At 40.5% G+C, this 57,671-nt stretch carries 50 protein-coding genes (2 of these 50 cut by a window edge); 23 read left to right on the top strand and 27 right to left on the bottom strand.

The annotated features are described in order from the left end of the window. From ACS5PU_RS07925 to ACS5PU_RS07875, 11 genes are all read right to left on the bottom strand, one after another. Positions 1 to 112: the 5' end (the start) of an NADP-dependent glyceraldehyde-3-phosphate dehydrogenase gene (locus ACS5PU_RS07925; RefSeq protein ID WP_439458748.1), read on the bottom strand. The gene continues 1,514 nt to the left of window position 1, outside the view; the window shows 112 of its 1,626 coding nt (coding positions 1-112); the start codon lies at positions 110 to 112; its stop codon lies off the left edge, out of view. Between the two features lie 123 nt (positions 113 to 235). Then, the gene (locus ACS5PU_RS07920; RefSeq protein WP_439458747.1) at positions 236 to 1,675 is read right to left on the bottom strand and encodes an MFS transporter; all 1,440 of its coding nucleotides are present in this window, start codon (positions 1,673 to 1,675) and stop codon (positions 236 to 238) included. Positions 1,676 to 1,698: 23 nt separating this feature from the next. Continuing rightward, positions 1,699 to 2,361 carry a bifunctional 4-hydroxy-2-oxoglutarate aldolase/2-dehydro-3-deoxy-phosphogluconate aldolase gene (locus ACS5PU_RS07915; protein WP_439458746.1) on the bottom strand — a complete coding sequence of 221 codons (663 nt, stop codon included), beginning with the start codon at positions 2,359 to 2,361 and terminating at the stop codon, positions 1,699 to 1,701. After that, complete coding sequence (locus ACS5PU_RS07910; protein ID WP_439458745.1) at positions 2,354 to 3,409, bottom strand: PfkB family carbohydrate kinase; 1,056 nt, start codon at positions 3,407 to 3,409, stop codon at positions 2,354 to 2,356. Before ACS5PU_RS07910 ends, ACS5PU_RS07915 begins: the two co-directional genes overlap by 8 nt. Before the next feature lie 115 nt (positions 3,410 to 3,524). Beyond that, the gene (gene uxaC, locus ACS5PU_RS07905) at positions 3,525 to 4,925 is read right to left on the bottom strand and encodes a glucuronate isomerase (RefSeq protein WP_439458744.1); all 1,401 of its coding nucleotides are present in this window, start codon (positions 4,923 to 4,925) and stop codon (positions 3,525 to 3,527) included. A 223-nt stretch (positions 4,926 to 5,148) separates the two neighbouring features. Beyond that, a complete protein-coding gene (locus tag ACS5PU_RS07900; RefSeq protein WP_439458743.1) occupies positions 5,149 to 6,795 on the bottom strand; it encodes a UxaA family hydrolase in 1,647 nt (548 codons plus the stop codon). Positions 6,796 to 6,797: 2 nt separating this feature from the next. After that, positions 6,798 to 8,309: a tagaturonate reductase gene (locus ACS5PU_RS07895; RefSeq protein WP_439458742.1), complete on the bottom strand. Its 1,512-nt coding sequence runs from the start codon at positions 8,307 to 8,309 to the stop codon at positions 6,798 to 6,800. Between the two features lie 56 nt (positions 8,310 to 8,365). Further along, positions 8,366 to 9,376, bottom strand: coding sequence for a pectate lyase (pelA, locus tag ACS5PU_RS07890; protein ID WP_439458741.1), 1,011 nt, complete (start codon positions 9,374 to 9,376; stop codon positions 8,366 to 8,368). A 269-nt stretch (positions 9,377 to 9,645) separates the two neighbouring features. Continuing rightward, a complete protein-coding gene (locus ACS5PU_RS07885) occupies positions 9,646 to 11,577 on the bottom strand; it encodes a glycoside hydrolase family 88 protein (RefSeq protein WP_439458740.1) in 1,932 nt (643 codons plus the stop codon). A 5-nt stretch (positions 11,578 to 11,582) separates the two neighbouring features. Further along, entirely contained in the window at positions 11,583 to 13,253 is a 1,671-nt protein-coding gene (locus ACS5PU_RS07880; RefSeq protein WP_439458739.1) for a glycoside hydrolase family 28 protein, read from the bottom strand. 160 nt (positions 13,254 to 13,413) lie between these two features. After that, on the bottom strand, positions 13,414 to 14,370 hold the full coding sequence (locus tag ACS5PU_RS07875) for a pectinesterase family protein (RefSeq protein WP_439458738.1): 957 nt from the start codon (positions 14,368 to 14,370) through the stop codon (positions 13,414 to 13,416). A 365-nt stretch (positions 14,371 to 14,735) separates the two neighbouring features. On the opposite strand from ACS5PU_RS07875, the gene ACS5PU_RS07870 reads away from it, so the two are divergent. Beyond that, positions 14,736 to 16,373 (top strand): glycoside hydrolase family 43 protein, encoded by a 1,638-nt coding sequence (locus tag ACS5PU_RS07870; RefSeq protein WP_439458737.1) that lies wholly within the window; start codon positions 14,736 to 14,738, stop codon positions 16,371 to 16,373. A 180-nt stretch (positions 16,374 to 16,553) separates the two neighbouring features. On the opposite strand, the gene ACS5PU_RS07865 is transcribed toward ACS5PU_RS07870, so the two are convergent. From ACS5PU_RS07865 to ACS5PU_RS07850, 4 genes are all read right to left on the bottom strand, one after another. Continuing rightward, on the bottom strand, positions 16,554 to 16,988 hold the full coding sequence (locus tag ACS5PU_RS07865) for a carboxymuconolactone decarboxylase family protein (RefSeq protein WP_439458736.1): 435 nt from the start codon (positions 16,986 to 16,988) through the stop codon (positions 16,554 to 16,556). A gap of 277 nt (positions 16,989 to 17,265) precedes the next feature. Then, on the bottom strand, positions 17,266 to 17,835 hold the full coding sequence (locus ACS5PU_RS07860) for a Crp/Fnr family transcriptional regulator (protein WP_439458735.1): 570 nt from the start codon (positions 17,833 to 17,835) through the stop codon (positions 17,266 to 17,268). 58 nt (positions 17,836 to 17,893) lie between these two features. Continuing rightward, positions 17,894 to 18,667 (bottom strand): GLPGLI family protein, encoded by a 774-nt coding sequence (locus ACS5PU_RS07855; protein ID WP_439458734.1) that lies wholly within the window; start codon positions 18,665 to 18,667, stop codon positions 17,894 to 17,896. A gap of 71 nt (positions 18,668 to 18,738) precedes the next feature. After that, positions 18,739 to 21,549 (bottom strand): outer membrane beta-barrel protein, encoded by a 2,811-nt coding sequence (locus tag ACS5PU_RS07850; RefSeq protein WP_439458733.1) that lies wholly within the window; start codon positions 21,547 to 21,549, stop codon positions 18,739 to 18,741. 291 nt (positions 21,550 to 21,840) lie between these two features. Between ACS5PU_RS07850 and ACS5PU_RS07845 the strand changes: the two genes are divergently transcribed. Next, positions 21,841 to 22,485, top strand: coding sequence for a GIN domain-containing protein (locus ACS5PU_RS07845; protein ID WP_439458732.1), 645 nt, complete (start codon positions 21,841 to 21,843; stop codon positions 22,483 to 22,485). A gap of 181 nt (positions 22,486 to 22,666) precedes the next feature. Here the strand turns inward: ACS5PU_RS07845 and amaB are convergent, their stop codons facing one another. Beyond that, the gene (gene amaB, locus ACS5PU_RS07840) at positions 22,667 to 24,208 is read right to left on the bottom strand and encodes an L-piperidine-6-carboxylate dehydrogenase (protein WP_439458731.1); all 1,542 of its coding nucleotides are present in this window, start codon (positions 24,206 to 24,208) and stop codon (positions 22,667 to 22,669) included. Between the two features lie 120 nt (positions 24,209 to 24,328). On the opposite strand from amaB, the gene ACS5PU_RS07835 reads away from it, so the two are divergent. Both ACS5PU_RS07835 and ACS5PU_RS07830 read left to right on the top strand, forming a co-directional pair. Continuing rightward, positions 24,329 to 25,207: a TraB/GumN family protein gene (locus ACS5PU_RS07835; RefSeq protein WP_439458730.1), complete on the top strand. Its 879-nt coding sequence runs from the start codon at positions 24,329 to 24,331 to the stop codon at positions 25,205 to 25,207. Positions 25,208 to 25,299: 92 nt separating this feature from the next. Next, complete coding sequence (locus ACS5PU_RS07830) at positions 25,300 to 27,810, top strand: M1 family aminopeptidase (protein ID WP_439458729.1); 2,511 nt, start codon at positions 25,300 to 25,302, stop codon at positions 27,808 to 27,810. A gap of 82 nt (positions 27,811 to 27,892) precedes the next feature. Here the strand turns inward: ACS5PU_RS07830 and ACS5PU_RS07825 are convergent, their stop codons facing one another. Genes ACS5PU_RS07825 through ACS5PU_RS07815 form a run of 3 tightly spaced genes read right to left on the bottom strand, consistent with a single transcriptional unit; the run spans position 27,893 to position 33,425 of the window. Then, entirely contained in the window at positions 27,893 to 28,783 is an 891-nt protein-coding gene (locus tag ACS5PU_RS07825; protein WP_439458728.1) for a DUF1735 domain-containing protein, read from the bottom strand. 13 nt (positions 28,784 to 28,796) lie between these two features. After that, the gene (locus tag ACS5PU_RS07820) at positions 28,797 to 30,299 is read right to left on the bottom strand and encodes a SusD/RagB family nutrient-binding outer membrane lipoprotein (RefSeq protein WP_439458727.1); all 1,503 of its coding nucleotides are present in this window, start codon (positions 30,297 to 30,299) and stop codon (positions 28,797 to 28,799) included. A 15-nt stretch (positions 30,300 to 30,314) separates the two neighbouring features. Beyond that, the gene (locus tag ACS5PU_RS07815) at positions 30,315 to 33,425 is read right to left on the bottom strand and encodes a SusC/RagA family TonB-linked outer membrane protein (protein WP_439458726.1); all 3,111 of its coding nucleotides are present in this window, start codon (positions 33,423 to 33,425) and stop codon (positions 30,315 to 30,317) included. A 271-nt stretch (positions 33,426 to 33,696) separates the two neighbouring features. On the opposite strand from ACS5PU_RS07815, the gene ACS5PU_RS07810 reads away from it, so the two are divergent. Beyond that, a complete protein-coding gene (locus tag ACS5PU_RS07810) occupies positions 33,697 to 34,344 on the top strand; it encodes a hypothetical protein (RefSeq protein ID WP_439458725.1) in 648 nt (215 codons plus the stop codon). A 19-nt stretch (positions 34,345 to 34,363) separates the two neighbouring features. Here ACS5PU_RS07810 and ACS5PU_RS07805 read toward each other — a convergent pair whose 3' ends face one another. Further along, positions 34,364 to 34,822 (bottom strand): nuclear transport factor 2 family protein, encoded by a 459-nt coding sequence (locus ACS5PU_RS07805; protein ID WP_439458724.1) that lies wholly within the window; start codon positions 34,820 to 34,822, stop codon positions 34,364 to 34,366. 250 nt (positions 34,823 to 35,072) lie between these two features. Here ACS5PU_RS07805 and ACS5PU_RS07800 point away from each other — a divergent pair, with 250 nt between their 5' ends. From ACS5PU_RS07800 to ACS5PU_RS07770, 7 genes are all read left to right on the top strand, one after another. Continuing rightward, positions 35,073 to 36,476, top strand: coding sequence for a tetratricopeptide repeat protein (locus tag ACS5PU_RS07800; RefSeq protein ID WP_439458723.1), 1,404 nt, complete (start codon positions 35,073 to 35,075; stop codon positions 36,474 to 36,476). 60 nt (positions 36,477 to 36,536) lie between these two features. Next, positions 36,537 to 37,304, top strand: a complete 768-nt coding sequence (locus ACS5PU_RS07795; protein ID WP_439458722.1) for a phosphosulfolactate synthase — start codon at positions 36,537 to 36,539, stop codon at positions 37,302 to 37,304. A 141-nt stretch (positions 37,305 to 37,445) separates the two neighbouring features. After that, positions 37,446 to 38,189 (top strand): shikimate dehydrogenase family protein, encoded by a 744-nt coding sequence (locus ACS5PU_RS07790; RefSeq protein ID WP_439458721.1) that lies wholly within the window; start codon positions 37,446 to 37,448, stop codon positions 38,187 to 38,189. Between the two features lie 46 nt (positions 38,190 to 38,235). Continuing rightward, positions 38,236 to 38,823 carry a gliding motility lipoprotein GldD gene (gene gldD, locus ACS5PU_RS07785; RefSeq protein WP_439458720.1) on the top strand — a complete coding sequence of 196 codons (588 nt, stop codon included), beginning with the start codon at positions 38,236 to 38,238 and terminating at the stop codon, positions 38,821 to 38,823. 49 nt (positions 38,824 to 38,872) lie between these two features. Further along, positions 38,873 to 39,511 carry an MBL fold metallo-hydrolase gene (locus tag ACS5PU_RS07780; RefSeq protein ID WP_439458719.1) on the top strand — a complete coding sequence of 213 codons (639 nt, stop codon included), beginning with the start codon at positions 38,873 to 38,875 and terminating at the stop codon, positions 39,509 to 39,511. 63 nt (positions 39,512 to 39,574) lie between these two features. Then, complete coding sequence (locus ACS5PU_RS07775; RefSeq protein WP_439458718.1) at positions 39,575 to 40,849, top strand: ABC transporter permease; 1,275 nt, start codon at positions 39,575 to 39,577, stop codon at positions 40,847 to 40,849. Position 40,850: 1 nt separating this feature from the next. After that, positions 40,851 to 41,234 (top strand): hypothetical protein, encoded by a 384-nt coding sequence (locus ACS5PU_RS07770; RefSeq protein WP_439458717.1) that lies wholly within the window; start codon positions 40,851 to 40,853, stop codon positions 41,232 to 41,234. Between the two features lie 592 nt (positions 41,235 to 41,826). Here the strand turns inward: ACS5PU_RS07770 and ACS5PU_RS07765 are convergent. The 3 genes from ACS5PU_RS07765 to ACS5PU_RS07755 form a co-directional block, all read right to left on the bottom strand. After that, positions 41,827 to 43,503 (bottom strand): sodium/sugar symporter, encoded by a 1,677-nt coding sequence (locus ACS5PU_RS07765; protein ID WP_439458716.1) that lies wholly within the window; start codon positions 43,501 to 43,503, stop codon positions 41,827 to 41,829. Positions 43,504 to 43,785: 282 nt separating this feature from the next. Next, the gene (gene xylA, locus ACS5PU_RS07760; protein ID WP_439458715.1) at positions 43,786 to 45,117 is read right to left on the bottom strand and encodes a xylose isomerase; all 1,332 of its coding nucleotides are present in this window, start codon (positions 45,115 to 45,117) and stop codon (positions 43,786 to 43,788) included. A gap of 60 nt (positions 45,118 to 45,177) precedes the next feature. Beyond that, positions 45,178 to 46,662 (bottom strand): xylulokinase, encoded by a 1,485-nt coding sequence (locus ACS5PU_RS07755; RefSeq protein WP_439458714.1) that lies wholly within the window; start codon positions 46,660 to 46,662, stop codon positions 45,178 to 45,180. Positions 46,663 to 46,863: 201 nt separating this feature from the next. Here ACS5PU_RS07755 and ACS5PU_RS07750 point away from each other — a divergent pair, with 201 nt between their 5' ends. The 5 genes from ACS5PU_RS07750 to ACS5PU_RS07730 all read left to right on the top strand — a co-directional run bounded on the left by ACS5PU_RS07750 (position 46,864) and on the right by ACS5PU_RS07730 (position 49,610). Continuing rightward, positions 46,864 to 47,199, top strand: a complete 336-nt coding sequence (locus ACS5PU_RS07750; protein WP_439458713.1) for a tRNA-binding protein — start codon at positions 46,864 to 46,866, stop codon at positions 47,197 to 47,199. A 250-nt stretch (positions 47,200 to 47,449) separates the two neighbouring features. Then, positions 47,450 to 47,917: a nucleoside deaminase gene (locus ACS5PU_RS07745; RefSeq protein WP_439458712.1), complete on the top strand. Its 468-nt coding sequence runs from the start codon at positions 47,450 to 47,452 to the stop codon at positions 47,915 to 47,917. Between the two features lie 246 nt (positions 47,918 to 48,163). Beyond that, positions 48,164 to 48,772: a superoxide dismutase gene (locus ACS5PU_RS07740; RefSeq protein WP_025141449.1), complete on the top strand. Its 609-nt coding sequence runs from the start codon at positions 48,164 to 48,166 to the stop codon at positions 48,770 to 48,772. A 98-nt stretch (positions 48,773 to 48,870) separates the two neighbouring features. Next, positions 48,871 to 49,332, top strand: a complete 462-nt coding sequence (locus tag ACS5PU_RS07735) for a hypothetical protein (RefSeq protein WP_439458711.1) — start codon at positions 48,871 to 48,873, stop codon at positions 49,330 to 49,332. Positions 49,333 to 49,370: 38 nt separating this feature from the next. Then, entirely contained in the window at positions 49,371 to 49,610 is a 240-nt protein-coding gene (locus tag ACS5PU_RS07730) for a hypothetical protein (protein ID WP_439458710.1), read from the top strand. Positions 49,611 to 49,805: 195 nt separating this feature from the next. On the opposite strand, the gene ACS5PU_RS07725 is transcribed toward ACS5PU_RS07730, so the two are convergent. Continuing rightward, positions 49,806 to 50,738 carry a LysR substrate-binding domain-containing protein gene (locus ACS5PU_RS07725; protein ID WP_439458709.1) on the bottom strand — a complete coding sequence of 311 codons (933 nt, stop codon included), beginning with the start codon at positions 50,736 to 50,738 and terminating at the stop codon, positions 49,806 to 49,808. Positions 50,739 to 51,009: 271 nt separating this feature from the next. Next, positions 51,010 to 51,936, bottom strand: a complete 927-nt coding sequence (fcl, locus tag ACS5PU_RS07720) for a GDP-L-fucose synthase (protein WP_439458708.1) — start codon at positions 51,934 to 51,936, stop codon at positions 51,010 to 51,012. A gap of 113 nt (positions 51,937 to 52,049) precedes the next feature. Here fcl and trmB point away from each other — a divergent pair, with 113 nt between their 5' ends. From trmB to ACS5PU_RS07695, 5 genes are all read left to right on the top strand, one after another. After that, entirely contained in the window at positions 52,050 to 52,700 is a 651-nt protein-coding gene (gene trmB / locus ACS5PU_RS07715; RefSeq protein WP_439458707.1) for a tRNA (guanosine(46)-N7)-methyltransferase TrmB, read from the top strand. Continuing rightward, positions 52,700 to 53,035 (top strand): MGMT family protein, encoded by a 336-nt coding sequence (locus ACS5PU_RS07710; protein ID WP_439458706.1) that lies wholly within the window; start codon positions 52,700 to 52,702, stop codon positions 53,033 to 53,035. Before trmB ends, ACS5PU_RS07710 begins: the two co-directional genes overlap by 1 nt. A 58-nt stretch (positions 53,036 to 53,093) precedes the next feature. Then, positions 53,094 to 53,447, top strand: a complete 354-nt coding sequence (locus ACS5PU_RS07705) for a carboxymuconolactone decarboxylase family protein (RefSeq protein ID WP_439458705.1) — start codon at positions 53,094 to 53,096, stop codon at positions 53,445 to 53,447. 189 nt (positions 53,448 to 53,636) lie between these two features. Continuing rightward, positions 53,637 to 54,215, top strand: a complete 579-nt coding sequence (locus ACS5PU_RS07700; RefSeq protein WP_439458704.1) for a DNA-3-methyladenine glycosylase I — start codon at positions 53,637 to 53,639, stop codon at positions 54,213 to 54,215. After that, entirely contained in the window at positions 54,200 to 54,748 is a 549-nt protein-coding gene (locus ACS5PU_RS07695; protein WP_439458703.1) for a GNAT family N-acetyltransferase, read from the top strand. Before ACS5PU_RS07700 ends, ACS5PU_RS07695 begins: the two co-directional genes overlap by 16 nt. Positions 54,749 to 54,752: 4 nt before the next feature. Here ACS5PU_RS07695 and ACS5PU_RS07690 read toward each other — a convergent pair whose 3' ends face one another. Next, positions 54,753 to 55,433: a hypothetical protein gene (locus ACS5PU_RS07690; protein ID WP_439458702.1), complete on the bottom strand. Its 681-nt coding sequence runs from the start codon at positions 55,431 to 55,433 to the stop codon at positions 54,753 to 54,755. A 47-nt stretch (positions 55,434 to 55,480) separates the two neighbouring features. Beyond that, on the bottom strand, positions 55,481 to 56,251 hold the full coding sequence (locus ACS5PU_RS07685; RefSeq protein WP_439458701.1) for a hypothetical protein: 771 nt from the start codon (positions 56,249 to 56,251) through the stop codon (positions 55,481 to 55,483). 157 nt (positions 56,252 to 56,408) lie between these two features. Between ACS5PU_RS07685 and polA the strand changes: the two genes are divergently transcribed. Further along, positions 56,409 to 57,671: the start of a DNA polymerase I gene (gene polA, locus ACS5PU_RS07680; RefSeq protein WP_439458700.1), read on the top strand. 1,545 nt of this gene lie beyond the right edge of the window; only the first 1,263 of its 2,808 coding nucleotides appear in the window; it begins with the start codon at positions 56,409 to 56,411; its stop codon lies beyond the right edge, outside the window.

Raw genomic sequence — 57,671 nt, 5'->3', positions numbered from 1 at the left:
TTTCACCATTGGAAAGGAATTCTTTCTGATTGATTTCTTCCTTGAGCCTAAATTCATCTGGAATTTGGCTCTCTTCAACGAAAATACTTTCGAGGTTTAGCGGTGTACTCAATTTGGGTTTGGTTGTTAGGGTGTATAATTGTGTTAATCTATGGTTTAAGTATAGATTAACGTTTTTAAAAAAAAGGTTAAAGATCTGGGCACGCTGTTCTGTGCCCAAATCTGAAAAATTGAATTATTTAAGTTCTATTACTTTGTATTTAGGTACCAATGTTTTCATCACTGTCCAACCGATTAAGTAACATACTGCGCAGATAGAAAAGATGATGAAATAGCCTGCTTCTTCTCCTTTAAAGCCCATAAAAACAATTTTGTTCTTGCCCGTATAATCGAACAATAAACCAGAGCCTTTATTGATGATAAAAGAACCTACACCGCCGGCCATACCGCCTATGCCTGTAATGGTGGCAATTGCCTTTTTAGGAAACATATCGCCAACGGTAGAGAATATATTGGCCGACCAGGCTTGGTGTGCCGCCCCAGCAATACCGATAATAATTACCGGAATCCAGTAGGTAATGTGCCCCAAGGGTTGCGCAGCTAAAGCTAAAAGCGGGAAGAATGCAAAAATAAGCATGGCCCTCATTCTACCTTCGTAAGGGTTCATCCCTTTTTTATCAACAAAGTACGTTGGTAACCAGCCGCCAATAATAGAGAGCAGGGTAATTACATACAGTACAAAAAGTGGAAGCGCGCTCTGCGTAGAGTCCATTCCATAAACAGATTTTAGGTAGGCAGGTGTCCAAAACAAGAAGAACCACCAAACACCATCAGTCATAAATTTACCAAAAGCAAACGCCCAGGTCTGTTTGTATTTAAAACAATCGATAAATGACACCTTTTCTTTGGTTTCTTCAACATAATCGGCCAGTTTTCTATCGGCAATCACATCTTGTTGGATGTAGGCCAGCTCTTCGGCACTTACGCGTTTATGCAGTTCGGGTTTGTTGTACACAAAAATCCACAGTCCCATCCACACAAAACCTAAAGCACCAATAATAATGAAGGCCATTTCCCATCCATAGGCTTTGGCAATAAAAGGGATGGTTATTGGTGCAGCCAAAGCACCAACGGTTGCACCTGCATTGAAAATACTGGTAGCAAATGCCCGGTCTTTTTTAGGGAAATATTCGGCGGTTGCTTTAATCGCCGCAGGGAAGTTCCCTGCTTCACCAACGGCCAATACAAAACGGGCAAAAATAAATAGGGTAACACTTACCGAAATCACTAAGCCTGTATCGTTAACACGGGCAATTACTTCTTTCGCTCCTTCAAAACCCACAAACCAGTTTCCATTAATGATTCCGGCCGTTGCAATACCGCAAAAGGCATGCAAACATGCACCGATTGACCATACACCGATTGCCCATAGAAAGCCTTTTTTGGTGTCCATCTTATCAACAAACCTACCGGCAAAAAGCATTGATACGGCATAAAAAATAGAAAACAGGGCCGTAATATTTCCGTAATCATTGTTGTCCCAATGAAATTCGGGTTTAATAAAATCTGTCCAGGTTAAAGAAAGTACTTGTCTGTCTAAATAATTTATCGTCGTAGCTAGGAATAACAGCAAACATATGGTCCATCTGTATTTGCTTGTTTTGGGTTGGCTCATTTCGGTTAGGTATTGTGGTTAGGTTATTTGCTTTGTTGGATTAAATCAAGTGCTAGTTTGGTATTATCGAACAGCTCTTCGTAAAGGCCTTTGCTCATTACATCTTTGCTAATTAATTTGCTGCCCATACCAACTGCACAAACACCGGCTTTAAACCAGGTTTTTAAGTTGTCGGCATTTATTTCTACACCACCGGTTGGCATAAATAACTGGCCGGCAAAAAGATCTTTTATTGATGAGATAAATTCAGGGCCTAAAATATTGGCAGGGAAAATTTTAATCAACATGGCTTTATGTTCTTGTGCCACGCTGATCTCAGTAGGCGTCATACAGCCCGGAATCCAGAGCATGCCAATTTTGTTGGCAATTTCGGCCACTGCCGGATTTACAATCGGTGCAACAATAAAATCTGTTCCGGCCTCGATAAAAGCATTTGCATCTGCAGGCGTTTTAATGGTACCGATACCCAGATAAAGATCGGGCATTTCTGCATCGCGGATTTCTTTCAGCTTTTTAAAGTTTGGCAAAGCCGATTTACCCCTGTTGGTATATTCGAAAACCCTTACGCCAGCTTTGTAGAGCGTACGTAGTATTTCTACGCTGCCCGATTCGCTATCCTGATAAAAAAGGGGCAACATACCCTGCTCTAAAATGGCATCTAAAATTTTGTGCTTGTTACTAATCATTGCGTATAATTCTTTTTTCTATATCTGCTACAGTACTGGTTGTGGCATCACTTGGAATATATAATTTATCGTATGCTGCTGCGGTTGCAAAATTTAGGGTTTCTTTTGCAGATAGGCCATTGTAAAAACCGTAAATTAAACCGGCCATAAAACAATCGCCACTGCCTACTTTATCTAAAATTTCTTCCGAAACATATTCTTCTGATACGGTAAGTTCATTTTCGGTATAAATAGCCGTATAGTATTTAATGCCCTTGCCGTTATCGAACCTAAAGGTATTGGCTACTGCTCTGCATGCCGGAAACAGGCTTAATATTTCTCTAGCTGTATCGGTGGCCTGTTGCAGTAATGTTTCTTTGGCATAGCCTTCAGTAGGCAATAAATCTTGATGAAGCGCAGTGCCCAGCATTTTATTGGCTGCCCAAACATTGCCCATTATCAACGTGCAATATTGCGCCAGTTCGGGTAAAACATCAATCGGATCTTTACCATATTTCCAAAGCTTTGCGCGGTAATTTAAATCTAAAGAGATGGTAATGTTTTTTGCCTGGGCCACTTTTAGGGCTTCGAGGCAAACATCGGCAATGGTCTGGTTTATAGCAGGGCAAATGGCACTGAAATGAAACCAGCTAACACCTTCAAAAACTTCATCCCAGTTAATCTGGCCAACCTTTAAATCTGCATAAGCAGAGTTGGCCCTATCGTAAATTACCCCTGCATTTTTAAGGTCTTTTCCTTTTGGCAGGTAGTATAAGCCCAAACGTTCGCCATGGTAAACCATAGGTGTAGTATCGATGTTGCGGGCATCAAGATAATCAACAATTTCCCTGGTTACCGAATTATCGGGCACAGCCGATAAATAAGCAGAGGGAACATCCCAGAGGGCAAGCGCAGTGGCTACATTCAGTTCTGCACCTCCCACATAAAACGGCAGTTTATTTTCTTTTAACCATTGACCATCCATGTCGGGGCAGATACGTAAAAGTATTTCGCCGAAGCTTAAAACTTTTTCTCCTTTTTTTGATGAAGCGAATATTTGGGTGCTCATTTTTATGTCTAATCGGCGTGTTTCATGCTGTTTTCTTCAACGGTATGAAAATGTAAGTAAAACGTTTGAAATGATCAGATTCCAACGAAATACTACTTTAAAGCCTGATTTTTGGTTAAAATTTAAAGTAATTTTTTGCGTTAAAGTACGAAATATCCTGAACAATTTTGCCAACCCACTCCAAGTCGTTAGGCAATTCGCCGTTCTCGATGTCTTCTCCAAACAGGTTACAAACAATCCTCCTGAAATATTCGTGGCGGGGGAAAGAAAGGAAACTGCGCGAATCGGTAAGCATACCAACCAACCGGCTCAAAAGTCCCATGTTTGATAAAGCATTTAACTGTTTAATCATGCCATCTTTTTGATCAAGGAACCACCATGCCGAGCCAAACTGAACCTTACCTGCAACAGAACCATCGTTAAAGTTGCCGATCATGGTTGCAATTAACTCATTATCGGCAGGGTTAAGGTTGTAGATAATGGTTTTTGCCAATTTATCCTGATTGTCTAAACGGTTTAAGAATTTAGAAAGCATTCTGGCCTGACTAAAATCGCCGATCGAATCCCAGCCTGTATCTGGTCCCAGTTGCCTTAACATACGGGCGTTGTTGTTGCGCAGTGCACCAAGGTGGTATTGTTGCACCCAGCCTTTTTCGTGGTCCCATTCTGCAAAGTAAACCAACATGGCCGATTTAAATTTCAGGTTCTCTTCATAAGAAATGGCCTGTTTGCTGCGGATTTTATCGAAAATAGCCACAATTTCTGCTTCGGTATAATCTTCTGCATAAATCTGTTCTAAACCGTGATCGGAAACGGAACAGCCATTAGCGGCAAAATAATCGTGGCGGCTTTTTAAAGCATCGATATAATCCTGAAAACTGCTGATGGTTTTATCTGCAACACTTTCGAGCTTATCCATATATTCGTTTAAGCCGGCAATATCATCACTGTTCATCGCTTTGTCGGGGCGGAAAGCAGGTAACATTTTAAGGTTAGCGCCTTCTCTGGCCAGTTGCTGGTGGAAGTTTAGGCTATCCAAAGGATCATCGGTAGTACAAACGGCTTCTACATTCATTTTGCCCAGTAAACCGCGAACGCTGTATTCGGGTGTTTGTAGTTTGGCCGAGCATTCATCGTAAATTTTCTGCGCTGTTTTACCCGAAAGCAGATCGCTGATGCCGAAATAACGCTGAAGCTCCAGGTGGGTCCAGTGGTACAAAGGGTTACGCAACGTGTAAGGAACGGTTTCAGCCCATTTTTCGAACTTTTCGTAATCAGAACCTACGCCGGTGATATACTTTTCATCTACCCCGTTGGCACGCATAGCCCTCCATTTGTAATGATCGCCGGCAAGCCAAACCTGGCTGATATTTGCAAACTGGGTGTTGTTGGCAATCTGCTCTGGAATGAGGTGGTTATGATAATCGATAATTGGCAATGATTTTGCAAAATTGTGGTAAAGCTTTTCGGCTGTTTTACTTTGCAAAAGAAAATTTTCGTCTAAAAAAGATTTCATGCTATGTGATTTGAGACTTTAGATAATCGATTTGAGCTGATCAAAACGACTGTCTATTAATTTTTTTTATTTATCCCCGGCCTGTCTCCGTACAGAAGGGGTTGATTTATGTTTTTTTGTGGTCTGTGAGGACACAGACCACGTGGAATTTATTTTTTTATCTCTTGGCGGTTTATGAGGACACAGACCACGGTATTTGAGCTTTAGAAGCCCTTACTCCAAACTAAAGGCTCACGCCCCGTTTCCACGGAATAAAATCGTCTTGATTTAGCAGTACCGCTTTAGGTATTACCTCGCCACTGGCGGCTTTAATGCAATATTCCAAAATATCTTCGCCCATTTGTTCGATGGTTTTTTCACCTTCAATTACCGGTCCGCAGTTGATATCGATGATATCGCCCATGCGTTTGGTTAATGCATTGTTGGTTGATACTTTAATGGTTGGACAAACCGGATTTCCGGTAGGTGTACCTAAACCAGTGGTGAACAATATTAAGGTTGCGCCCGATGCTGCTTTGCCTGTAGTGGCTTCAACATCGTTTCCTGGTGTACAAACTAGGTTTAAACCAGGTTTTGTTGCAGGTTCGGTATAATCTAAAACATCTTCAACTGGCGATGTTCCGCCTTTTTTGGCTGCACCGGTACTTTTAATGGCATCGGTAATTAAACCATCTTTTATATTTCCCGGAGATGGGTTCATGAAAAAGCCCGAACCTACATTTTCTGCCGATTGATTGTAAGCGGTCATTAATTGGATGAACTTGCGTGCGGCGGTTTCATCCTTGGTACGGTCTATCAGCTGTTGTTCTGCGCCGCAAAGTTCAGGGAATTCGGCAAGCAGTACGGTACCGCCCAGGGCAACCAATAAATCGGAGGTATAGCCTACTGCGGGGTTAGCACTAATACCGCTAAATCCATCACTTCCGCCACACTTAACCCCTAAAACCAATTTGCTTAATGGTGCTGGCTGGCGTTCGATATTATTGATTTCAGTTAAACCGATAAAAGTTTTTCTGATGGCTTCTTTAACCAATTGTTCTTCGCTCTGCGATTGCTGCTGCTCAAAAATGAATAAAGGTTTATCGAAATTAGGGCTACGCTGTTTTAAATCGTCCATAAAATCTTTAACCTGTAAGTTTTGGCAGCCTAAGCTTAAAACAGTTACACCGGCAACGTTGGGATGATCGGCGTAAGCAGCCAATAATTTACTTAGCACAGCGGCATCTTGACGGGTACCGCCACAGCCACCCTGATGGTTCAGGAATTTAATGCCATCAACATTTTTAAAAACACGGTTTGCTGATGGATTGGCCAGTCCGATTGAGCTTGGATCGGCTTCTTCCAGGATTTCGCCATTTTTATAGGCCTCAACCAATTGGTGGGCGTACGATTTGTATTTATCTGTTACGGCATAGCCCAATTCGTTGTGCAAAGCCTCGCGGATGACATCTAAATTGCGGTTTTCGCAGAAAACGGTAGGGATGAACAGCCAATAATTTGCCGTTCCAACGCGGCCATCATTGCGGATGTAACCGTTAAATGTTCTGCCTTCAAACTTGGAAACATCGGGTGCATGCCACTCGTAATGATACGGACGGAACTCGTAAGGATCAGAGGCATGTTTTGTGTTTTCGGTATCCATTAAACCGCCTTTTAAGATGAAATGCTGCGCCTTACCCACCAGTACGCCGTACATAATAATATGATCGCCCGCATTCATATCCTGCATAAAAAATTTATGCTTAGCCTGGATATCATCCTGTAAAGTATATTCCTGCCCATCATGGATAATGGTTTCGCCTTTTGCCAGGTTTTGAAGGGCAACAAGCACATTATCGTTTGGATGGATTTTTAAAATTCTAGTCACCATTTTTAAATTGTTCTTTCTGAATGCAAGTTACTTAAAGTTTCTTTTGCACCTTTATTTTGTAATAAATCAACGTAAGATTTTACGGCCGCGTTAAAGCCGGGGTAATTGTTTAAGTTTTTATCCCAAAGTCGTCTATCGCCAAGGGTATTGTCTACCACCGTTTCCGGGTTTTTCCAGTATTCAAATAAAATTTCTGCAAATTCATCCTGCACCGGGTAGGTTTTGCCGTTGGCACTGGCCGTGAAAGTATCGCCCTCTTTGTTTACGTTCATAAAAAGAATGTAAGCTGCAACACCTAAAGCCGTAAGTTGGGGCACTTCATTTTTTAAAGCATAGTATCTTCTAATCAACGGCATGTTGCGCATCTGCATTTTTGAGGTGAAGTTTAGCGTAATGGCCTGCCACTGATGTTCTAATGCGGGATTGCTAAAACGATCGATTACACTTTCGGCAAAGGCAATGGCCTCATCGTAAGTGATGTCTTCGTTTACCACAACAGGTGCAATTTCATCTTTCATCAGTTTCAACACATTGTTAGCAAACTCAGGGTTGGCCATGGCCTCTTTTACGGTATTAAACCCTGCCAAAATGGCCAAGCCGCAGCTAATGGTATGCGTACCGTTTAACAAACGGAGCTTCAGTTCTTTAAATTTATCAATTGATGGGACGATGAAAATCCCTTTATCGGTTTTTGCAAAAGATAAAATTTCTTTCACTTTTTCGCTTGATGATTCAATGGCCCAAAGCCTGAAAGGTTCGGCCATGATCATTAATTCGTCTTCGTAGCCCAGTTCATTTTCAATGGCTTTTTGTTCTGCCAGTGGAAGTTTGCCCGGTACAATCCTATCTACCAAGGTTTTGCAGAAGTGGTTGGCTGTTTTTAACCAGTTTTCGAAATCCCATCCCAATTTATTCTGGATTGCCAGGTCCAACACAATTTCTTTCAGTTTATCGGCGTTATCGCTAATTAATTCGGTAGGTACAATTACCATCCCGCTATCGGCCGAACCATTAAAGGCTTTGTACCTTTCGTGTAAGAAAGCCAATAATTTGCCTGGGTACGATTGTGGTGGATTATCGGTAATTTTATCTTCACTTTTAACAATCCCAACTTCGGTGGTATTCGAAATTACAACCTGCATTTCGGGTTGCTGTGCGGCTTTTAAAATTTCCGCCCAATCTTGCGATGCTGATAACACGCGGCTGATAGCAGCATTGATTGTGTTTTCTTCTACATGAACACCATCTTCAATCCCTTTTACGCAAAGTGTGTAAAGGTTATCCTGTTTCGAAAATTCATCGGCACCACCCTTGGATGTAGATTTAACCACAAGCACACGGCCATTAAAAACGCCTTGGTGATTGGCTTTGTCAATAAAATAATCGGGTAAGCCGCGTAATAAAACACCTGTTCCAAACTGGATTACTTTTTCTGGTAACGCTAAAATTTCGGCGGTAGGTTTGGTAACCTTATCACCATTAATGTTTTTTAAATTTTCTTTGCTTAAAATCATTGTTTTGTTCTTTAACCACCAAGGCACCAAGGCACAAAGTGTGATTTATACTTTATTTATTTCCCGTTTGTGGTTAACCATTTCGGATATTCTTTTTCGATTAGTTTTTGCCCCCAGTTGCCATACCAGGCATAACCTTTTCTCCGCTCAGGACTTACTTCTTCAAGTTTAAGTTTAACTGTATTGTCGCGATCGCCAAAAACAGGGATATTCTTATCCAGATCATAAAAACGTGCCCAAACCACGCTCGAATTATCGGCTACCAAGGCCGATCCATTTTTATCCCTATCAAAACGGTAGCCTGTAATTTTATAGGTATCGAACCATTTTAATGCTGCTGTTATGGCCGTTTTTTCTGCCTGCGATGGATGATTAATCCGCATTAAAAACCTAACAATGCCTGCCGATTCGCTGGTGCTTAATGAAGCCGGCTCGAATGCTCTTGCTTTTGCAGGCAACAATGAATCTTTATCGTACTGTGCCGCCCAAATGGTTAATGTTCCGTTCTGCTTTACCTGCGTTTTTAAAATACACTCAATGCCTTTTGCCACTGCTTTTTCGGCTTTTTTTAGGTAAGTGGGGTTTACTACTTCGAAATCGTTTTGTTGCGTGGCAATATCCTGTAAAATGTTCAGCACATTAATCATCGCATCATCGTTATAGGTAATTTCTGAACGGTATAATGCTTTATCAGGATAATACTGCGGCCAGCCGCCATTTGGATATTGGGCTGTTAAAATATAGTCCAACCCCTTTTCGGCTGCGGTTAAATAAGCCTTGTTCTGTGTTTTTTTGTAGGCTTTAACCAGGTACACCACTTCTCTGCTTGTGGCCTTATTATCAAACGTAGCATGCAGATCTTTCGTGGCTTTTATCTTAGCCAAAAGCTCGGGCGTTATGGTTGCGCCGTAATTTACCACGCTTTTATCTTCCAGTTGTTTAGGCCAGCCGCCATTGCCCAATTGATAAACGAGCATTTTATCTGCCGTAGAATCGGTAGGCTGCTGCGCATAACAGGAGAGTATTAAGCTGCTGCAGATAAGGATTAACCATATTTTTATTTTCATCGTTTTGTTCTTTTAGCCCATGGTTTATGCCCCCATGAACCATTTGTTTTTAATTGTTTTTTGCCACGGAGGCACGGATTTTTTCTTCTCCGCGGTCTATGTCTTCACAGACCACTAACTATTTTTCTATGCCACAGAATATTTTTATTTTAACTGAGTCTTTCGACAAGCTCAGGATGACAGCCCTTATTTGGTTCTCTATACTTTTGCGTTCCTGTAACTAGTATTTTATTTATCTGTGTTTATCCTTTTCATCTGTGGTTTAAACCTTACTTTTTACCCGGCACCTGTTTAATCAGCCAGTTCACCAGGTCGTTCGTTGCTTTGAAGTTTTCAAAATCTGAAGGTAGTTTTCTGCCATCTATATACTCATTGTAAAACCATGGATCGCCAACTGCGAAAACAGTTCCCTTACCATATTTGGCGGTTGCAATAACTACATCTCCATTATCGGTTAAGGCCGAAACCGCAGGTGTTTTGGCTACAATGGTCGAAATTTCTTTGATGTAAACTTTCTTTGCTGTTTTAAAAATTGAATTCCCGGCCGGTATTTTTATGGCGCCCTGCTCAAAATTTGCACCCTGTACCTTGTTGCGGCTATCTTCATTAAAATGGATGCCAAAAGTTTGCGGCAGTACATTGAATTTTGAAATTTCACAGTTGCCGGCATCATTTAAGAGCAGTACCAAAACACCACCCGCTTTAACCCAATCGCTCACCTGTTTGGCATGTTCAGCGTTCATAAAGTTTGGGTTTGCTGTTTCTTTCTCCGTATCGGGATCTACAATGATGTAAATATTACTTCCTTTTAAATTTGAAGCTGTTGGCGCACTTTTAAGTGTAGCGGTTTTTACTCCTGCATCGTTAAATACTCTCCCAAATAATGAAAAGCCATTGTTATCATCTTCTTCCCATACATAATGAAAAGGAATTTTATCTCCGGTAGGACCAGTTATATACTCGTTGTTGAAGAAATTATCAACGGTAACGGTTAAACCCTTACCCAGTTTAGGTAAGGCAGCAATTTCCATTTCGGAAGCAGCACAAACAAATGCGCCCACTCCTTTAGGATCGTTCGTAATTACTTTCTCACTGATATAGTATTCGAAACTGCCATCACGGTATTTTGGTTTCCCGCCCAGGCCAGATACCGAAACTGTCTTGGTCAGGTTTACCCTTTCGTTGCCTGCCTGTTCGATAAATTCTTTCTTTAAACCTGCATAACCTTTATTTGCAGCGGCCATAAACGTAGCTGGTAACCAGCCTTTGCGTACGCCTTTGGCTAAACCGTATACAAACATGCTCGATGCGGAACTTTCAAGGTAATTCCCCTTCCGGGTTGGCATATCTAAAATATCGTACCAAACGCCCGATCTGGCATCCTGATATTTAACAGCAGCAGTTGCTGTACGGTTTAAAATGGCAATCAGTTCTTTGCGTTGCGGGTGGTTGGCCGGAAAATTATCCAATACATCTACCAGGGCCATAATGTACCAGCCCATTGCCCTGGCCCAAAAATTCGGTGATCGGCCAGTTGTTTTATCCGCCCATTTTTCTTCGCGGCTTTCATCGTAGCCATGGTAAAGTAAGCCTGTTTTTGCATCGCGGGAGTTTTTTTCCATCAGGATAAACTGCTTGGCAATATCATCAAAAGCAGCGTCCTTTTTCATCAGCTTGGCGTACTCGGCATAAAAAGGCTCGCCCATGTACAATCCATCCAACCACATTTGATTTGGGTAGATTTTTTTGTGCCAAAAGCCACCTTCTTTGGTGCGCGGCTGCTTTTGCAACTGATCGTAAAGCTTATTTGCTGCCAAGAGGTATTTCTGTTGCCCCGTAACTTTATACAACAGTAATAACGAACGGCCATTTTTTACATTGTCGATGTTAAAATCTTCTGGTTTGTAGGTATTGATGTTTCCTACTTTATCCAGATAGGCATCCATTGAGCTTTGGATATATTTAAAATATTTTCCATCGCCGGTACTGCGCCAAACATTTGCGGCACCTTCTAGCACTACGCCCATATCATAACTCCATTTTGGTCCTTTAGCGCCTTTAAGCTGGGTGGTATCCTGAAATAGTGTTTCCATCGCAGTTAAGGTTAACTGTTCTGATAATTTCTTTTGGGCAAATCCACTTTGGGTTAAAATAGACAAACCGATGAGGGCAGCTGCAGTATATAGAATTGATCTCTTCATGTTCATTATTTTGAAATTTCAAGTGCTTTTTTATCCACTTCTGTACTTAAAACGGTAGCTGTTTTTGCTTTAGAAACATCTGTTCCGCTAATTTTTACGCCTTTGGTATTTTCGCCAATAACTTCAAATAAAACTTTACTGTTATCGGGATATTTTAAATTGCTGATATTGATGTTCGTACCATTCTGGATCATCACCACCGGACTGGTATCTTCGGTAATTACGTTAATATTCTTCAAGAAAATTCCGGCCGCCTCAATAATTTCGATCCCTTTTTTGGCTTTTATGGTTACGTTTTCCAGGTGCACGTCCTTAATGTTCATTTCTGGTAGGCCCCTAAAAAATATTGCTTTTTCGGCACCGTTGGCCACAACATCTTTGATATAGAAATTTTTAAACTGAGGGGTAGCCTCGGTAACCGGAACGGTAACGGTTTTAATGGCTTCGCGTTTTTCGCCCGCCAAAGGAACCGGATCTACAGCGGCGTAATACATATCAAATAGGATCGCTTCGCCAGGAATATCGATCATGTTGATGTTGTTGATGAAAATATTTTCTACCACACCGCCGCGGCCACGGGTGGTTTTAAAACGCAGGCCGATATCGGTTCCGATAAAAGAACAATCATAAACCCAGATGTTCCTGGCGCCACCGCTCATTTCGCTACCGATTACAAAACCGCCGTGTGCATGGTAAACCACATTGTTTCTCACTATTACGTTTTCTGTTGGTACACCACGTTTGCGCCCTGCTTCATCCCTGCCCGATTTGATACAGATTCCATCATCACCCACATCAAAAGTGCTGCCTTCTATCAATACGTTTTTGCACGATTCTACATCAACACCATCGCCGTTCTGTGCAAACCAAGGGTTTTTTACCTGTAAATTTCTTAGGGTTAAATCTTCGCAAAGCAAAGGGTGCAGATTCCAGGCTGGAGAGTTTTGAAAGGTAACACCTTCTAAAAGGATTTTTTTACATCCGGTTAATACCAATAAGTTGGGGCGGAGGAAATCTTTAATGTCTTCGTAATCTGCCGCGGTTTTACCAGCTTCAATTACACCGGCATTTTTAGTGTTCGAGCCTTTAACTGTTTTTTCTGATGGATACCACATTTTTCCATCTGGCCTTACTACACCGCCAGATGCTACCAAGGTTTTCCACTGTGTTTCGGTTAACTTATCTCTTTTTACCATGCGCCAGGCACCACCGTTCCCATCAATAATCCCGCTTCCGGTAATGGCTATATTTTCGAGGTTAATGCCCGAAATCGGACTTTGGTTTCTCCATGCCGGCTGGCCTTCCCAATTTCCCTGAACCAGTTTATACTGGTTAAAATCGGCGGTAAACTGGAGGATGGCGTCGCGCTTTAAATGTAGGTTTACGTTGCTTTTTAATTCGATAGGGCCGGTTAACCATAAGCCCGAAGGGATTAGTACCACGCCACCGCCCTTTTGGCTCACGCTGGCAATGGCTTTATTAATGCTCAGGGTATTTAAGGTAATCCCATCGCCCTTAGCGCCAAAGGCAACAATGCTGGTGGTATCTTTTTTAAATTTAACCTGCTTAATAATGGGTAAGGTTTGCTTTTGTTGTGCAACAGCCGTTGTAGCAGATAAAATTAAGCATGCGAGAGCTACTTTAATACGGCATAAACTACCAGAAATATGTTTCATTATTTTGCGCTGTTAAATTATACTTGGTTATTGTTATAACAAGTGTACGTTGTTTGCATTTAAAATAGAAGAGAAATCTATGCAATCGTTGCCGGAAAACAAGGCAGAAAAGGGTCGTATATTGGTATTTTAGTTGTTGATTATCAGTGTTTTGATGGCTTTATTTGGCTTCTGGATTCCACCCGCGGAAAACGTTTTCCAAAATATAAGCCTGGTAGGCCTCATCTGTTAACTGGTGCGACCAATTGGCCCGGTTTTTTGGATCGGCACCTTTTCCAGTGCTTTTATATTCAGCGTAATAGGCGGTTTGCTCGTTACTTGCTTTACCCCAGTTGTTCCAGCCTTCGGCACGGATTAAATCGGGCAATTCGCAATTCAGATAAACAACTTTGGCATATGGCCTCCAGGGGCGGCCTAAGTAAAAGCTATTGGCGGGTGCATCGCCTTTAATTTTGCATTTGTTAAATACATAGCCAAATTTGGTGGTGTCGGCAGTTGAAGCTGCGGTAATGTAACCTGCTTTTTTGCAGAAAATGGTGCAGCTTTCAAACCATGCAGTGGCTGCGCCGAAAATAAAATCGACCGTTCCTTCAATGTAACAGTTCTTGTAATACTGGCGGTTGTTGCCCCCATAAGTGTAAAGGGTATCCTGAAAGCCTAGAAACCTGCAGTTATTAAAAGTAAGTTTATCTCCTCCTGCCCAAACAGCAACAGCCTGCCCTACCGGACCAGCTGAATTTTGGAAGGTGATGTTTTCTGCAGAAAAACCTTCGCCATAAATGTAGAAACTGGATGAACCTGAAGTGCCTTTTTCTTCACCGAAAATATTTTTCTTCTGGGCGTAGTCGTCATAGGTTAAAATGGTTTCGTTTAAGCTTTCGCCAATAAATTTTACATTTTTTTTAGAGGCTGCTAAAACCAGTTTCTCTTTGTAAATGCCCTTTTTGATAAAAATTACAGTGGTTTTGTTCCTAAAATCGGGAACGGCCTGTATGGCTTCCTGCACCGTTTTAAAATTTCCGCTTCCATCCGCAGCCACTATAAAATCGGGTTTGGCATCGAAGGCATTTGCAGCAAATGAAATGGCTGCAAGAAAGAAAAAAACAATTGCTTTCATATTTATTTGGTTAGGCTTAAATTAAAATCGGCCACGTAAAAGTATAAACTTTGTAACGCAGCCGTGTTTTAAAATATATGATGAACAATTTTAAACAATAATATTTTACCCAAAGCAGTTTTTTCGAGATTAAACGTTGCAAACGATGTCGGGAACGATTGCACAATAACAGCTTGCCTAAAAATAAAAAAAGGCTTAATCTTGTTAACAGCCTACTCTTCATTAAGGTAGCTTGTATCATACTGAGCTTGTCGGAGGATATGTTTATCGCTTAAGCAGCGTTTCGAAGGGCTCAACGTGAGAAACTGCTGGTGAAAGTTTTTTTAATTAGCACTAACCAAATACCCAAAAAACACCATTGTAAGATGAAATATCTATACAGTTCAATTTTAATTTTAAGTCTTGGTATTAATGTCTTTGCGCAAAAGATGCCGGCCGAACATTATGTTTCTAAAATATGGGTAGCTGATCTGGGCAATGGAACCTTTAAAAACCCGGTTATCAATGCCGATTATTCTGATCCAGATGCTATCCGGGTGGGAGATGATTTTTATATGATTGCCTCCAGTTTCGATGCTGTACCCGGATTACCGGTGCTACATTCCAAAGATTTGGTCAACTGGAAAATTATTGGTCATGCCTTAAAACGCCAGCCACCTTTTGAGCATTTCGAAAAAACGCAGCATGGCAATGGCGTTTGGGCTCCAGCTATCCGCTACCACAACGGCGAATTCTATATTTATTATCCAGATCCCGATTTTGGCATTTATTTAACCAAGGCCAAAACCATAACGGGCGAGTGGTCTGCACCAAAACTGGTTGCTGCCGGTAAAGGACTGATAGATCCCTGCCCATTTTGGGATGAAGATGGCAAGTCTTATCTGGCTTATGCCTACGCGGGCAGCCGTGCAGGGATAAAAAGTGTATTGGCGGTTATGCCTTTGAGCAACGATGGATCGAAAGCACTAGAAACGGGCAGGATTATTTACGATGGACACGAACTCGATCCAACCATTGAAGGCCCGAAATTTTATAAACGTAATGGTTATTACTATCTATTTGCACCTGCAGGAGGGGTTTCTACAGGTTGGCAACTGGTTTTGAGAAGCAAAAGTATTTATGGTCCGTACGAAAGGAAAGTGGTAATGGATCAAGGGAAATCAGCAGTAAACGGGCCGCATCAGGGCGCATGGGTAAATACCCAAACCGGCGAAGACTGGTTTTTGCATTTTCAGGATAAAGATGCTTATGGCCGTGTGGTGCATTTGCAACCAATGAAATGGGTCAATAACTGGCCGGTTATCGGGGCTGATGCAGATGGCGATGGAAAAGGCGAACCTGTTACAGTATATAAAAAGCCCAATGTTGGCCGGGTTTACCCCATGCAAAGCCCAATAGAAAGCGATGAATTTAATGCCCCGTATTTAGGCTTGCAGTGGCAATGGCAGGCCAACCCGCAGCCCACCTGGTTATTTACCGATGCAGTTAAGGGCGTATTGAAATTATATACTTCAAAAATACCTGATGAGGCTAAAAACCTTTGGGATGTGCCAAACTTGTTGATGCAGAAATTTCCTGCTGATGAATTTACGGTAAGCACAAAACTTTTGTTTAAGCCTAACCTCAAATTGGAAAATGAAAGAACCGGTTTGGTTGTTATGGGAAGAAGCTACGCGCAGATCAGTATTAAACGCAAAAAGGATGGGGTTTATCTGGTGTATGGACTTTGTACAAATGCCGATAAAGGGAAAACAGAAGATGAGAAAGAAATTGCCCGGCTAAAAACGGGTGCTGTATTTTTTAGGGTAAAAGTTTCGGCAGGTGCAAAATGTCTGTTCAGTTATAGTGAGGATGGCTTGAATTTTACCCAGGTTGGCGAAGAATTTCAGGCCATCGCCGGCCAATGGATTGGCGCCAAAATTGGACTTTTCGCCATTAGGGATACCCAGACAAATGATGCTGGGATGGCCGAGTATGATTGGTTTCGTGTTACAGCTAAATAGATCTCGCAGGCTCTAAATGGCCTAGTCTTCAAATTAAACCTAACGCCATGGTTCGTGTCTCCACGCACCATGAGTTTCAATTAATTATTTTTTAACCACAAAGGCACAAAAGCCACCAAGAAATTTTATTTAAGATCTTGGTGTCTTCGTACCTTAGTGGTAAGCCAGATTGAATCTTTATTATCCAACCATTACTTTGGCGGTAATGGCCAATCTGTTCCAAGCATTTATGGTAACAATAGCCATTATCAGCTGTGCTATTTCCTGCTCATTGAAGAAACTTGCCACTTTTTGATAGGTAGCATCAGCAACGTGGTGGCTAATTAAAGTTACTTCTTCGGTTAAAGCCAAAACGGCCTGCTCCTGCTCGGTAAACAAGGTGGTTTCTCTCCAAGCGCTTAATAAATATAAACGCTGCTCAGTTTCGCCTATTTTGCGGGCATCAGTTGAGTGCATATTTAAGCAAAATGCACAACCATTAATTTGCGATGCGCGCATTTTAATCAGTTCTAAAAGGATAGGATCTAGCTTGCTGGCTGATAAATATTTTTCTAAACCGTACATGGCCTGATAAGCTGCAGGTTCTACTTTTGGGATATCAATTCTACTTTGCATTTTATTTGTTTTTTGATTACGATGTAAAGTTCAATATCCTAATGATCAAAAAACTTAATGTAGTTTAAGAAATGCCTGAACCGAAAGGCAACTAAGTTTTTGCGCTGAACAACGCAGGGAGTTTCTCAAAAAAATGCGAGGTATAATTAACCACAGAGGAGATAGTGGTTTTAAAAGAGTTGTACTGAGTATTTTAGTTATTCCTGTTAAGTTGTTGAATTACAAGCTTGGCGTGCTTTGCACCTTTCTGCGTGCGCTCGGCGGTTAGAAAATTAGCTTATCGTTTAGCCCTGATTTTACTCAGAAACTCGGGTGTAAAGCCCAGATAAGAAGCTAGCATATACTGTGGCACCCTTTGCACAAAATCCGGGAATAAATTGTTGAAGTGGCGGTACCTTTCTTCGGCGGTTTGACTGTATAGGTAACGGATACGCATTTGAGAAGCCTGGTGGTTTTTCTGCAAAATGAGCCTGAAATACCTTTCCAGTTTGGGCAGTTTGTTAAACAGCTCATCATAGTGGTGATGCTCAATGGCAATAACATCGGTAAGCTCTGCTGCCTGTACATAAAACTCAGACGGTTTTTGGAATAAGAAACTCGTCAGGTCCGTAATCCACCAGTTTTCGATGGCAAATTGGGTAGTTTGTTCGGCACCTTTAATGTCGATAAAATAAAGCCTAAGGCAGCCTTTTGCCACAAAATAATTGGCCCGGCAGGTTTGTCCTTCGGTTAATAAAAAGGTTTTCTTTTTAACGGTAAAAGATTTGAGCATTGGCGCAAGGATCTCTTGTTCATCAATACTCAAATCTATAAATCTATTGATGTGGTTGTAAAGTGCGGTGTACATGACTGAATTTAATTAGGCTAATTTACTGATAACAATGAAAATTTGGCCCAAAGAAATCTTACATATCAGCCGATTTTAAAATATCGCTGGCATAATTGCCCCAATCTTTTAATGCACCTTTTAAAATATCACTGAGTTGTTTTTTATTTACCGGTTTGCCTTTTGATGGTACCTTAAGCTGTGTACTGGCAATTTCTACATCCTTTACAGCTGTGGCAAACCAGGTAATGTGCTCGCGGGGCAATGCCACACCTAGTATCATACCCGGCAGTCCGCTAAAGGTTTCGGGCCCGCCAGAAACCGGAATGGCATCGGTATAAAATGCTACGACGTAAATAGAATCCATAATGAGCGCATTTGCCCTGCGGCAATCGTAACCTGCAATGTTTCTAAACTCGTCGGTAATTTTCCAGTTTATTTTGCGGACAGAATCTTTAACCAGGTAGGTTTCCTCATAAATGGATTTTTGGTTAATGCTGGTCTCGGCCTTTAAATTGGTTAAAATGATATTGTTCTGCTTAGCAGAGGCGAAATTGCTTGCCCAGTTGTTCGAAACACTTTCATCGGCCAAAGGATTGAAAAAAGTTTGATCGTTTTTAAATATGAGCTCGCTTTTTAAAGTTTTAAACTGCGGATTGTTTTTTTGGTACTGCTCCAATGCCTGTGCGCTCCAAAAATTATCAGGGTAACGCTTTGCCTGATCTTTAAGCAGTGCATAGATGTTTATTTTCTTTTCAAATTCAATTTTGCCCTGGTTTACAAACCTTGCATTTTGTGCCATTGCATAATTTATAGTGCAAACAAGCATCAATATGGCGTATCTTAATTTCATTATACTATTTTTTGAAAGATTAACTTTATACTGTTTTTTAAGGTTATGCGGTGCTTTTACCAAGTTATCCATTATTTCTGTGGGGCTCCACCGCCCATTTTGTTAAAATCCCATACCAGCGAAAACATAAAATAACGGCTAATGTTATTGTAATTCGTTTGGGTAATCATATTCGAAAAAGCGTAGCGCGAAAAGCCGCGGTTCTGGTTAAATAAATCGTTTCCACGGATGGTAAATTTCAGGTCTTCTTTTTTGAAGAAAGATTTGGTAACCGAAGCATTAACAATTACCTGTTCAAAGCTCGAATCGAATGCCTGCGATTTTGGCGTATAGGTATATTCGCCATCGGCCTGGAGTTTAATTTTCTTAGGCAGGGTAAAGCTCATGCCGCCCCAGCCCTGCCAGCCCCAGCCTTTATTGGAACGCTCTTTTTGCAAAGATGCTACCTGCGAGTTGTAGCTTGGCCCAAAATTGATGTAAAATTCACTTTTGTCCTTATACCTGTTAATATCTAACGAAGGACCAAAACGCGTACTAACCACCTGGTTTAATTCTAATGCATCACTAAACTGGCTCTTAACATAATTGTAATTGGTGTTACCGCCTGCACTTAAATTGATACCAATGTTGGCATCGAACAAGAATTTTAATTTTCTGCTCACCCCGCTGTATAAGCTATAATTTATAGGCGTTTTCTCGGTTAGGTTAACCGATTTGGCAATAGTTTTACCCGTGGCATCAGTTTCGGTATTGCTTACAATGGCGTTGTTGGTGAAACCAAAATTACCGCTCAGGTATATCGATTGTTGGGTTAATACTTTATACGAATTATAATTTACATTGAAGCGGCTATTAAATGAAGGTGTTAAATTTGGATTACCCAAAGGTTGGTATAAAGGGTTATCGTTAACCTTTACTGGCTGCAACTGGTTAACAGTAGGCTGATTGGTACTGCCGTTATAATTGAAGCGGAAAGATTTTTGGGCCGAAAATTTGTACATGTAACTGGCCTGTGGTAACCAGTTGATAAAATTTCTTTTGTAGCGTTGATTAGAAAGCTGCTCTAACTGATCGAAGTTTACGGCACTGATTTTAGTACCAAAGCTGATGGTTGTTTTTGGCTTTTTATAGTTAAAAATGGCACCACCCTGATTGATGTACTGCGTAGCTTTAAAATCGTTACTAAATTCTGCATCCAGTACATTGTAATTTCCTGCGGTAGATTGATTGAAAGATTTACGGTCGGAGCGGCTATCATTGATCACAAACCCGTAATTTAATACCAGGGCCATGGCTTTGGTGATAGGTTCGTTATAAGTAATGTTGGTGTTGAAGACTGAATTGCGCGTATTGTTTGTTTTGTACTGATCGGTAAGCTGACCTCCGGTTTGTACACCATTTTCGTCGAAATACTTAACGTTAGCATACAAGAAACCATCGCTGGTAATCTCATTTAATTTTTGACTAACATTAATAGAGTAGTTGCGGCCTAATTTTTTAAGCTTTTTGGTGTAGAACGCCGATATGTTAAAGGTTTGCTCTTTGCCATCGCTGCTGTTTGATTGGTCGTTGCTATTAAGTTTGGTGTTATCTCCCCTTAAACCTGTACTGTTTGAGCTAGAAGTATTGTCGCTCTTCTTTAATGTGCCATCAACCATTATTTTTAAGTTGCTGGTGGTATCTAATTTAATGGTGTAGGTAGCATCCAATTTCTGCCTAAATACGTTCCGGTCGGAGTTTTCGTCGGTATTGGTATTGATAATCCCATCGGGTAAATTGTTTTGGCTAATGGTGTTTTTAGTGGTTTTAATACCTAACGAACCTAATTTATAATTGGTGTTAATGGTTTCCTTATCGCTGTTCCATTTATTGTCATAATGTGCACCACCGGTTATGGCCCGCGGTATACCTTCGCCGTAATAACTGCCGCTTTCCAGTTCATCGCCTCCGCCATAGCTAAACCACATGCTGCCATCATCGCTCATCTGCATATTATCGCCACCGGTGCCCAGTTTATTGTTATCCTGCCAGCTTAGGCCCGTAGTGCCGTTATTACCTGCAGTACCATATACCGAAAACTTTTGCTTGGCCTTAAAGCGGTTAAATAAAACCTGGCCTTTGTAAAAATCATCTGTACCATAACCGGCATCAACCTTGCCGAAAAAGCCACTTTTTTTATCTTCTTTTAGTTTAATGTTAATGGTCTGCGTTTTCTGTCCATCATCTACCCCGGTAAAGGCTGCCTGATCGCTTGATTTTTCGAAAAGCTGAACTTTATCAACCATATCGGCCCTTAGGTTTTTGGTTACGAGTGTAGGGTCATCGCCAAAAAACTCTTCGCCATCTACCAATACCTTGGGTACTGTTTTTCCCTGTGCGGTAATTTTTCCATCCTTATCTACCTGTATGCCCGGTAGCTTTTTTAACAGATCTTCTACTTTATCATTCGGTTGTATGCTGTAACTCGAGGCATTGAACTCGGTCGTATCGCCCTTAATTTTAATGGCCGTCCTTTCGCCTTTAATAATTACATCGGCCAATATTTTGGCCATCCCCGTCAGGTTAATTTTGCCGTAATCTTTAAGTTGAGTGGTAGAATCGAGTGTAAAATGATCAACAAAATCAGCGTATTTAGGATAAGAAACCAATAAGATAAACTTTCCGTTTTTAATGCCATTCAGTTCAAAGGTGCCGTTTTCTGCAGTTCGGGTAAATTTTACCAAGGTAGAATCTTTAGCATTTAAAACGGCAACTGTAGTTCCCGATAAAATGGTTGTCGATGCAGTATCGATGGTTCGGCCTTTAATGGCATGGAGTTGCTGTGCTTTGACAAAGGAGGAGATAAAAACTAAAAAGCACAGTGAGAGTAATAGACGTTTCATAGAAGATTTGGTTTTCTTGCCCCGAATATAAAACTAATATATTAGTTATTGTTAATGCTTTAACCTTTTTTAACATTATTACTTAATACTCAGTATACGTACTGATTTCGTCCATACAATCAATCCGTTTTCGTATAGGTTTTAGGGGCGTTCGTCTATAAATACACGGGCATGGTATAATAGCCGTTAATTGGCTGAAACGTTTTGGATAGATCGCCGTCTTAATTACAAAACCACCTAATAATTAGGTGTTTAAAACAAAAGATTTATTTAACATAAAATATTAAGATCATGAAAACTTCTATCAAAAATTTATTCGCAGCTGCATTGGTAATGGTTACTTTAAGTAGCGCAACAGTAGTGGCAAGCGCTTCAGAAAACAATGCAAACTACACCGCTTTAACCCAGGTTAAAAACATCAGTAAAATTGTAGTATCAGGAAATGTAAAATTAATTCTGGTTCAGGATGCTCAGGAAAGTGTTGAGGTATACGATCAATATTATACCAAAAATGCTTTGGTCCAGCAACAGGGCGCAGAACTCAGAATCAGTTCTTTTGATAAAACCACCCTGACCGTGATTGCCCACGTAAATAACCTAACTGCTATCGAAGCATCTAACACAGCCAGTGTAAGCACTGCAGGCAACTTTAACCTATTAAACTTAAATGTTGTTTTGAACGATAAAGCTTCTGCTGATATTCAAGCCAATACGGTTAATCTATCAACCGAAATTAAAGACGCCGCAACATTAAAACTAACAGGTGCTACCGAAACACACTTAGCGGTAATCGGTGCAGCATCTAAAATAAAAATGGGCGATTTTACGGCTCAGGAAAGCAATATCAGGGTAGCAGTTAAACCTGTTTTGGCCAGCAACAACAATAAATCGCGCTATGATGACATTGATGCTGGTTTATTGGAAAAACTATTCTAACTCTATTATATATTTTGCCAAAAAGGCGCTGAATTTTATATCAGTGCCTTTTTTGTTTTAGATACATGGTCCTCGTTTGAAACGAGGATCGCTGAAACCTGCATTTGTAATGCAGAATTTTTTAGCGATAAAATCGCTTTTCTCGTACATCCCTGTTACAAACGGGGACGATGGACCATAACTACAAATCAAATTTAATTCCCTGGGCCAGTGGTAAAGTGTCCGAATAATTAATGGTATTGGTTTGCCTGCGCATGTAAGCTTTCCATGCATCCGATCCACTTTCCCGGCCACCGCCTGTTTCTTTTTCGCCACCAAAAGCACCACCAATTTCGGCGCCAGAAGTACCGATGTTTACATTTGCAATGCCACAGTCGGATCCATTGGCAGAGAGAAACTGTTCCGCTTCTCTTAGGTTCAACGTCATAATTGCTGATGATAATCCCTGTGGAACGCCGTTTTGAAGCGCTATAGCTTCATCTAATGTTTTGTATTTAATTAAGTATAAAATCGGCGCAAAGGTTTCGTGCTGTACAATGTTGAAATCATTTTGAACTTCAGCAATACAAGGCTTTACATAACAGCCGCTGGTGTAAGCTGCGCCGGTTAAAACTCCGCCCTCTACCACGAAATTACCACCTTCTGCCTTACATTTTGCTATCGAATCCAGATAAGCGGCAACGGCATCAGTATCAATCAGCGGACCTACATGGTTATTTTGATCTAATGGATCGCCGATACGCAATTGTCCGTAAGCTTTAATCAATTTAGCGGTAAAGGCATCGTACACACTTTCGTGGATAATTAACCTTCTGGTAGAGGTGCAGCGTTGACCTGCCGTTCCAACAGCACCAAAAACAGCCCCGATCAGGCTCATGTCCAAATCGGCATGCTCAGAAATAATAATGGCGTTGTTACCTCCCAGTTCTAATAGGCTTTTGCCTAAGCGGGCACCAACTGCTGCGGCAACAGCCTTACCCATACGGGTTGATCCGGTTGCCGAAATCAAAGGAACGCGTGTATCATTGGTCATTAGTTCGCCAACTTCCCTATCGCCCAATATTAAGCTGCTCACCCCTTCGGCCACCTGGTTGGCTTTAAAAACTTGCGCAATAATGTGCTGACAGGCTATAGCGGTTAACGGTGTTTTTTCTGATGGTTTCCAGATGCAAACATTTCCGCAAACCAGGGCCAGCGCGGTATTCCAGCTCCAAACCGCAACCGGGAAGTTAAATGCAGAGATAATGCCCACAATGCCCAGTGGATGCCATTGCTCGTACATGCGGTGGCTAGGGCGTTCGCTGTGCATAGTTAAACCATAAAGCTGCCGCGATAAACCCACTGCAAAATCGCAGATATCGATCATTTCCTGAACTTCACCAAATCCTTCCTGCAGGCTTTTTCCCATTTCATAAGAAACCAGCGTGCCTAAGGCCTCTTTATTTTCGCGTAGGGCATCGCCAAACTGGCGGACAATTTCTCCCCGTTTTGGTGCAGGTACAGTTCGCCATTCTTTAAATGCCGATTGCGCCTTCAGCACAACTGCATCATAATCGGCGGCAGTAGCCACTTTTGCCGAGGCAATTAATTTACCATCAACAGGCGAAAAACTTTCTAAGGTAGTTGCGTTTGATTCGCCTCCCCATTGGCTACCTGTGCTAAAAGCGGCATTAGCTGCCCTTACGCCAAGTTTGGTTAAAATGGATTGAATATCTGTTGTCATATATCTAACGATTTACACAAAAAAACAAAAAAATAAAGGAAAGCAGGGTACATTTAGTCCTTAAACTTTAGCACAATTCTTAATATCTTGCCTGAAATATTTATCGAAAACAACTGCTCAATGAAAAACATTAAACTATTGATGATTGCTTTTTTAGGCCTCACGCTTAGCCTTAACGCACAAACTAAAAAGGCTACCAACACGCTATTGTGGGAAATTTCGGGTAAGGGATTAAAAAAACCGTCTTATTTATTCGGAACACACCACTTAACCAGTAGAAAGTTTGCCGATACCATGAAAGTTCTGCAGGAGAAATTAAAATCCGTTGATGGTGTAGTTGGCGAGATTGTAATGGATAGTACGGTGCAACAGCGCATGGCTCCATTTTTAGTCATGAAAAACAATACCCTTGATAGTTTATACACCAAGGCCGAGTACAAAGAAATAGACGATTATATCAAAGCCAAGAACCCAGATATTGATTTGAAGGAGCTCAATACGTTTAAGCCTGCAATGGTTGGAATCCTGATTATGCTCTTAGATAATCCGGAAATAAAAGATACCGCCGATGGTGTAGACGATAGCTTTCAAAAATATGCCAAAAGCAATGCTAAATCCCTGTACGGTTTGGAAACGGCCGAATATCAGGGAGCGCTTTTGTTTGATGGCGATTTGCAAAAGCAGAAAAAAGCCCTGTTAAAATCGATTAGGGAATCGGATAAAAACAAACTCAAAATAAAGGAACTAAAAAACTATTACCTGGCTCAGGATATGGATAAATTAACTAATTTCTTTAAAATACAGGATGAAGAAACCAAAGAGTTTATGACCGAACTGCTCAAAAACCGGAATAAACGCTGGTTAGATCAGCTGCCTGTAATGATGCAAAAAGAATCGCTGTTTATTGCCGTTGGTGCAGGGCACTTAGTTGGCGATGAAGGACTGATTAAAGGCTTGATAGCTCAAGGCTATACTTTAAAGCCTGTTGCAACCCATTAGGTTTTAAATATTACTCAAAAATTTTAGTACTGAATTACCACAATTCTTGATACCTTGCCTTAAAGGTTACTGACTTATAAAAATCTTAAAAAATGAATAAAAAATTTATTGCCTGTGGGGTAATATTGGCCGCTACTTTTATGGCCAAGCCACTATTTGCACAGGAACAATCTGCCGAAAAATCGAACAACCTGAGTGTTTACCGCGTTACTGCAACAAAGGTGAACGATCTGGTACATACCAAACTTGATGTATCTTTTGATTATGCCAAACGGTACCTGTATGGAAAAGAATGGGTAACGCTTAAGCCCCACTTTTATCCTACAGATTCTTTAACCCTCGATGCGCAGGGAATGGATATTAAGACTGTTGCCCTAGTTGGTGCTAAAGGGAATACCCCGCTTAATTATGTTTATAACGATAATAAACTTTACATCACTTTAAATAAAAAGTATACCAACGCCGAAAAATATACCGTGTATATTACCTATACCGCAAAGCCTGATGAGCTTAAGGTAAAGGGAAGTGCAGCTATAACCGATGCCAAAGGTTTGTATTTTATCAATCCGGATGGTGCCGATAAAAATAAGCCAACACAAATTTGGACGCAGGGCGAAACCGAATCTTCTTCTGCCTGGTTCCCTACCATAGATAAACCAGACCAGAAAACTACCGATGAGATTTCGATCACGGTAAAATCGAAATACACCACGCTATCTAACGGTAAACTGGTAAGCCAGAAAGCCAATGCTGATGGCACCCGGACCGATACCTGGAAAATGGATCTACCGCACTCGCCTTATTTATTTATGATGGCCGTTGGCGAATTTAAAATTACAAAAGATGCCTATAAAGGAAAAGAAGTGAGTTATTACCTAGAGCCTAAATTTGCACCTTATGCCAAACAGATTTTTGGTAAAACGCCTAATATGATCCAGTTTTATAGCAATTTGTTGGGCGTAGATTATCCATGGAACAAATATTCGCAGGTAGTGGCGCGCGATTATGTTTCGGGTGCAATGGAAAATACTTCGGCCACGCTACATGGCGAGCAGGTGCAAAAAACAGACCGTGAATTATTGGATGGCAATGAAGAAGGTACGATTGCGCACGAGCTTTTTCACCAATGGTTTGGCGATTATGTAACAGCCGAATCTTGGTCTAACTTAACCATGAACGAATCTTTTGCCACCTTTGGCGAAGTGATCTGGCATGGGCATGATGCTGGCCAGGATGCCGAAGATAAATCGCGTTACGATAAACTGCAGTCGTATCTGGGATCGACCAAGAAAGGCGAAAGTCCGGTTTTGGCCCGTTTCTACTATAACGATAAAGAAGATATGTTCGATAACATAAGCTATGCTAAAGGATCGATTATTCTATATGCGCTCAAAAACCAGATGGGCGATGCGGCATTTTACAAATCGCTTAACCGATACCTAACCACCAATGCCTTTAAAAATGGCGAAACACATCAACTGCGTTTGGCCATGGAGGATGTAACGGGTAAAGATTGGAGCCCTTATTTTAACCAGTGGTACTACAATGGCGGTCACCCAATTTTAAGCATCGATTACGGTTATGAAAATGGTAAAGCCACAATCAAAGTAAAACAAACGCAGGATGCCAGCGTACAGACTTTTACCTTACCAATTAAAATAGATATTTACGCTGGCGGCAAAAAAATCAGGAAAGAGATTTTGATCAACAGCCGTGAGCAGAACTTTAGCTTTGAGGTAAGCTCAAAACCTGACTTAATTGATTTTGATGTGGATAAAATTCTTGTTGGCGAAACTAACGATAACAAAACCGCAGAAAATTATTATTTCCAGTATAAAAATGCACCAAGCTATGCCAATAGGATAGAAGCATTACAGTTTATTATGCAGAGCAAAGCCAACAGCGGACAACAGGTATTGCTTGAAGGTTTAAAAGATAAATCGGCTGATTTACGTGCTTTGAGCATTGACGGGATTAATTTGGAAGATGCGAATATCAAGGCCGCGGCCTTACCTATTTTGCTACAACTGGCCAAAACAGATAAAGATACAGAAGTAAGATCGGGTGCAATTACAAAATTGGCTGAAACAGGAGATCAGACCTATAAATCTTTAATGAGCGAGAGTATAAAAGATAGATCGTACAGGGTAATTGCTGCAGGTATTGGCGGTTTGGCTAAGCTTGCACCACAAGAAAGTATTGCTGCCTTGGCTGGATTAGATGCTGATACCAAAGATCACATTGCTGCTTCTATTGCATCGTTGTACATCAGTGATCCAAAAGATGAGCATCAGTCGTTTTATGAGCAGATTATGCTTACCGGCGACCGCAATAAAATCTTTTCGGTAATTGGTCAGTATTTCCAGTACTTAAGGGCAAATACCAATCCTTCAGTTACCGAAAGAGGTATCAAAAATATTAGTGCTGCCATTGAAAGATTAAAATTGCAGGCTTACTTAAACAAGCAATTGGCTGGCGCTTATTCGGCAACTGCAGAGGGAAAATCCAAACAGGCTGCTACCGCTACGGGTGCTGCTAAAGATAACTTAAGCAAGCAGGCCGAACTATTTAAAAAGGGTGCTGCTGATTTAGGGAAAGAATAATCCCAATCCATATACAAAAAAAGCGGCCCGTTTGAATATTTCAAACGGGCCGCTTTGTATTTATGCTTTAAACTGTTTCTAATTATCTTGCTGATACATAGGTTAGCGTATCGGTAGCCGATCGGCTGCTAGGACTTGCTCCCCATTTAAAAGAGATGTAAAAAGTTTTAGTGGCCGGATCGTAACGGCTATCGTATGCCGGATCGTTAACTAAAGTTGCATTGGCTGTACTTTTCATCGTAACCTTGTTGGTTGTAGGATTAACATTAATGGTTAAACCGTCAATACCGCCAACTCCAGTTCCATTCGACCAAACCTGACCAAAATCTACAGCGTTAGCGCCGTTACTTGGTAAATCTTTGGTTAAGCCTTTAAAGTTTCCGGTTAAAACAGGATCACCCTCTCTAAAAATATAACCTTTAAAGTTGTATTTTCCGTCATAACGGTTTCTAACAGCAACCTTAACCACCACTGAACCGAAGTTTTTGCTGATAACCTCGCCCGATGCATCCTTAATGGTTACAGGTAAGCCATAAGCTATGGCCGGATCAAGTGCGGTACTCACAAATTTTACCGGAACCTGTACCCTGCGCTGGTTAGCTGGGATGGTAATTGTTGTCGACATGCTAAAAGCATTTGTTGGTACTATAGTTAATGGCGCATCGGTATGCGCAGCATTGTACTTAGCTAGTGTAGCTGGATCAACTGACAAGGTTACCTTAATGTCGGTTGCTTTTGTACTCGAAGCCGCATAGTTAATATAATAAAAGTACTCGCTAGGCGCATCCTGCTGTATTAGTGAAGTTGTTAAAGAATTTACACTGCCATCACCAACTGGTGTACCCACCGGAATTTCTACAACAGGGGCTGTGCCTGAAAAATCGGGTTGTTCGTTTTTGTTTTTTAAACAAGAAGATAGACTTATAACGCATAATGCTGCAACAAGTCCGTTAAATATATTTTTATTTTTCATCTTTTTAATTGATTTACTTAACGTCCCAGAAAATTCTAGAAGTAAACTGGTTAATTGTACCTTCTGCAATTACGTTGGCAGAGTTGGTGTTATATTCTCTCTGTGGATATAACATTCTTACAGGGATTTTCTTGGTGGTTACTGTAGAAGCAATAGAAATCGGCATATCTGCAGGAAGCTCTAAACGTCTGTAATCTGTCCAAGGCTCGATAGCATTGCTACCATTCATTGCAGCCCATTTTTGTTTAATGATTAGGGCAATTTTGTTGGTGTTGCCAGTCCAGTTTGCAACAGCCTGATCAGTAAGGTAGGTAGTTGCTTCGGCCTGCGTTAAACCAAGGTAAACAAAGTTGGCTTTTACTGCTGCCTCATAGTTGGCTTGCGCACTGCCGGCAAGGTATCCTCTTTGCGCTGCTTCTGCCTGGATAAACAAGCTTTCAAAATCTGTCATAATCGGCTGTGGCTGATCGTAGGCTTTTAAAACACCTTTGCCAATGCCCGATACAGTTGTAAGGGTTTGATCGAAGTTTACATCCTGTCCCCATACTAAACTAACGTAAGTACTGCCTGCTCCGTCGTTAACGGTGCTGTAGAATCTACCAAGACGGGGATCGTTGTTGTTTTTAAGGAAATCCATGCCATAAGTGCTGGCTAGCATATATCCGTGCGATGCAGTTTTTGAGCCATCAACACCATAACCGTAAACAGCCCAAAATGGATTTTGCTTACCAGCTGTATTTAAATAGCCCGGATTGTTAAAAATACCATCATTCGTTCCAATGTAGCCAAATCCGTTTGCGGCAATTTTGGCAATTTCATCTTTAATGTACTGCTCTCTGCCAGGTATTTCCGATTGGCGTAAAAGAATCCTCAATTTTAAGGTATTGGCAAATTTGCCCCATTTCTGAAGGTTTCCTTTCGTGTAAATATCAGCTGTTGCATCTGCAGGCGTAACCGTTGCAGTTTTGAATAAATTGGCTGCGGTATCCAACTGTTTAGCTAAATCTTCATAAATGGCCTGCGCTTTATCGTATTTAGGGTTAAGGAAAAGAACCGATTTTGAGGCCTGTGTGTAAGGCACGTTGCCATAAAAATCTACCAGGTATTGGTAATCCCAGGCTTTCATGGTTTTGGCTACAGCTACAAAGAAATTTTGGCCTGCTGCTTTACTCTGGGTTTCTAAATAAGCATAGTCATTTAAATTATCGTAAAGATTTGCCCAAAGTGTGGTAGAGCCGCTCCAGTTGGTAGTGAAATTATACGAACGCTCTTCATACCATCCAGATACACCACCCGGTGTCATCCAGTAGTTCATCCATAGCGAAGCAAAGCTATAAAAGATAGATCCACCGGTGGTATAGGCAGCCGTATTGTTTAATGCGCCTGTTAAAATCAATGCGGGCTTAACCGCTGTAGCATTGTTTGGATTATCGTTAATATCTAAAAAACCCTTTTTACAAGCTCCAAGCAATAATATGCCTGAGATTGCAAGTATGTATATTAGTTTCTTTTTCATGTTTTTTCTTAATTATTAAAAGCCAATTGTTGCAGTAAAACCATAAATACGTGTTGGCGGTGTTTGATTTAAGTTGTTCACACCTTGCGCATTTCCTGTTCCTACGTTAATTTCAGGGTCAGTGTAAATGTTATCGCTAGGTCTGAACATAAATAAGTTTCGGCCTACAAAAGCAATACTTGCATTTTTGATAAATTTAGCTTTACTCTGTAACCATTGTGTTGGTACCTGATAAGCCAAAGAAAGCTCTCTGATTTTCCAGAACGCCGCACTCATTACGTAGTTAGAAGCAGTATTGGTACGGATACCGTCAGACCAGAAAGAACCATTGCCCTGTATCGTTGTAGTATTGGTATTTGGTACAAATACACCCGGAGAAGTTTGGATTACTGAATTTGGATAAATGAAACGCTCACGTCCGGCCTGAGCAGAAGTATAACTGATACCGGCAAAATCAAGTGTTCCAGCAAAACTGTTGTAGAATACGTTACCGCTACGGTATTCGGCTACGCCAGATAAAGTGAAGTTTTTGAAAGTGAAACTGGTGTTAATACCCAAAACATTGCTTGGATTGGTTTGTCCGAAATCTTTATTAATCGGATTAGAAATTGGTAAACCAGTATTGGCATCAACAATAACACGGCCCTGAGGATCCGTTTGGTAAGTACTAACCTGTAATGAAGGGAAGCTCTGCCCTACAACAATGTAGTTGTTATCGCCAATACCCAATTGGTTTTGGCCTTGGTATAATGATAATACTTTATTGGTGTTGTAAGAGTAGTTTACACCCACATTCCACCTAAATCCGTTAGCTAAGCCAATAACAGGCGCTGCATTTAAGCTAAACTCGATACCTTTGTTTTCTCCTTCACCTGTATTGATAATTGCACTGGTATAACCTGTAGTACCAGATAAATCGATTCCGTTGATGATTTCCTGATCTTTTGTGTTTTGAAGATATGCAGAAGTTTCTAAGGTAATGCGGTTGTTTAAGAAACCGATATCAAAGCCAATTTCTTTAGAGATAGTCTGTTCCGGTTTTAAGTTCGGATCGTATACCACATTATCGATTGAATAACCAGCAGTACCGCCATAAGGGAAATTTCCGGCAGGGTTGATTGTAGATACCAGTTTATAAGGATCTATCTGAACAGCATATACTTTAGATATACCTCCACGGATTTTTAAGTTACTGATTACCTTGCTTTCTTTTAAGGCTGGAATGGCATCAGTAAGTGTTAATGCTGCATCAATTGCCGGATAAAAGAAAGAACGGTTGCTTTTGGCCAATCTAGAATCCCAGTCGTTTCTGCCAGAGATATGGATGGTTAAGTAATCGTTATAAGTAGCGGTTAAATCGCCAAATACACCCAATTGACGCGAATTACGTTCAGTTTCTGAACCTACAATTTCGCCCGTACGGTTATTGATATTGAACAGGTTATCTACAACCAGGTTAGAACCCGATTGCGACATATACTTGTAGTTTTTCTGGATAACCTGAGCACCACCAATCAATGTAAATTTAAATTGGTTAAACGTTTTAGTTGCTGTTGCAAGGAAATCGCCAGTGTACCTGCTTTCAAATTCATTGTAATCGCCTACTGATGATTTAACATATTGAGTAGCTGCTGCAGCCTTACCAGAATCATGTGCGAAATCGGAATAGGTATAAGCATAGTTTTTGTTTTTACCTTGGGTATTTTTTGAACTCAAACCACCCCTCGCCAATAAACTTAACCAATCTACCGGTCTGTAAGTGATAGAAAGATTACCCAATAAATCATCTCTTCTTTCGTTGTTGCGGTTTTGCTGTAAGCCAAAGTAAGGACTACTGTAATAATCATTGTAATAATCGTTCGGATTACCATACTTCGATGTTACATCGCTATATTCGGTTAATGGTACGTTGCCCGGCGTATTGATTACATTGTTATATACCTGATTGGTACTTTTATCGTAATTTCTTTGGGTGTAGTTGAATGAATAATCAGCTAAAAACTTATTCATTTTGCGGGTACCATTGATACGGATAGCCGTTCTGTTCGATTTATCTCCCGGTACATAACCCTTGCTGTTTACACGTTGAAGGTTGATGTAGGTAGTTCCATTATCATTTCCTCCAGAGTAAGTAAGATCATTCTGCTCATCAATACCGGTTTCAAAGAAATTTTCTTTTTCACCCTCTTTATAGCTATATGGAACCATTTGGTAGGTTCCGTCTTCTAAAACACGGCCCAGTGGTCTTAATGTACCATCAAAGCGCTCACCAAATGTTTGGTTTTCAAATGGGGTATATAAACCAAATCCGAAATCGTCCTGATTGGTACCACCACCAAACTCTGTTTGCATTTTAGGAAAGTAACTTAAACGATTTAGTAAAGTGGTATTAGTATAAGTGATGCTACCTCCATCAGCAGATCCCCTCTTGGTGCTCACAATTATTACACCGTTTGAAGCGTCCGATCCATAAAGCGCTGCAGCATTTGCACCCTTTAAAATATTCACATTGTCAATGTCGTTAGGGTTAATGGAGTTTAACTGGCTTAATGGCACAATAATACCATCTAATACCAATAAAGCCTGGTTATTTCCGGTAAATGAACGGTTACCACGCAAAACAACCCTTACCTGATCGCCAGCATCAATTTGGTTATTGGCCTGGTTAATCTGTAAACCCGCAACTTTTCCTGATAAACCGGTTGCCAGGTTGGTAGGCTTGCTTGATGTTAAAGCTTTGCCCGTTACCTGTTGCGTAGCATACCCAATTTCTTTCGGCTTACGTTTAATACCCAAGGCAGTAGAAATGGTTACCTCGCTTAGGCTTTTCGAATCTGGTTCTAAGCTGATGTTCAGTGTAGATTGGCCGTTTACGGTTACTTCTTTGGCTACAAACCCAATGTAAGAGAACTGAAGTACCTCATTTGGATTAACGCTGATGGTAAACTTTCCATCCGATCCGGTAGATGTGGCTTTTTTAGTGTCTTTTACACGGACACTCACCCCTGGTAATGGTAATCCATCGTTCGATGCAATCACTTTACCAGTAATATTTTTACTCTGGGCATCTGCTTGTATAATGCCACAAAATAAAAATATGAATAAACACAGTACGAGTTTTTTCATAGTTTTTAAGTTTTGTTTAAGTTAATAAAAGCCCGAAGTACAATCTTTTTTATCAATAAATCAAAAAAAAATACGTTTATCTTAAAAATGTTATAAATTGCGTTTAATAAACGACTAAAATGTTTTAGTAATTTGGAATTGTCTTGATTTTTACAGGGAAAAAAACTTGATTTTCATCAATTTTTTTCACGCTGTTTTAACCGCTCAGCAGTATTCATTTTGTAATAAAATGAAAGGAAATGAAACCAATGGATTTAAAAAAAACGCGATCATGAAAAAACTTTTTTGGCTGGTTCTTCTAGCTACACAGATTACCTTCTCTTTTGCACAAAATGTTACCGTTGGTCCGGGTGCAAAACCATTATTAAAATCGGTAGAAAAAAATGCCACCCTTGGTACTGTGTATTTTAACAAGGCTTACGCAGGCAGTAAAGTCAAAACGGTGAGCGCAAAGGAGTTTGAAGTAAGTGCGCTAAGGTACAATTTGGAAACACAACAATTGGAGTACCTTGATAATGGAAACGTATATGCCATTCAAGATTCTGTACAATCGTTTACCCTGCCCGATTCGCTTGGTTATGTGCACCATTTTGATAAGGCGAAACTAAATAACTCAGCTGGCTTTTATGAAGTTGTGGTTGAGGGTAATGTTTCTTTATTAAAGCAGTACCTGGTAAAAAAAGATGTTGCCGAAGATTGGTATACGAAAAAGAAAATAGTTAAAATGGTGCCAGATCAGGCTTATTTTACAAGTAAGAGCGGTGTTGTCCAAAAACTAACACCATCAGCCAAAAATATTGCAGCTGTTTTGCCCGATAAAAAAGATCAGGTGCTAACATTTATAAAAACTGAGCAGCTTGATCCTAAACTGGATGAAGATCTGTATAAGGTATTCAGTTTCTACAATAAACTCAAATAAGCCGTTTTAAAAGGAGGGCTTATCCTTTACAGCCCTCTTTTCTGCGTGTATCGATAATATAAACAATCTGCCAGCCATTACTTCCTTTCACCAATTGGAAAGAGTTAACCCCGCAATGGCTAAATTTATCGCCAAGGTAAAACTTGTAATCGGTCCATACCGAGGCCAGAGGGCCATCAATTAGTATTTTGGTAAATGTAATCCGTTCATCGTACTGTTCTTGATGCGGGGTGCCGATAAATTTTATAAAATCGTTGACCGATTCGTTCCTCACAGTTACTTTTCCATCTTTGCTGGAAATGGTCTGCATCAATGCGCCGCTGGCAAAAGCTGTTCGGGTTAAAGTGCTGTCGCCGGTTTTCATGCCGGTAAAAAGATTGTTTACAGCTTTTTTAATGGCACTTTCTTCATCGCTCTGGGCAAAGGTTTTTGTACTGAAAACCGTTAAAAATAGGGCTAAAATGGCTAATCCTTTCATGACTGTGTAATTACGTTTATACCATAAATTTATAGTATTTTTGTAAAAGAAGGGAATAAGGAACCGCGATGTTGCAAAAATCTACCGATTATCCACACAGTTTAATCACAGTTAATTGGCTTTATAATCAGCTGTTTACAGCTATTTAAGCAATTGATGTTAATAATTTTTTAAAAAACGGATTATTAAAAGCAGTAAACTTATAATGTGTTTTTCTGCTAATTGGCACGGTTCTTTAATAGTATATTATATGGAAGAAGAATTCTTTTTTGAATCCAACGAAGACGCACAACGCTCAGTAGAACGTTACGAAGAAATGCTCCGCAACCAGGATCAGTATTTTTTCGATGCAGGCGCTTTTGAATACATTGTAGATTTTTATATCGAGAAAAATGATCCGGTCAAAGCTTTGCAGGTTGTTGATTTTGCAATTAGTCAGCACCCCTATGCAACTGTTTTCTTAATTAAACAGGCTCATCTTTACATTTTAACCAATAACCACGAAAATGCTTTCATCGCTTTGCAAAAAGCCGAGCTTTTAGAGCCTTCCGAGCCCGATATTTATCTGCTGCGCGGTAATATTTTTCAAAATACCGAACGCTTCGACGAGGCTTTGGAAAATTATGAAAAAGCCCTGGGCCTTGCAGAAAGTACCGACGAAATTTTATTGCAGATGGCTTATGTATACCAGAGCATGGGCGATTACGAAAGTGCCATTACCTATATTAAGCTCAGTTTAGAGCAGAATATGGAAAACCAGGATGGTTTATACGAACTTGCTTTTTGTTACGATGTGCTGGATAAGCAGGAAGAAAGCATTAAATTTTATCAGCAATATATCGATACCGATCCGTATTCTTATGCCGCATGGTACAATCTGGGCAATAGTTTCCACAAATTAAATCTTTTCGAAAAAGCTATCGATGCCTACGATTATGCAATCCTGATTAAAGAGGACTTTAGTTCGGCATATTTTAACAAAGGCAACGCACTGGTTCAATTGGATAAGTACCACGAAGCCATTGATGTTTACAAACAGACCTTTGAGTACGAACCGCCCAATGCTGATACGTATTGTGCAATAGGTGAGTGCTATGAAAAGCTGGAAAAAATGGACGAGGCCCGTTCTTATTATAAAAAATCGGTAAAAATGGATCCCAAGATGGCTGATGCCTGGTTTGGTATTGGTGTAACGCTGAATTTTGAAGAGCGTTATTTCGAATCGCTTCATTTTTATAAAAAAGCCATCGATCTGGAAGCTGAAAATGCAGATTTTTGGTTTGCGATGGCCGATGCTTACTATAAACTCGGCCAAATCGACGAATCGATAGAGGCCTATGAAAAAGTTTTAGAGTTTAATCCGTTGGATATCGAGGCCTGGCTTGATTTTAGTACCGTGCTTTACGAACAGGGGAAATTGCTCGAAGCATCAGAAACGATGGCCGAAGCCATTAAAAACAATCCGGAGGCTGCCGAGCTGTATTACCGTATGGTTGCCTACCTTTTTGCACTGGGCAGTTATGCCGATGCACTGGGTTATTTAGAAACGGCTTTAACAACTGATCCGGAAAAACACTATATTTTATTTGAATATTTACCGCAATTACAGGATAATAGTGCCATTTTGAACGTTATAAACAGATATATTAGGTAACGACCTTGTGAGAAAAATTTAACAAATAAATCTCAAAATTTTTTTCACTTTTGTACGCATATGAATTATCCATTATTAAACGTTCCCGAACGTCCATCAAAACCACGCCAAAAAGGCTTAACAATGGTTATGGATAAGGGATTGAGCCTACGCCAGGTTGAAGATTTTATTGAAGTTGCCGGCGTACATACCGATATCGTAAAATTGGGTTGGGCTACCTCACACGTAACACCTAACCTTAAAGAGAAATTAGCTTTATACAAAAGTGCCGGTATTCCTACTTATTTTGGTGGAACACTGTTTGAGGCATTCATTATCCGTAACCAATTTTCAGATTATCAACGTGTTTTAGATCAGTACGGGATGGAATATGCAGAGGTTTCTGATGGTTCTATCGAGATCGAACACGATAAAAAATGTGCTTTCATCAGCGAACTGGCCAAGCAGGTTACCGTAATTTCGGAGGTGGGAAGTAAAGATGCTGCCAAAATATTTGCGCCATACAAATGGATCAAGTTGATGCAGGCAGAGATTGAAGCAGGCTCGTGGAAAGTAATTGCCGAAGCACGCGAAGGCGGAAATGTAGGTATTTACCGCGGGAGTGGTGAAGTACGTGAAGGCTTGGTGGATGAGATTTTAACGCAGATTCCTGAAGAAACCATTATCTGGGAAGCGCCACAAAAAGAACAACAGGTTTGGTTCATTAAATTGATCGGTACCAATGTAAACCTGGGTAATATTGCTCCGGCAGAAGTTATTCCTTTAGAAACCATCCGTTTGGGGTTACGTGGAGATACTTTTGATTATTTCCTGAACCAGGTAAAATAAACGGATATAAGCGATTGTATTCTCAATCAATTATATTTAGATTTTGTCACACTGAGCTTGTCGAACTGCATTTGCGCTAGTCTACAAGCTCAGGATGACAGTCCTTTTTCATCATACAGCCCTTAATTGTTTATAAATAATATGAAAACATATGGCTTAATCGGGTATCCATTATCTCATTCTTTTTCGAAAAAATATTTTACCGAGAAGTTTTTAAACGAAGGGATAATCGATCATCAATACGAGCTTTTTCCAATTGCCGATATTAAATCGCTACCCGATCTTTTAAGTGAAAATCCATCGCTCTGCGGATTAAACGTAACCATTCCGCATAAAGTAAATGTACTTTGTTATTTAAACGAAGTAGATGATGCAGCAGAGAAAATTGGTGCCGTAAACTGCATTTCTATTAAAAGCTTTGAAGGTAAAAATTATTTAAAAGGCTACAATACCGATGCGTATGGCTTTGAGGAATCGTTAAAGCCCTTGCTGGGTCCACAGCATACCAATGCACTTGTTTTTGGCGATGGCGGTGCGGCTAAGGCTGTAAAATACGTTTTGGAAAAGCTAAACATCCAATATCAGGTGGTGGTGCGCAAAGCCGTACCCGGTGCCATTTTATACAGCGATATTAGTCCCGAAATTCTGGCCAGCCATCAATTACTGATCAATACTACACCTTTGGGCATGTCGCCAAATATTGATACCTTTCCTGAAATTGATTATACGCAGCTTGGCGCTGGCCACTTGGCTTACGATCTGGTATATAACCCATTAGAAACAGCATTTTTAACCAAGGCCGCCGAACGTGGAGCCAGCACTAAAAATGGTTTGGAAATGTTGTATAAACAGGCCGAAAAAGCCTGGGCAATATGGAACAAGTAATTTAACCCAATTAACTGGTGCTGCACGGTAAAGAAATTTTTAATTTATGAAATTCAAGCAACTGATTTTTCTTCCCTTTATCCTGCTTTTATTGGTTTCGGCCTGCCAAAATCACGATTACAGTCCAAAACCAAAGGCCTACTATCGGATCGAATTCCCCAAAAAAGAATATATCACTTTTACAAAGCCTGTTCCCTTTAGTTTCGAATATCCTACATATGCAGCAGTAGAACAGGATAAAACCCGTGATGCACAAAAGGCCTGGTACAACCTTCATTTTAAGCAGTTCAATGGCTTTCTGCACTTAACCTATTACGATGTATCTGGCAAAGGTGCTTACGATGAAATGGTAGAAGATGCCAGGAAACTGGCTTTTAAGCACACCATAAAGGCCAGTGCGATAGACCAAAAACTGATTAATTACCCCGATAAGAAAGTATATGGGATTTATTATGCCATTGAAGGAAATACCGCTTCGTCGGTGCAGTTCTTCCTAACCGATAGTGCGAAGCATTACTTTAGGGGAGCTTTGTATTTTAACGAGCGCCCTCAGTACGATTCTATCGCTCCTGTGATCAATTTCATCAAAAAAGACATCGATACGCTTATTGCTACCTTTAAGTGGAAAAACTAATCCATTATTCTTATCCTGCTGCAATCGGCAGGATCTTTTTTTTAAGCTTATGATTACCGTAAAAACTTTCACCTTCAATGCTTACAGCGAAAATACCTATGTGCTTTACGACGAAACGAAGGCATGTGTGATTATCGATCCAGGCATGTATGAAGGTTTTGAGCAGAACGAACTGGCTGCTTTTATTAAGGCCGAAGAACTTAAACCGGTATTGCTGCTCAATACCCACTGCCACCTCGACCATGTTTTTGGCAACAAATTCGTATTCGAAACTTATGGTTTAAAACCGCAGTTTAACGAGGGCGAGCTGCCCATTTTAAACGCTGTGCCAGGTTATGCACCAGCCATGGGCTTTACCCGCTACGATGTTTCGCCCCTGCCCGATACCTTTTTGCCTGAAACAGGAACGGTTTCGTTTGGTGACAGCAGTTTAACCTTGATTTATGCTCCAGGACATTCTCCTGCACACTTATGTTTTTACAGCGCAGCCGATCATTTTTTGATAGGGGGTGATGTGCTTTTTTATGGCAGTATTGGCCGTACCGACCTACCGGGAGGCAACCACCAGCAACTAATTCAAAACATTTCTGATAAACTTTTTGTATTACCAGATGAAACCATAGTTTACCCTGGCCATGGGCCGGCAACCAGCATTGGTTTTGAAAAACAACATAACCCATTTTTTTAAGTAAAAATGTAAGATGGAAAATGTAACCGGAATGATTGGAATCTGTATTTTACCTCTTCCATCTTGCCTCATCCATCTTACATTTTGCCTATCTTTACTGCTGTGAATACCTCGTTTTATATTGCAAAAAGATATCTTTTTGCCAAAAAATCAACCAATGCCATTAACCTGATATCGGGCATTTCCATGATTGGTGTAATGGTGGGGAGTGCGGCACTGATTATTATTCTTTCGGTTTTTAACGGTCTGGAAACAGTGGTACTGAACATGTTCGATACCATTACCCCACAAATTGCCATTACACCGGCAAAAGGTAAAACTTTCGATCCGAATACAGGCTATTTTAATCAGCTCAGAAAGGACAAGGATGTTTACGCCTTTGCAGAAGTGCTGCAGGAAAATGCTTTGCTAAAATACAATAACAAGCAGGCAGTAGGCATGGTTAAGGGGGTAAGTACAGATTATCTTAAAAATGCCAAACTCGATAGTACCATAAAGGAGGGCCGATTTATATTGCATAACAACAGCGGAGATAATGCTGTAATTGGTTCTGCACTTCAAAGTTACCTAGCCGTTAATACTGTAGATCCTTTTACTGAACTGGAAATTTATTCGCCCAAAAAGGACATTGCCGTTAACAATTTAAACCCTGCCGATGATTTTATCGCCAAAAACATCCGGGTAAGTGGGGTTTTTGAGGTTCAGCAGGATTTTGATAATGGGATTATTGTACCGCTAAGCTTTGCCCGCGAGCTTCTGGGCGAAGAGAAGAAAGTGTCTGCTATAGAGATCAACCTGCAGCCAGGGGTAGATGCAGATAGGTTTCAAAAAACAGTTGTAGAAAAGCTCGGACTGGCGTACGAGGTAAAGAACCAGGCAGAGCAGAATAAATCGCTGTACCACATTTTAAACACCGAAAAATGGGCCGTATATATTATTCTTACATTTATCCTGATTATTGCTATATTTAATATCATAGGGTCGTTAACCATGCTGGTAATCGATAAAGTAAAAGATATTGCCATCCTGAGCAGCTTAGGTGCTGGAAAAAAACTGATTAAGCGTATATTTTTATTTGAAGGAATGATGATAACGATGTCTGGCTGCGTGCTGGGATTACTGATCGGGATCATATTTTATTATTTTCAGCATACTTACGGTTTTATCAGCATGGGCGATGAAGAAAATAAAACCCTGGTAAGTTCTTATCCGATAGCATTAAAATGGAAAGATTTCGTGTTAGTTTTTGTTACCGTAGGAATCTTCTCATTTTTGGCATCCGCTTTGTCATCTAATTTGAGCGTTAAAAAGATAGATCAAATAAATCAAACCATATAAAATGAAGTTATTTAAACAGGCAATTGTATTTGTTGTGCTCCTTGGCGTAGCTGCTACAGCTTGTAACAGAACCGATAAAGCCGAGGGAGAAAAAAGTAATCTGAAAACTGTTAAAGGTTTGTATAGTTTTGGCCCCGAAATGAAATCTTTTACCCTGTGCGAAGACGGCCGCGAATACTGGGTTACCGACAGTGTAAAAAACCTGGAGCTTTCGTACAGTAATTTAGGTTTCGAAAAGCCTTATGAGCCCGTATACGTTGAACTGGAAGGTTATTTTACCAAATCGGATACCGCTTCTGTTTCTGCCGATTTCGATTCAACTTTGGTGGTAATGAAAGTATTAAAAATTAGTAAAGAGATACCCGAAGGACCTTGTTCTCAATAATCTAGCATGCCTATAAGTTATTAGTAATCAGGTTAATATGTTCTCTTTTTTTGAAAATGTAGGGTTCTGTGTTTCATAGCGGCTTTCGTCCCGCCATCGCTTATAGTCCTCGTTCTGCTGCGCTTCACTGCGGGCTAACCGCTCTGTCGGGTTTATAAACAAAGGTTTGTTTGGCGAGCGCTATAAAGCCTTAAATAGTACCACGAGCATAGCCACCTAAACCGGACTGTAGCGTAAAACCCACAGGGCGAGGATTTGAAGAATAGGGCGGGACTACTGAGACCGAAAAGCGATGTTTCTGCTTTCCAAAACAGCATAATAAGTTTAAATTAGAAAAGAGTTGTTAACTTTCTAGCGGACTTGCTAGTAAAGTTAACAACTCACCATGTTTCGCTGCGCTTCACTGCGGGCTAACCGCGCTGTCGGGTTTATAAACAAAGGTTTTTTTGTGCGAGCGTGATAAAAGCTTAAATACGATCAACTTTACAGCAATGCTGCTTTAAAAACAAAAAGCTTCCCGGTTTCCCAGAAAGCTTTTAAAATTTTATTGTTCAAACGTTCAGCGGCATTGAGCATGCCTGAAGCTTAAAGACTACCAGTAAATGCCATAAAGCGCTACCAATAAGCCGATAATGATTAATGCGCCAACTGCAAAGCTGGTTGTGGTTTTGAACATTTTTGAATCGATTTCCAAACCTTTTGGATTGGTACCGTTCCTGTTCTCGAATAAGCTGATAATAACCATACCGATGATACAGAACACGAAAACAATGCCCATCCTATCTAAGAAAGGAATTTCATAAACACCTACTGCATTTTTTACTGAGAATCCTATTCCCGATAACCAAGAAAGATCGGTCCATCCCGGAAGGAATTTTAACAACAGTGATAATCCGAAACCACCAATTGTGGCAAAAAGTGCTGCATTTGAAGTGGCTCTTTTCCAGAAGAAACCCAATATGAACATGGCAAATATACCTGGCGATACAAAACCGGTATATTCTTGGATATATTGGAAACCACCTTTTTTATCTATACCCAAATATGGTGCAATTAAAACACCCAATATCATGGCTACAACTACAGCAATTTTTCCGGTTACAACCAGATTTTTCTCGCTGGCATCGGTTTTTAATACTTTTTTGTAAATATCTAAAGTAAAAATGGTTGCAATACTGTTTGCTTTACCCGCTAACGATGCCACAACTGCAGCTGTTAATGCGGCAAATGATAAGCCCTTTAATCCGGCAGGCAAAAGATTTAACAGTACAGGATAAGCGCGGTCAGGGTTTACTGATCCATCTTGAAGCATCTCTGATTGAAAGGCACCATCTTTATATAACACATAAGCTGCAATACCCGGTAATACTACAATAATCGGCATTAACAGTTTTAAAAATGCTGCAAATAAAATACCGCCACGCGCAGTTTTTAAATCGGCACCTAAAGCGCGTTGCGTAATGTACTGGTTACAGCCCCAATAATTTAGGTTTACAATCCACATACCACCTACAAGCACACTTAAGCCCGGTAAGTCGATATAGTTTTCGTTTTCAGGTTTTAAGATCATGTGGAAATGCTCAGATGCCTTACTGGTCATTAAGCTATATCCTTCAAAAATGCCTGATGTTCCATAATGGGTAGAAACTAAGTTTAAAGCCAGATAAGTTGTGGCCAAACCACCAAGGATTAAGAAAAACACCTGTATCACATCGGTATAGCCAATTACTTTCATTCCGCCCAGTGTAATTACAATGGCAAAGGCGGCAATGGCATACATACAGAAGGTGAGGTCGAAACCAGAAATACTGCTCACCGCCAAGGCACCTAAATACAATATGGAGGTTAGGTTTACCACTACATAAAGCAATAACCAGAACACGGCCATAATCATGGCTACGGTACCATTATAGCGCTGGTGCAGAAACTGTGGCATGGTGGCAATTTTGTTCTTCAGGTAAACCGGAATAAAGAAAACGGCAACAATAACCAGGGTAAGGGCGGCCATCCACTCGTAAGTGGCAATTGCAAGTCCCATTTTAAAGCCCGAACCGCTCATGCCGATAAACTGCTCGGCAGAGATGTTGGATGCAATTAGCGATGCGCCGATAGCCCACCAGGTAAGCGAACCTTCAGCCAAGAAATAATCTTTTGAGCCTGTGGATGCGGATTTTTTCTTATTGTAGATGTACAGACCGTAAGCAGCCACAATAACGAAGTAGATCGCAAATACAATGTAATCCTTCGTGTCCAATAAGTTGTGTTTCATTAATATAATAGCGGTTATTTGGTTTAGAAATCTAAATGTAGTAAAATCATAAATTAATCTCCGCTTTTTTTTAAATTAAAAAGTGTTAAAGTAACGTTTATTAATTTGTGATACCTTCAAATAAGGAGACTATTGGGTTCTCCGCCAAGGTTGTGATGATATAGTAATTTCAATGGCTGAGTAAAAAGATATTACCCTGAAAACAATTTTTGCCTTCTAGTTAAATCAAGTGCCAGTGGTCTGAGCCCTCACAGACCACCAACATGATAATGATCAATAAAATTAAATATACCGGTTGATCAGATTTTCCAGGTATTCCTGCTTGCCACTGCGTACTTCCGGTTCTCCGTTTTCGGATGCGTAATTTCTTAAATCTTCTAAACTGAGCTTTCCCTGTTCAAATTCTGCCCCTTTACCGCTATCGAAAGATGCGTAACGTTCTGTTCTTACCTTGGTATAATCTGATTTTTGAAGAATGGCATCAGCCGTAATCAATGCCCTGGCAAAAATATCCATCCCCCCAATGTGGGCATAAAACAGGTCTTTAGGATCGGTAGAGTTACGGCGGATCTTTGCATCGAAATTTACACCGCCCCCCTGTAAACCGCCACCTTCTAAAATGATCAGCATGGTTTCAGTCAATTCGTTAATATCATTCGGGAACTGATCGGTATCCCAGCCATTCTGATAGTCGCCTCTATTGGCATCTATAGAGCCCAGTAAGCCATTATCTACGGCCACCTGTAGTTCGTGCTGGAAAGTATGCCCCGCTAAGGTTGCATGGTTAACTTCGAGGTTTAGTTTAAAATCGGCCAACAGATCGTATTGTTGTAAAAAGCCTTTAACGGTGGCCGCATCGTAATCGTACTGGTGTTTAGATGGCTCGCAAGGTTTTGGTTCGATAAAAAACGTTCCTTTAAAGCCTTGTTTGCGTGCATAATCTTTCGCGGTATGTAAGAATCTGGCCAAATGCTCCTGCTCGCGTTTCATATTGGTGTTTAGCAGGCTCATGTAGCCCTCTCTTCCACCCCAAAAAACGTAGTTTTCCCCTCCAAGTGCAATGGTTGCATCTAAAGCGGCCTTAACCTGTGCGGCTCCATGTGCCAGTACATGAAAATCAGGGTTGGTAGAAGCGCCGTTCATGTAACGTTTGTGGCTAAATAAATTTGCCGTTCCCCAAAGTAATTTTACGCCGCTTTCTGCCTGCTTTTGTTTGGCATACTCCACAAGGGCCTGTAATCTGCGTTCGTTTTCAATTATGTTATCTCCATAATCAACCACATCTACATCGTGAAAGCAGTAGTAGGGAATCTGCATTTTGGTAATAAATTCGAAAGCGGCATCCATTTTATCTTTAGCCCTTTCAATGGCGTCATTCTTTTCATCCCAGGGGAAAACATGGGTAGGCCCGCCAAATGGATCGGAACCATTACCGTTAAATGAATGCCAGTATGCGCAGGCAAATTTAAAATGCTCGTTCATGGTTTTACCTGCAACCACTTTATTGGCATCGTACCATCTAAAGGCTAGTGGGTTATCACTTTCTAAGCCCTCAAACTGAATTTGATCAATGCCCTTGAAAAATTCTTTTGCTCCTGTTACTACTTTTGTCATGGTGTTTTTGTTTTTTGGTTGATGGTCTTTGGCTGATAGTTGCCTCTCCGGCTATTACTATTAACCAATTGCCAATTGTTTTGCTAATATTTCTTTCCAGCTCTGGTAAATGGGTTCGTAAACTTCCGAGTGCTGTGGGGTTAATGTTGTAATTGGCGTATGCTGGTCAAAAGCTTCTCCGGCACTTTCAAATATTGCTGCACCTATTCCTGCGCCAAGTGCAGCGCCAACACTTCCGTCGTTTTCATAAAGTTCAACAGGAATGCCGGTTACATCTACAAAGGTTTGGGCAAAAAGCTCGCTTAAAAACAGATTGGCCCTGCCGGCCCTGATTACTTTGGGTTTCATTCCGTTTTCGCGCATAATATCCAATCCGTAACGGAAAGAGAAAGCAAAGCCTTCTTGAACGGCTCTAAAAATATCCGCCTGATTGTGTGTGTTGAGATCGATACCCAATAGCTGTGCCCCGGTATACTGATTGTTCAGCATCCTTTCAGCGCCATTACCGAAAGGAAGAACGCGTATTCCTTTGCTCCCAATGGGTGCCTTTGCGGCTAAACTGTTCAGTTCTTGATAGGTAGATTGGGGCGCAAAATTGTGTTTCGCCCAGCGGTACATGCTCCCGGTTCCGTTAATACACAGCAGCACGCCCGTATGTTTGTGCTGTTCGGTATAGGTTACGTGCGCAAAAGTGTTTACCCTCGACTGCTTATCGTAGGTAAGTTGATTACTCACACCGTAAATAACCCCCGATGTACCTGCTGTTGCAGCCACTTCTCCTGGTTTTAATACATTTAAAGAGAGGGCATTATTCGGTTGATCGCCTGATTTATAAGCTACGGGGATTCCTTTGGTGAGGCCCAATTGATTGGCTATATCTTCTTTAAGCTGGCCATGTTTAGAAAACAAGGGTTTTATGGCAGGGATGAGGTTATCGCTTATGCCGTAATGTTTCATTACATCGGCCGAGATTTCGTGCTGGTCAAAATCCCAGAAAATCCCTTCTGATAGTGCGGATATGCTCGTGGTAATTTCTCCGGTTAATTTCATGGCAATAAAATCTCCTGGTAGCATAATTTTATCAATCTGCGCATAAATATCAGGCTCGTTTTCCTTTACCCAAGCCAATTTTGAAGCCGTAAAATTTCCGGGAGAGTTTAAAAGGTGTTTTAACGACCTTTCATGACCAATGGCATCAAAAGCAGCATTGCCCATTTCAACAGCCCTGCTATCGCACCATATTATACTGTCGCGCAGTACATTTTGTTGTTTATCTACCACCACCAGGCCGTGCATTTGGTAGGCTATACCTATCGCGCCGATTTCTTTTAGATTAAATGAACCTTTGGTATTTAACTTTAAGATAGCCTGCTGAACATTTTTCCACCACTCTTCTGGCGGTTGCTCTGCCCAGCCTGGTTTTACAGATTTGATGGCGGTCTCCTCTTCTGGATATTGAGCCGTGGCTACACTTTTCTTGGTAGCAACATCAACAAGTGCAACTTTAATAGATGAGGTGCCTAAATCAATCCCTAATAAATACATCGTTTTTATTCAATTTATATTTGGTTGTGCAAACGGTTGCATAAAGATAATTTTTTAAATATTAATCTCAAATTTTTCATGTATCTATTAGTAGTAAATGTTTATAGCGCAGTGGCTTAAACTGATTTTTGCTGTAAATTGGCCTGAACTCTTGATTGATTTAATAATTTATATTTTTGTGTTTTTACATTAAATAGCATTATGGAGCAAATTACGTGGGATGATTTTGAAAAGGTAGAGCTTAGGGTTGGGACAATTTTAGAAGCATTTGAATTTCCTGAAGCCAGAAGGCCTGCCTATAAAGTGAAAGTAGATTTTGGTGAATTTGGAATAAAAATGAGCAGTGCCCAGATTACCAAACATTACACATTGGAAGAATTGCCCGGGAAACAGATTGTAGGGGTAATCAACTTTCCGAAAAAGCAGATTGGTAAGTTTATGTCTGAATTTTTGGTTACCGGCTTTGCCGATGAAAACGGTGATATTGTGCTAACTGCGGTGCAGCGCAAAGTGCCGAATGGCAGTAAATTGGTTTAGGCTCCACTTCCTAAGTTGGCCAGCGTTTTGAGCCATCTAAGCTTCAGAAGAAGCCAAATAGCCCTTATTGCAGCGTAAAGCCCGTAAGCGAGGAACGAGTGCGGACTTGCAGCGCAAAGCAGGACCGAAGCTAACCGATGGACACTGAAATTGCGCTTCAAAGAATTATACTTAAGCTTCTGAAATTAGTCTGCGCCATGCCCATCGGAAATTTTGGAAGTCTGGCTGCTTAAAATCCTATATTTGCGCCATGAGCTTTTACAATTTCGAAGATAGCAATCCTGAAGAAGAAGATCTTCATTACATGAAACTGGCTTTAGAAGAAGCAAAGAAGGCGTTGGCTGAAGATGAAATTCCAATTGGTGCTATAGTGGTAAGTAAGAACAGGATTATTGGCCGGGGTTATAATTTAACCGAACGCTTTAACGATGTAACTGCGCACGCCGAAATGCAGGCTTTTACTTCTGCCGCACAAACCATCGGCGGAAAATATTTAAGAGATTGTACCCTTTATGTAACTATCGAGCCTTGTGTAATGTGCGCCGGAGCAAGCTATTGGACACAAATTAGCCGGATAGTATATGGTGCGCGCGAAGAAAAAAGAGGTTTCCTATCAAAAAATGCAAACCTGCTACACCCTAAAACGGTGCTGAAAGGTGGTGTAATGGCAGAGGAATGCGGTGCGCTGATGAAAGATTTTTTTGCAAAGAAAAGGTAATTGGGTTGATGGCCCGATATTGTTATAGTTAATGGCCAAGTGCTATCCAACTGTAGGCCATACACCATTTACCTTTTTTTCACTGCCACACTGTCGCTATAGCACTGAATCTTACAACTTTCAATCTTTCGAAAATTACAACAACAGAGCAGAAAACGATTTGATGATAATAACATGAACAAATCTTAACGTTCTAATGTTATATTTGCTACAAGAAACATTTTTAAATCTTTAAACATAAACATTATGGCTTTTGAATTACCTGCGTTACATTACGCAACCGATGCATTAGAACCGCATATTGATAAAACTACCATGGAAATTCACCATGATAAACATCATCAAGCTTACGTTACCAACTTAAACAAAGCATTAGAAGGTAAGCCTGAAGCGACTTCAAGCATCGAGGAAATTGTAAAACACATTTCAAAATTCCCAGCTGCTGTTAGAAACAATGGTGGCGGTCATTATAACCACTCTTTGTTCTGGAACATTTTAGGCCCAAATAAAGGTGGCGAGCCTACAGGCGACTTAGCTAAAGCAATTAACGAAACTTTCGGTTCGTTTGCTGAGCTTAAAACTAAATTACAGGAAGCTGGAGCAACCCGTTTTGGTTCGGGCTGGGCTTGGTTATCTGTTGGTGCTGATAAAAAACTTCAGGTTTCTTCTACACCAAACCAAGATAATCCTTTAATGGATATTGCTGAGGTAAAAGGTACGCCAATTTTAGGTATTGATGTTTGGGAACACGCATATTACTTAAAATATCAGAACAAACGTCCTGATTACTTAGCAGCAATTTGGAATGTTGTAAACTGGGATGCAGTAGCTGAACTTTACAAAAAAGCTTTGTAAGCCAAATTCCAATAAAAATTTAAGAAAGTCCCGGTGTAAATCGGGACTTTCTTGTTTTAAGATAATTAAGTAACTTCGCACATATCAAAATGTTCGAAATGAAAAGGCTTGTAATTTTATTTTTAATTGTTGTCGGAGTTAATGGATTGGTGAGCGCACAGCAAAATAAGGTGCCAACACCTACCGAAATTGCACAAAAGAATGTTGATGATCTGGATAAAAGGCTAAAACTGAACGGCACCCAAAAAAGTGTGATCTACAGCTTTACTTACAACCAGGCCAAAGAGCAGGCCGATTTAATTAAAAGGCAGCAGGCTGGTAATTCGCGCGAGGAAGATGTAGATAAATTTTACAAGCTACAAAATGAAACTTCGAAAAACATCCGCAATGTTTTAAGGCCCGAGCAACAATTAGAATACGATAAAGTTATTGAAGAGCGTTTAAGTGGAAAAGGCCTAAAAGCTAAAAACAAGAAAAAGAAAAAAGGCGAGGAAGAAGAAGTTGAAAGCGATATTAAAGGTCTGCTTTCAGCACCTCCTGTAGAGAAACAAAACCAATAATTTTATTCAGGAGCACATTTTGCAATAGGATTTTACAGATGCCAGAAATAATTTTAGGCGCGGTTGTGCTGGGATTGTTGCTGTCGCCACAGCTTTTAGCAGGCTTTTTGGCCAAGAGAACGGGCCGTAAATTTTGGTTCTGGTTTTTGATCTCCTTTTTAATCCCTATTATTTCGCTGATTATTTTAGTTCTGCTAGAAGATAAAAATCCAAAGGTATCGAGCTATAAATTAGCTGATCATGTAGATAAAGATAAGGAATTGGCTGCTGAGTTTTAAATTAAAACAATCATTCAATCTAATTCACAAAAAAAAGTCGTCATTGCGAGGCACTAAGCAATCCTAATGCTTTCGCGAGTAGCGATCGCTGTAAGATGCTTCGGCGGCTCATCAAGCCTTCTCGTACTCAAGATCGCGGAGTAAAACTTTGCAAAATTTCCACTTGCGCTGTCCCTTTTAAACTTCGCAAGAAGCTTAAATCCCAACAATATCTTTTTTCTTTTTTTGCTTCATAGCCTTGGGTATAATTTCCAATATCTCATCTTTCAAAGCATTAAGCATCCGTTTTTTAATGAAGTTTTTATGCGTTACCAAACTGATTTCGCGTACGGGCTCCGGAGATTTAAAATGGCGGATTTTGCTTGACTGTTTTGCATTTAACTCTGCAATAGCCAGTTCAGGCAATAAAGTAGCGCCGCCATTCAGATCAACCATTCTAACCAAAGTTTCTACACTGCCGGTATTATACTCTAAGCCCTGAAGCCGGTTGTTCTTGGTAGAGCGGCAAATATTCAAAACCTGGTTGCGCATGCAATGGCCCTCGTTTAATAGCCAGATGTTTTCATCGTTCAGGTCTTCTGCATCAACTGCTTTCTTCTTATACAGTTTGCTGTTTTTGCTGATGTAACTTACAAAGTTTTCGTAATACAATGGAACTTCTGTAATGTTGGCATCTGTTAAAGGCGTGGCCAAGATGCCGCAGTCCAACACCCCGGTTTTTAGGTGATGGATGATGTCTTCTGTAGTATATTCCCAGATAAGGAGTTTGAGTTCAGGGTATTTTTCGAGCATGGCCGAAATAACTTCTGGCAGTAAATATGGGGCAACGGTTGGAATAACCCCTATCCGTAATTCGCCCAGAACATCTTGTTGCTGGCTGTTGATCAGCTCCTTTATTTTTCCGCTTTCCTGTAATGTAATTCTGGCCTGTGCAATAATCTGGGTGCCAATTTCTGTTGGACTTACTGGCTGTTTACTTCTGTCGAAAATTTTAACACTCAGTAGTTCCTCCAGTTTTTGTACCTGCATGCTTAAAGTAGGCTGTGTTACAAAACACTTATCCGCAGCAGTTACAAAACTTCTATAAGTGTCTACTGCAACAATGTATTCGAGCTGAACTAAGGTCATATAGTTGAAATTGATTTATAATATCAAATATATAAATTATAACTATACTAAGAAATGATTGAGGGATAGATTGATTGAATGCCAGAATTTTGAATGAGAGAATGATGGGTTTTAAGCTGTTTGTTTAGCTAGATTATCACCCGTCAGTGCTATTATATAAATGATATCTATAATTAATGGGTGAATGATTGAATTTTTAATGAGTGAATTATTGAATGTGAGTTGTTATCATAACCATTCAATAATTCGAAACTCACTCATTCAGTCACTTTTAATATCTGCTTTCAAAATCCTGATAAGCCAAGGCAATACCTTCTGGTAATTCGATTTTATGTTTCCAGCCTAAATTGTGCAGTTTGGTTACATCCATCAATTTGCGGGGCGTTCCATCTGGCTTGCTGGCATCGAATACCAATTCGCCCTCAAAACCCAGTACATCCTTAATCAATAAAGCTAAATCTTTAATGGTTAAATCGTGTCCGGTGCCGATGTTAATAAGATGAGGTTCGTTATAGTTCTGCATCAAAAAATAACAGGCATCGGCCAAGTCATCTGCAAATAAAAACTCGCGCATTGGTGAGCCTGATCCCCATACCACTACTTCTTTTTCGTTGTTTGCTTTTGCTTCGTGTACTTTACGGATCAGTGCCGGTAAAACGTGCGAATTTTGAGGGTGGTAATTGTCGTTGAACCCATATAAATTGGTTGGCATTACCGAAATAAAATTACAGCCGTACTGATCGCGGTAGGCATCGCACATTTTAATGCCTGCAATTTTAGCAATGGCATATGGCTCATTGGTATGCTCTAAGGTTCCTGTTAAAAGGTAATCTTCTTTTAAGGGCTGCGGAGCCATTTTAGGGTAGATACAGCTCGATCCTAAAAACATTAATTTCTTAACGCCATTTACATAAGCGTTATGTATCACGTTGTTCTGTATGGCTAAATTCTCATAAAGAAAATCGGCCCTATATGTGTTATTGGCTACAATACCGCCTACTTTAGCGGCAGCAAGAAATACATAATCAGGTTTTTCTACGGCAAAGAAATCGGTAACAGCCTGTTGGTTGCGCAAATCCAGTTCATCCGAAGTTCTGGTGATGATGTGCTCGTAACCTTCTTTTTGCAGTTTGCGGTAAATGGCCGACCCAACCATACCACGATGGCCTGCAACGTATATTTTAGCTTTCTTTTCCACGGTATTTTTTATAGGCTACAAAAATACAATTCCTAAATAACAATGGCATTAATCTTTATGGCAAAAGAAACTCCGATTATCTATTTAATTGTATTTTTGCAGAAAAAAAACTTTTGGGTAAAGATAAACTTAGGCGTTTTGCAGAAATCGAAACATTTGCAAACGTATATCAATTAGAAGAAGGAAAAGCGTTAAAGGGAAACTGGGCTTCAACGCATTTTAAAAACGAAAATCCTGTTGTGCTGGAGCTGGCATGCGGTAAGGGAGAATATTCGGTAAACCTGGCAAGGTTATTCCCCGAAAAGAATTTTATTGGCGTCGATTATAAAGGCAACCGCATTTGGCGTGGTGCTAAAACAGCTATTGAAGATGGAATCGGGAATGTGGCCTTTTTAAGGATCCAGATTGAAAATATACTGGATTACTTTAATGACGGGGAGATTGATGAAATATGGATTACATTTCCAGATCCGCAACCTCAGGATAGCCGTGAGAAAAAACGCTTGACTTTCCCGACATTTTTAAACCGTTACAAGCAGGTTTTAAAAGCTGGCGGTTGCGTAAATTTAAAAACGGATAACGATCAGCTTTACGCTTATACCTGCGAAAAGGTGGCCGAACTGGGATTAATTATCCATAAAAATACCGATCACCTGTATACTTCTGAATTGGTTGATGAAGTGCTATCCATCAAAACTTATTACGAGAAAAAATATTTATTACACGATAAGAATATCAATTACATTCAATTTTCATTTGAATAATGGATACTAATTTTTATGAGCAGGTTTACGAAATTGCCCGTTTAATCCCCAAGGGAAGGGTAACTTCTTATGGCGCCATAGCCAAAAGCCTTGGCGCAGCAAAATCATCCAGAATGGTTGGGCATGCCATGGCCTACGCCGGAACAGCACATCCAAAGGTGCCTGCTCACCGCGTGGTAAACAGCAGTGGTTTACTTACCGGAAAGTTTCATTTTGATCCGCCTGCATCAATGGAACAACTTTTAAGACAGGAAGGTGTTGAAGTTAAAAATGATAAGGTGCTTAACTTTAAACAGGTGTTCTGGAATCCTTTGGAAGAAATCAATCTTGACTGAATAAATTAATATTAATGTCATTCTCACTCAAAAATCATTCATTCAATATTTAATACACATGGGAAAGTTAGTAGAAGAATTTAATGGCTATCGCGAAAAAATGAACGATAGGATTATGGAAACAGCGAATACAAATATCAAAAGGTTTTTCGCGCTGGATACCACTTCCTACGCCGATGGAGCCCTTGATGTTAAAACCAAAGAAATGTTGGGTCTCGTTGCATCGATGGTGCTCCGTTGCGATGACTGCATTAAATATCACTTGGGCAAATGTTTTGATGCAGGTGTAAACAGTGATGAAATGAACGAAATTTTTATGATCGCTAACCTGGTTGGCGGTAGCATCGTTATCCCGCATTACAGAAGAGCTGTTGAGTATTGGGATGAACTAAGTTCGGATTTGGGAGTTTAGCGTTGTTTCGGAGAAAAACCTCAATACACAAGCCGTCATTTCGAGCGAACCCGATAGCTATCGGGTGCAACGTAGTCGAGAAATCTATCTCGAGATAGATTTTCTCTCCCGAATATTCGGGCCTGCGCTTCATCCGATAGCTATCGGATCGAGGTGACGACAATATTTATAACATTTATAAAATACGCTATGCAAAACTCCCAAGCTCCCAATTCAAAAATACGCTGCAGCTGGGCCGGTTCCGATCCGCTCTACATTAAATACCATGATGAAGAATGGGGGAAGCCAGTTTACGATGATCAGATTTTATTTGAATTTTTGATATTGGAAGGTGCGCAGGCCGGTTTAAGCTGGATCACCATTCTCCGTAGGCGCGAAAACTACCGTAAAGCCTTTGCAGGTTTTGATGCGGAAAAAGTAGCGGCTTTTACCGAGAAGGATGTAGAAAGATTAATGGGCGATGAAGGGATTATCCGCAACCGTTTAAAGGTTAACGGGGCCATTACCAATGCCAGGTTATTTCTCGAAGTACAAAAAGAATTCGGCAGTTTCTCTAAATACATGTGGAGCTTTGTGCCTGATGGCAAGCCTATTTTAAACCACATTGAAAAAATGGGCGATGTGCCGGCCAGAACAGAACTTTCTGACCGGATAAGCAAGGACATGAAAAAACGTGGGTTTAAATTTTTCGGAACCACCATCTGCTATGCGCACATGCAGGCTACCGGAATGGTCAACGATCATCTGTTGAATTGCTGTGCAAGGTAATGATTGGCCGTTCTACGCTCCATACCGATAGATTTTTATTAAGGCAGTTTCAGCCTGATGACCTCCCAAATGTTTTTAAAGGGCTATCTCATCCCGATGTTATCCGTTATTACGGGGTTAGTTATACAAGTTTAGAAGCCAGCAAAGAGCAGCTATCTTGGTTTAATACACTGCAACAGTATGAAACAGGTATTTGGTGGGCCATTTGCAATAAGGCTAACCTTACATTTGTTGGTGCCATTGGGTTTAATGATTTAAACAAGGCTGAGCAGAAAGCCGAAATCGGATTTTGGCTGTTGCCCGAATACTGGGGCGCTGGTATAATTAAAGAAGTGGCTGCCTCGGTTTGCCATTTCGCATTTCAAAACTTAAACCTCAAATGTATTGAAGCCATTGTAGAAAGGGAAAATGAGAACTGCAGAAGGGCTTTACAAAAACTCGGATTTAATTATCTCGGCACACGTGAAAACTGCGAAATTAAAAACGGTAAATACATCAGCTTAGAAAGCTATTTGAAATTGCTCGGTAGCTAGCGCGTTATTTCTTGCCCGCGTTATATTCTTTCACCCATTCTATAACATCCCTGCTATTAAAATCGGCACTGGCCTCAACCTTGGCTTTTAGGCTGGGCTGATCGCCTAATTTCTGCAAGAGGATATTTTTAACTTCGTTTTTTTTCCCTTCTTCGGTAATGGCTTTCATCGGCACTTCCTGTAGCGGTCCGGCGCCAGGTTTTTCGATAAAATAACGCACCATAGGTGCTCCGGCCGGTCTTTCGGGAGCTGCATTATTTCCGCCACCAATACTAATTCCTCCACCCATGCCCATGCCGCCAAAACCTCCTGTGCCGGTTCCAATACCAATGGATGGTCTGAATTTTACTTTCTTTTCTTTCACAGCAGGGATCAAAGTTCCCCCTCCAAAAGCGTAAAGGTTAACTGTTCCCATTTCGATTACCTTAACAAAACGATATTCGAAATTGCGGCCATTTGCAAAACCCTTGCTCACAAAACTATCACCATTCCAAAAGAAATTTTTGATGTCTTTAGCTGGTAATATCACATCTGCTTCATCATTGGCGCTGATAAAAACAGAAAAATAATCGGTGCCTTTTATCGTTCCGCGGATTACTTCATCGTTATTTTTAACAATAAAATCCTGCGCAGAAAGTTGATTTACCGCGAAGAAAAAAAGAAATACAGAAAACAGAAATTTCATATGATCAATGGCTTTTCACAAATAACGGAACTTAATTTCAAAACGTACTAATTCAGGTTGATTTTGATGTTACCTGTTTCTATATCCGGATGTTCTCTTTGAAAAGAATTAAATGATTCTCTCATTTTATTTAAGGCATAAACTTTCGAGTTGCTGATGTTTTTGCCCAGGGCATAAAATCTATTGATGACGTAAATCTTAAATAAAAATTCTTTTAGTTCGGCCGAAGCCTGTGTATCTGTCATCACTTTGGCTAAATTTTCCCGATCAACAAAATTAATCACGCCTATACGGGAAGCAATATAATTGGCGATTTTATTGATACTATCCTGTTGACTGCTGAAAACATTTTTGGCTGTATTGATCTTTTCAATAGCGCTTAATTGTGGGGCAATCTCCTTTGCCAAAACCGCTTTGTTAAGTACTATTAGCCCTTTTGGCACAAAGAAAGTAGAATCGATATGATATGGATCTACAAATAGGGATAGGGTATCTTTTGTGCTCGGATTTACCAAAATATACCGGTCTACAATGCCTGTGCTGGTATGTTCGCTTCTCCTTTTGGTAAAATCAATCCTTGATCCGTCAGGCCAGCGGTATGAATTTTCAAGTTTAGCCATCCTTAAACTCAAATAACTTCTATCGGCTATGTTTTTAAAAGCACCGGTACCTATTGGGCGGTTGATAGAGGTACCATATCCAGCAATTTCACCTTTCAGGTTTTCAAAAGTAACATAGGTAACCAAAGTATCAGATGGGAGTTGGGCTTTAACAAAGTTTGCAAGCAGGCAAAAGAATAATGTACCTAATATTTTCATAGCGCGTTTTATGTAATGATGATGAAAGTTAAAGAATTCAATAATTTATTTTTAATTTTTTTGTTGATAAAGCATTTTACCGATATGATTAACTTTGGTTACTTTTATCATCTGATAAAGCTATTTATCGGTGTAATTCTTAAAACAGTGTAATCACATGAATAAAAAACTCTTTCTTTTAGATGGAATGGCGTTAATGTACAGAGCGCATTTTGCATTAAGTAAAAACCCTCGTTTTACCTCAACAGGTATCAATACATCAGCCGTAATGGGATTTACCAATACTTTATTGGATGTTTTAAAGAAAGAAAAACCAACACATATTGCTGTTGTTTTTGATACGGAGGCACCGACCGAAAGACATACTACTTTTGAGGCTTATAAAGCACAGCGACAGGCTATGCCCGAAGATTTGGCTGCGGCCATGCCTTACGTAATCAAATTAATTACGGGCTTTAATATTCCGGTAATTACTTCTGATGGTTATGAGGCTGATGATATTATTGGAACACTGGCCAAAAAGGCCGAACAGAAAGGGTATCAGGTTTACTGTATGACCCCCGATAAGGATTTTGCACAACTGGTTTCTGAAAATATTTTTATTTACAAGCCCGCCCGCATGGGTAACGATATGGAAATATTGGGCGTTAAGGAAGTACTGGCCAAGTGGGAAATTGAAAATGTACTGCAGGTAATCGATATTTTGGGTTTATGGGGCGATGCAGTTGATAATATTCCTGGTATACCGGGGATAGGCGAAAAAACAGCCAAAGCTTTGATCAAACAATATGGTTCGATGGAGGAGATTATTGCCAACTCGCACCAATTAAAGGGCAAGCAGCGCGAAAACGTAGAGAATTTTGCCGAACAGGGCCTGCTCTCTAAAAAACTGGCTACTATTTTATTGGATGTTCCTGTTGAACTGGATGAGGCCAATTTGGAGCTTTGCGATCCAAGCCGCGATTTGTTGGAGCCTTTATTTACCGAGCTTGAATTTAGGACTTTGGGCCGCAGGGTATTCGGCGATGAATTTTCGGTTACTACAGCGCGCTTTCAGGAAGGTACGCAAACTGATTTATTCGGTAATCAGTCCGGAGAAGCTATTCAATACACCAATACCCTCGAAGAAGAACCTGCCGAAAAGCTTCCGGCCAAAACCATAGAAAATACCGGGCACGATTATCAACTGGTTGATACCGTCGAGAAAAGGGCCGATCTGATTAAATTGCTGCTGGCCGAAAAACGGATCTCATTTGATACCGAAACAACCGGTACCGATGCGAACATTGCCGATCTGGTTGGCCTTTCGTTCTCGATCAAACCCGGCACAGGTTATTATATCCCGGTACCTGCCGAGCGTGCAGAAGCGCAGGCCATTGTAGATGAATTTAGGATTGTATTGGAGGATGAAAACATTGAA

The sequence above is a fragment of the Pedobacter sp. GSP4 genome (assembly GCF_051857575.1).
Classification (GTDB): domain Bacteria; phylum Bacteroidota; class Bacteroidia; order Sphingobacteriales; family Sphingobacteriaceae; genus Pedobacter.
This window is presented reverse-complemented; position numbering and strand designations above follow the sequence as displayed.

What these genes read in the sequence shown, in the direction of transcription:
- ACS5PU_RS07920 (WP_439458747.1), bottom strand. Translation starts at nt 1,675, where the DNA reads ATGAGCCAACCCAAAACAAGCAAATACAGATGGACCATATGTTTGCTG.
- ACS5PU_RS07915 (WP_439458746.1), bottom strand. Translation starts at nt 2,361, where the DNA reads ATGATTAGTAACAAGCACAAAATTTTAGATGCCATTTTAGAGCAGGGT.
- ACS5PU_RS07910 (WP_439458745.1), bottom strand. Translation starts at nt 3,409, where the DNA reads ATGAGCACCCAAATATTCGCTTCATCAAAAAAAGGAGAAAAAGTTTTA.
- uxaC (WP_439458744.1), bottom strand. Translation starts at nt 4,925, where the DNA reads ATGAAATCTTTTTTAGACGAAAATTTTCTTTTGCAAAGTAAAACAGCC.
- ACS5PU_RS07900 (WP_439458743.1), bottom strand. Translation starts at nt 6,795, where the DNA reads ATGGTGACTAGAATTTTAAAAATCCATCCAAACGATAATGTGCTTGTT.
- ACS5PU_RS07895 (WP_439458742.1), bottom strand. Translation starts at nt 8,309, where the DNA reads ATGATTTTAAGCAAAGAAAATTTAAAAAACATTAATGGTGATAAGGTT.
- pelA (WP_439458741.1), bottom strand. Translation starts at nt 9,376, where the DNA reads ATGAAAATAAAAATATGGTTAATCCTTATCTGCAGCAGCTTAATACTC.
- ACS5PU_RS07885 (WP_439458740.1), bottom strand. Translation starts at nt 11,577, where the DNA reads ATGAAGAGATCAATTCTATATACTGCAGCTGCCCTCATCGGTTTGTCT.
- ACS5PU_RS07880 (WP_439458739.1), bottom strand. Translation starts at nt 13,253, where the DNA reads ATGAAACATATTTCTGGTAGTTTATGCCGTATTAAAGTAGCTCTCGCA.
- ACS5PU_RS07875 (WP_439458738.1), bottom strand. Translation starts at nt 14,370, where the DNA reads ATGAAAGCAATTGTTTTTTTCTTTCTTGCAGCCATTTCATTTGCTGCA.
- ACS5PU_RS07870 (WP_439458737.1), top strand. Translation starts at nt 14,736, where the DNA reads ATGAAATATCTATACAGTTCAATTTTAATTTTAAGTCTTGGTATTAAT.
- ACS5PU_RS07865 (WP_439458736.1), bottom strand. Translation starts at nt 16,988, where the DNA reads ATGCAAAGTAGAATTGATATCCCAAAAGTAGAACCTGCAGCTTATCAG.
- ACS5PU_RS07860 (WP_439458735.1), bottom strand. Translation starts at nt 17,835, where the DNA reads ATGTACACCGCACTTTACAACCACATCAATAGATTTATAGATTTGAGT.
- ACS5PU_RS07855 (WP_439458734.1), bottom strand. Translation starts at nt 18,667, where the DNA reads ATGAAATTAAGATACGCCATATTGATGCTTGTTTGCACTATAAATTAT.
- ACS5PU_RS07850 (WP_439458733.1), bottom strand. Translation starts at nt 21,549, where the DNA reads ATGAAACGTCTATTACTCTCACTGTGCTTTTTAGTTTTTATCTCCTCC.
- ACS5PU_RS07845 (WP_439458732.1), top strand. Translation starts at nt 21,841, where the DNA reads ATGAAAACTTCTATCAAAAATTTATTCGCAGCTGCATTGGTAATGGTT.
- amaB (WP_439458731.1), bottom strand. Translation starts at nt 24,208, where the DNA reads ATGACAACAGATATTCAATCCATTTTAACCAAACTTGGCGTAAGGGCA.
- ACS5PU_RS07835 (WP_439458730.1), top strand. Translation starts at nt 24,329, where the DNA reads ATGAAAAACATTAAACTATTGATGATTGCTTTTTTAGGCCTCACGCTT.
- ACS5PU_RS07830 (WP_439458729.1), top strand. Translation starts at nt 25,300, where the DNA reads ATGAATAAAAAATTTATTGCCTGTGGGGTAATATTGGCCGCTACTTTT.
- ACS5PU_RS07825 (WP_439458728.1), bottom strand. Translation starts at nt 28,783, where the DNA reads ATGAAAAATAAAAATATATTTAACGGACTTGTTGCAGCATTATGCGTT.
- ACS5PU_RS07820 (WP_439458727.1), bottom strand. Translation starts at nt 30,299, where the DNA reads ATGAAAAAGAAACTAATATACATACTTGCAATCTCAGGCATATTATTG.
- ACS5PU_RS07815 (WP_439458726.1), bottom strand. Translation starts at nt 33,425, where the DNA reads ATGAAAAAACTCGTACTGTGTTTATTCATATTTTTATTTTGTGGCATT.
- ACS5PU_RS07810 (WP_439458725.1), top strand. Translation starts at nt 33,697, where the DNA reads ATGAAAAAACTTTTTTGGCTGGTTCTTCTAGCTACACAGATTACCTTC.
- ACS5PU_RS07805 (WP_439458724.1), bottom strand. Translation starts at nt 34,822, where the DNA reads ATGAAAGGATTAGCCATTTTAGCCCTATTTTTAACGGTTTTCAGTACA.
- ACS5PU_RS07800 (WP_439458723.1), top strand. Translation starts at nt 35,073, where the DNA reads ATGGAAGAAGAATTCTTTTTTGAATCCAACGAAGACGCACAACGCTCA.
- ACS5PU_RS07795 (WP_439458722.1), top strand. Translation starts at nt 36,537, where the DNA reads ATGAATTATCCATTATTAAACGTTCCCGAACGTCCATCAAAACCACGC.
- ACS5PU_RS07790 (WP_439458721.1), top strand. Translation starts at nt 37,446, where the DNA reads ATGAAAACATATGGCTTAATCGGGTATCCATTATCTCATTCTTTTTCG.
- gldD (WP_439458720.1), top strand. Translation starts at nt 38,236, where the DNA reads ATGAAATTCAAGCAACTGATTTTTCTTCCCTTTATCCTGCTTTTATTG.
- ACS5PU_RS07780 (WP_439458719.1), top strand. Translation starts at nt 38,873, where the DNA reads ATGATTACCGTAAAAACTTTCACCTTCAATGCTTACAGCGAAAATACC.
- ACS5PU_RS07770 (WP_439458717.1), top strand. Translation starts at nt 40,851, where the DNA reads ATGAAGTTATTTAAACAGGCAATTGTATTTGTTGTGCTCCTTGGCGTA.
- ACS5PU_RS07765 (WP_439458716.1), bottom strand. Translation starts at nt 43,503, where the DNA reads ATGAAACACAACTTATTGGACACGAAGGATTACATTGTATTTGCGATC.
- xylA (WP_439458715.1), bottom strand. Translation starts at nt 45,117, where the DNA reads ATGACAAAAGTAGTAACAGGAGCAAAAGAATTTTTCAAGGGCATTGAT.
- ACS5PU_RS07755 (WP_439458714.1), bottom strand. Translation starts at nt 46,662, where the DNA reads ATGTATTTATTAGGGATTGATTTAGGCACCTCATCTATTAAAGTTGCA.
- ACS5PU_RS07750 (WP_439458713.1), top strand. Translation starts at nt 46,864, where the DNA reads ATGGAGCAAATTACGTGGGATGATTTTGAAAAGGTAGAGCTTAGGGTT.
- ACS5PU_RS07745 (WP_439458712.1), top strand. Translation starts at nt 47,450, where the DNA reads ATGAGCTTTTACAATTTCGAAGATAGCAATCCTGAAGAAGAAGATCTT.
- ACS5PU_RS07740 (WP_025141449.1), top strand. Translation starts at nt 48,164, where the DNA reads ATGGCTTTTGAATTACCTGCGTTACATTACGCAACCGATGCATTAGAA.
- ACS5PU_RS07735 (WP_439458711.1), top strand. Translation starts at nt 48,871, where the DNA reads ATGAAAAGGCTTGTAATTTTATTTTTAATTGTTGTCGGAGTTAATGGA.
- ACS5PU_RS07730 (WP_439458710.1), top strand. Translation starts at nt 49,371, where the DNA reads ATGCCAGAAATAATTTTAGGCGCGGTTGTGCTGGGATTGTTGCTGTCG.
- ACS5PU_RS07725 (WP_439458709.1), bottom strand. Translation starts at nt 50,738, where the DNA reads ATGACCTTAGTTCAGCTCGAATACATTGTTGCAGTAGACACTTATAGA.
- ACS5PU_RS07710 (WP_439458706.1), top strand. Translation starts at nt 52,700, where the DNA reads ATGGATACTAATTTTTATGAGCAGGTTTACGAAATTGCCCGTTTAATC.
- ACS5PU_RS07705 (WP_439458705.1), top strand. Translation starts at nt 53,094, where the DNA reads ATGGGAAAGTTAGTAGAAGAATTTAATGGCTATCGCGAAAAAATGAAC.
- ACS5PU_RS07700 (WP_439458704.1), top strand. Translation starts at nt 53,637, where the DNA reads ATGCAAAACTCCCAAGCTCCCAATTCAAAAATACGCTGCAGCTGGGCC.
- ACS5PU_RS07690 (WP_439458702.1), bottom strand. Translation starts at nt 55,433, where the DNA reads ATGAAATTTCTGTTTTCTGTATTTCTTTTTTTCTTCGCGGTAAATCAA.
- ACS5PU_RS07685 (WP_439458701.1), bottom strand. Translation starts at nt 56,251, where the DNA reads ATGAAAATATTAGGTACATTATTCTTTTGCCTGCTTGCAAACTTTGTT.